Annotated in this window: 61 protein-coding genes (2 of these 61 cut by a window edge); 37 read left to right on the top strand and 24 right to left on the bottom strand. The window is 59.8% G+C overall.

All coding sequences use genetic code 11. The annotated features are described in order from the left end of the window. The 4 genes from hutH to serB all read left to right on the top strand — a co-directional run. Nucleotides 1-900, top strand: the 3' portion of a protein-coding gene (hutH, locus tag ACR0JA_RS19615) for a histidine ammonia-lyase (RefSeq protein ID WP_480578690.1). 636 nt of this gene lie to the left of the window's left edge; only the last 900 of its 1536 coding nucleotides appear in the window; the start codon falls outside the window, past its left edge; its stop codon occupies nt 898-900. Next, the gene (gene hutG / locus ACR0JA_RS19610) at nt 900-1697 is read left to right on the top strand and encodes an N-formylglutamate deformylase (protein ID WP_480578688.1); all 798 of its coding nucleotides are present in this window, start codon (nt 900-902) and stop codon (nt 1695-1697) included. Before hutH ends, hutG begins: the two co-directional genes overlap by 1 nt. Then, on the top strand, nt 1694-3376 hold the full coding sequence (gene hutU / locus ACR0JA_RS19605) for a urocanate hydratase (protein ID WP_480578686.1): 1683 nt from the start codon (nt 1694-1696) through the stop codon (nt 3374-3376). Before hutG ends, hutU begins: the two co-directional genes overlap by 4 nt. Before the next feature lie 67 nt (nt 3377-3443). Then, nucleotides 3444-4319 carry a phosphoserine phosphatase SerB gene (gene serB, locus ACR0JA_RS19600; protein ID WP_480578684.1) on the top strand — a complete coding sequence of 292 codons (876 nt, stop codon included), beginning with the start codon at nt 3444-3446 and terminating at the stop codon, nt 4317-4319. 6 nt (nt 4320-4325) lie between these two features. Here the strand turns inward: serB and ACR0JA_RS19595 are convergent, their stop codons facing one another. Both ACR0JA_RS19595 and ACR0JA_RS19590 read right to left on the bottom strand, forming a co-directional pair. Next, nucleotides 4326-6641 carry a caspase family protein gene (locus ACR0JA_RS19595; RefSeq protein ID WP_480578682.1) on the bottom strand — a complete coding sequence of 772 codons (2316 nt, stop codon included), beginning with the start codon at nt 6639-6641 and terminating at the stop codon, nt 4326-4328. Between the two features lie 17 nt (nt 6642-6658). Next, nucleotides 6659-6967, bottom strand: a complete 309-nt coding sequence (locus ACR0JA_RS19590; protein ID WP_480578680.1) for a hypothetical protein — start codon at nt 6965-6967, stop codon at nt 6659-6661. A gap of 191 nt (nt 6968-7158) precedes the next feature. On the opposite strand from ACR0JA_RS19590, the gene ACR0JA_RS19585 reads away from it, so the two are divergent. The 3 genes from ACR0JA_RS19585 to ACR0JA_RS19575 are packed head-to-tail and all read left to right on the top strand — an operon-like array spanning nt 7159 to nt 8248. Continuing rightward, on the top strand, nt 7159-7488 hold the full coding sequence (locus ACR0JA_RS19585; protein ID WP_480578678.1) for an ArsR/SmtB family transcription factor: 330 nt from the start codon (nt 7159-7161) through the stop codon (nt 7486-7488). Further along, nucleotides 7476-7904 carry an SRPBCC family protein gene (locus ACR0JA_RS19580; RefSeq protein ID WP_480578676.1) on the top strand — a complete coding sequence of 143 codons (429 nt, stop codon included), beginning with the start codon at nt 7476-7478 and terminating at the stop codon, nt 7902-7904. Before ACR0JA_RS19585 ends, ACR0JA_RS19580 begins: the two co-directional genes overlap by 13 nt. A gap of 23 nt (nt 7905-7927) precedes the next feature. Beyond that, complete coding sequence (locus tag ACR0JA_RS19575; protein WP_480578674.1) at nt 7928-8248, top strand: YciI family protein; 321 nt, start codon at nt 7928-7930, stop codon at nt 8246-8248. Nucleotides 8249-8251: 3 nt separating this feature from the next. Here ACR0JA_RS19575 and ACR0JA_RS19570 read toward each other — a convergent pair whose 3' ends face one another. After that, a complete protein-coding gene (locus ACR0JA_RS19570; RefSeq protein ID WP_480578672.1) occupies nt 8252-9250 on the bottom strand; it encodes an asparaginase in 999 nt (332 codons plus the stop codon). A gap of 180 nt (nt 9251-9430) precedes the next feature. Here ACR0JA_RS19570 and ACR0JA_RS19565 point away from each other — a divergent pair, with 180 nt between their 5' ends. From ACR0JA_RS19565 to ACR0JA_RS19545, 5 genes are all read left to right on the top strand, one after another. Further along, entirely contained in the window at nt 9431-9964 is a 534-nt protein-coding gene (locus ACR0JA_RS19565; protein ID WP_480578671.1) for an invasion associated locus B family protein, read from the top strand. 166 nt (nt 9965-10130) lie between these two features. Beyond that, nucleotides 10131-10298, top strand: a complete 168-nt coding sequence (locus ACR0JA_RS19560) for a hypothetical protein (protein ID WP_480578669.1) — start codon at nt 10131-10133, stop codon at nt 10296-10298. A gap of 90 nt (nt 10299-10388) precedes the next feature. Further along, on the top strand, nt 10389-10766 hold the full coding sequence (locus ACR0JA_RS19555; RefSeq protein ID WP_480578667.1) for a lysozyme inhibitor LprI family protein: 378 nt from the start codon (nt 10389-10391) through the stop codon (nt 10764-10766). A gap of 134 nt (nt 10767-10900) precedes the next feature. Beyond that, complete coding sequence (gene rlmN, locus ACR0JA_RS19550) at nt 10901-12088, top strand: dual-specificity RNA methyltransferase RlmN (RefSeq protein WP_480578665.1); 1188 nt, start codon at nt 10901-10903, stop codon at nt 12086-12088. A 226-nt stretch (nt 12089-12314) separates the two neighbouring features. Next, nucleotides 12315-12938 carry a cytochrome P460 family protein gene (locus ACR0JA_RS19545; protein WP_480578663.1) on the top strand — a complete coding sequence of 208 codons (624 nt, stop codon included), beginning with the start codon at nt 12315-12317 and terminating at the stop codon, nt 12936-12938. Between the two features lie 12 nt (nt 12939-12950). Here ACR0JA_RS19545 and ACR0JA_RS19540 read toward each other — a convergent pair whose 3' ends face one another. Continuing rightward, entirely contained in the window at nt 12951-13295 is a 345-nt protein-coding gene (locus ACR0JA_RS19540; RefSeq protein ID WP_480578661.1) for a hypothetical protein, read from the bottom strand. Continuing rightward, nucleotides 13292-14209, bottom strand: coding sequence for a DnaJ C-terminal domain-containing protein (locus ACR0JA_RS19535; protein ID WP_480578659.1), 918 nt, complete (start codon nt 14207-14209; stop codon nt 13292-13294). The genes ACR0JA_RS19540 and ACR0JA_RS19535 overlap by 4 nt, the downstream gene beginning before the upstream one ends. Nucleotides 14210-14370: 161 nt before the next feature. On the opposite strand from ACR0JA_RS19535, the gene ACR0JA_RS19530 reads away from it, so the two are divergent. Then, nucleotides 14371-14754 (top strand): hypothetical protein, encoded by a 384-nt coding sequence (locus ACR0JA_RS19530; protein ID WP_480578657.1) that lies wholly within the window; start codon nt 14371-14373, stop codon nt 14752-14754. On the opposite strand, the gene ACR0JA_RS19525 is transcribed toward ACR0JA_RS19530, so the two are convergent. Both ACR0JA_RS19525 and ACR0JA_RS19520 read right to left on the bottom strand, forming a co-directional pair. After that, nucleotides 14755-15852, bottom strand: a complete 1098-nt coding sequence (locus tag ACR0JA_RS19525; protein WP_480578655.1) for a cystathionine gamma-lyase — start codon at nt 15850-15852, stop codon at nt 14755-14757. 3 nt (nt 15853-15855) lie between these two features. Beyond that, nucleotides 15856-16698, bottom strand: coding sequence for an LOG family protein (locus ACR0JA_RS19520; RefSeq protein WP_480578653.1), 843 nt, complete (start codon nt 16696-16698; stop codon nt 15856-15858). 79 nt (nt 16699-16777) lie between these two features. Here ACR0JA_RS19520 and ACR0JA_RS19515 point away from each other — a divergent pair, with 79 nt between their 5' ends. The 4 genes from ACR0JA_RS19515 (at nt 16778) to ACR0JA_RS19500 (ending at nt 19652) form a co-directional block, all read left to right on the top strand. After that, nucleotides 16778-17695, top strand: coding sequence for a threonine/serine dehydratase (locus ACR0JA_RS19515; RefSeq protein WP_480578651.1), 918 nt, complete (start codon nt 16778-16780; stop codon nt 17693-17695). Between the two features lie 108 nt (nt 17696-17803). Next, nucleotides 17804-18631: a 2,3,4,5-tetrahydropyridine-2,6-dicarboxylate N-succinyltransferase gene (dapD, locus tag ACR0JA_RS19510; RefSeq protein ID WP_480578649.1), complete on the top strand. Its 828-nt coding sequence runs from the start codon at nt 17804-17806 to the stop codon at nt 18629-18631. Between the two features lie 185 nt (nt 18632-18816). After that, on the top strand, nt 18817-19221 hold the full coding sequence (locus ACR0JA_RS19505) for a hypothetical protein (protein ID WP_480578647.1): 405 nt from the start codon (nt 18817-18819) through the stop codon (nt 19219-19221). A 92-nt stretch (nt 19222-19313) separates the two neighbouring features. After that, nucleotides 19314-19652, top strand: coding sequence for a hypothetical protein (locus tag ACR0JA_RS19500; RefSeq protein ID WP_480578645.1), 339 nt, complete (start codon nt 19314-19316; stop codon nt 19650-19652). On the opposite strand, the gene ACR0JA_RS19495 is transcribed toward ACR0JA_RS19500, so the two are convergent. Further along, nucleotides 19649-20707, bottom strand: coding sequence for a transporter substrate-binding domain-containing protein (locus ACR0JA_RS19495; RefSeq protein WP_480578643.1), 1059 nt, complete (start codon nt 20705-20707; stop codon nt 19649-19651). The genes ACR0JA_RS19500 and ACR0JA_RS19495 overlap by 4 nt on opposite strands. A gap of 208 nt (nt 20708-20915) precedes the next feature. On the opposite strand from ACR0JA_RS19495, the gene dapE reads away from it, so the two are divergent. Genes dapE through rnr form a run of 3 tightly spaced genes read left to right on the top strand, consistent with a single transcriptional unit; the run spans nt 20916 to nt 24940 of the window. Then, entirely contained in the window at nt 20916-22055 is a 1140-nt protein-coding gene (dapE, locus tag ACR0JA_RS19490) for a succinyl-diaminopimelate desuccinylase (RefSeq protein WP_480578641.1), read from the top strand. Nucleotides 22056-22058: 3 nt separating this feature from the next. Further along, nucleotides 22059-22634 carry a TIGR04282 family arsenosugar biosynthesis glycosyltransferase gene (locus ACR0JA_RS19485; protein WP_480578639.1) on the top strand — a complete coding sequence of 192 codons (576 nt, stop codon included), beginning with the start codon at nt 22059-22061 and terminating at the stop codon, nt 22632-22634. A 47-nt stretch (nt 22635-22681) separates the two neighbouring features. Next, nucleotides 22682-24940 carry a ribonuclease R gene (gene rnr, locus ACR0JA_RS19480; protein WP_480578637.1) on the top strand — a complete coding sequence of 753 codons (2259 nt, stop codon included), beginning with the start codon at nt 22682-22684 and terminating at the stop codon, nt 24938-24940. Here rnr and ACR0JA_RS19475 read toward each other — a convergent pair. Then, nucleotides 24931-25317, bottom strand: coding sequence for a DUF1801 domain-containing protein (locus ACR0JA_RS19475; protein WP_480578635.1), 387 nt, complete (start codon nt 25315-25317; stop codon nt 24931-24933). The genes rnr and ACR0JA_RS19475 overlap by 10 nt on opposite strands. Further along, the gene (locus ACR0JA_RS19470; protein ID WP_480578633.1) at nt 25314-26012 is read right to left on the bottom strand and encodes a glutathione S-transferase family protein; all 699 of its coding nucleotides are present in this window, start codon (nt 26010-26012) and stop codon (nt 25314-25316) included. Before ACR0JA_RS19470 ends, ACR0JA_RS19475 begins: the two co-directional genes overlap by 4 nt. Before the next feature lie 82 nt (nt 26013-26094). On the opposite strand from ACR0JA_RS19470, the gene ACR0JA_RS19465 reads away from it, so the two are divergent. From ACR0JA_RS19465 to ACR0JA_RS19455, 3 genes are all read left to right on the top strand, one after another. Next, entirely contained in the window at nt 26095-26808 is a 714-nt protein-coding gene (locus ACR0JA_RS19465; protein WP_480578702.1) for a helix-turn-helix transcriptional regulator, read from the top strand. A gap of 63 nt (nt 26809-26871) precedes the next feature. After that, a complete protein-coding gene (locus ACR0JA_RS19460) occupies nt 26872-28188 on the top strand; it encodes a lytic murein transglycosylase (RefSeq protein ID WP_480578631.1) in 1317 nt (438 codons plus the stop codon). Nucleotides 28189-28340: 152 nt separating this feature from the next. Beyond that, nucleotides 28341-28604 carry a hypothetical protein gene (locus tag ACR0JA_RS19455; protein WP_480578629.1) on the top strand — a complete coding sequence of 88 codons (264 nt, stop codon included), beginning with the start codon at nt 28341-28343 and terminating at the stop codon, nt 28602-28604. Between the two features lie 57 nt (nt 28605-28661). Here the strand turns inward: ACR0JA_RS19455 and ACR0JA_RS19450 are convergent, their stop codons facing one another. The 3 genes from ACR0JA_RS19450 to ACR0JA_RS19440 all read right to left on the bottom strand — a co-directional run bounded on the left by ACR0JA_RS19450 (nt 28662) and on the right by ACR0JA_RS19440 (nt 31446). Beyond that, a complete protein-coding gene (locus tag ACR0JA_RS19450) occupies nt 28662-29507 on the bottom strand; it encodes a phosphotransferase (protein WP_480578627.1) in 846 nt (281 codons plus the stop codon). A gap of 75 nt (nt 29508-29582) precedes the next feature. Next, complete coding sequence (locus ACR0JA_RS19445; protein WP_480578625.1) at nt 29583-30248, bottom strand: flagellar hook capping FlgD N-terminal domain-containing protein; 666 nt, start codon at nt 30246-30248, stop codon at nt 29583-29585. Between the two features lie 4 nt (nt 30249-30252). Further along, complete coding sequence (locus tag ACR0JA_RS19440) at nt 30253-31446, bottom strand: flagellar hook-length control protein FliK (protein ID WP_480578623.1); 1194 nt, start codon at nt 31444-31446, stop codon at nt 30253-30255. A gap of 112 nt (nt 31447-31558) precedes the next feature. On the opposite strand from ACR0JA_RS19440, the gene ACR0JA_RS19435 reads away from it, so the two are divergent. The 6 genes from ACR0JA_RS19435 to ACR0JA_RS19410 all read left to right on the top strand — a co-directional run bounded on the left by ACR0JA_RS19435 (nt 31559) and on the right by ACR0JA_RS19410 (nt 35270). Further along, a complete protein-coding gene (locus tag ACR0JA_RS19435) occupies nt 31559-31834 on the top strand; it encodes a rod-binding protein (protein ID WP_480578621.1) in 276 nt (91 codons plus the stop codon). Then, complete coding sequence (locus ACR0JA_RS19430) at nt 31824-32171, top strand: flagellar biosynthesis protein FlgN (RefSeq protein ID WP_480578619.1); 348 nt, start codon at nt 31824-31826, stop codon at nt 32169-32171. Before ACR0JA_RS19435 ends, ACR0JA_RS19430 begins: the two co-directional genes overlap by 11 nt. Nucleotides 32172-32381: 210 nt before the next feature. Then, on the top strand, nt 32382-33629 hold the full coding sequence (locus ACR0JA_RS19425; protein ID WP_480578617.1) for a flagellin N-terminal helical domain-containing protein: 1248 nt from the start codon (nt 32382-32384) through the stop codon (nt 33627-33629). 77 nt (nt 33630-33706) lie between these two features. Further along, nucleotides 33707-34081 carry a flagellar biosynthesis regulator FlaF gene (gene flaF, locus ACR0JA_RS19420; RefSeq protein ID WP_480578615.1) on the top strand — a complete coding sequence of 125 codons (375 nt, stop codon included), beginning with the start codon at nt 33707-33709 and terminating at the stop codon, nt 34079-34081. Continuing rightward, nucleotides 34081-34482: a flagellar biosynthesis repressor FlbT gene (gene flbT / locus ACR0JA_RS19415; protein ID WP_480578614.1), complete on the top strand. Its 402-nt coding sequence runs from the start codon at nt 34081-34083 to the stop codon at nt 34480-34482. Before flaF ends, flbT begins: the two co-directional genes overlap by 1 nt. Then, a complete protein-coding gene (locus tag ACR0JA_RS19410) occupies nt 34479-35270 on the top strand; it encodes a DUF1217 domain-containing protein (protein WP_480578612.1) in 792 nt (263 codons plus the stop codon). Before flbT ends, ACR0JA_RS19410 begins: the two co-directional genes overlap by 4 nt. Before the next feature lie 103 nt (nt 35271-35373). On the opposite strand, the gene ACR0JA_RS19405 is transcribed toward ACR0JA_RS19410, so the two are convergent. The 3 genes from ACR0JA_RS19405 to ACR0JA_RS19395 form a co-directional block, all read right to left on the bottom strand. After that, nucleotides 35374-36942 carry a DUF427 domain-containing protein gene (locus ACR0JA_RS19405; RefSeq protein ID WP_480578610.1) on the bottom strand — a complete coding sequence of 523 codons (1569 nt, stop codon included), beginning with the start codon at nt 36940-36942 and terminating at the stop codon, nt 35374-35376. Between the two features lie 82 nt (nt 36943-37024). Next, nucleotides 37025-37726, bottom strand: a complete 702-nt coding sequence (locus ACR0JA_RS19400; RefSeq protein ID WP_480578607.1) for a winged helix-turn-helix domain-containing protein — start codon at nt 37724-37726, stop codon at nt 37025-37027. Next, complete coding sequence (locus tag ACR0JA_RS19395) at nt 37698-37985, bottom strand: hypothetical protein (protein ID WP_480578605.1); 288 nt, start codon at nt 37983-37985, stop codon at nt 37698-37700. Before ACR0JA_RS19395 ends, ACR0JA_RS19400 begins: the two co-directional genes overlap by 29 nt. A gap of 176 nt (nt 37986-38161) precedes the next feature. Between ACR0JA_RS19395 and ACR0JA_RS19390 the strand changes: the two genes are divergently transcribed. Beyond that, nucleotides 38162-38656, top strand: a complete 495-nt coding sequence (locus tag ACR0JA_RS19390) for a hypothetical protein (protein WP_480578603.1) — start codon at nt 38162-38164, stop codon at nt 38654-38656. On the opposite strand, the gene ACR0JA_RS19385 is transcribed toward ACR0JA_RS19390, so the two are convergent. Further along, nucleotides 38650-38772 (bottom strand): hypothetical protein, encoded by a 123-nt coding sequence (locus tag ACR0JA_RS19385; protein WP_480578601.1) that lies wholly within the window; start codon nt 38770-38772, stop codon nt 38650-38652. The two genes, ACR0JA_RS19390 and ACR0JA_RS19385, sit on opposite strands and share 7 nt — an antisense overlap. Here ACR0JA_RS19385 and ACR0JA_RS19380 point away from each other — a divergent pair. The 3 genes from ACR0JA_RS19380 (at nt 38771) to ACR0JA_RS19370 (ending at nt 42113) form a co-directional block, all read left to right on the top strand. Continuing rightward, nucleotides 38771-39388 (top strand): ribonuclease HII, encoded by a 618-nt coding sequence (locus tag ACR0JA_RS19380; protein ID WP_480578599.1) that lies wholly within the window; start codon nt 38771-38773, stop codon nt 39386-39388. The genes ACR0JA_RS19385 and ACR0JA_RS19380 overlap by 2 nt on opposite strands. Nucleotides 39389-39494: 106 nt before the next feature. Beyond that, nucleotides 39495-40598: a DNA methyltransferase gene (locus ACR0JA_RS19375; protein WP_480578597.1), complete on the top strand. Its 1104-nt coding sequence runs from the start codon at nt 39495-39497 to the stop codon at nt 40596-40598. A 132-nt stretch (nt 40599-40730) separates the two neighbouring features. Then, nucleotides 40731-42113, top strand: a complete 1383-nt coding sequence (locus ACR0JA_RS19370) for an adenylate/guanylate cyclase domain-containing protein (RefSeq protein ID WP_480578595.1) — start codon at nt 40731-40733, stop codon at nt 42111-42113. Between the two features lie 82 nt (nt 42114-42195). Here ACR0JA_RS19370 and ACR0JA_RS19365 read toward each other — a convergent pair whose 3' ends face one another. Continuing rightward, nucleotides 42196-43332: an alkane 1-monooxygenase gene (locus tag ACR0JA_RS19365; protein WP_480578593.1), complete on the bottom strand. Its 1137-nt coding sequence runs from the start codon at nt 43330-43332 to the stop codon at nt 42196-42198. A 55-nt stretch (nt 43333-43387) separates the two neighbouring features. Further along, nucleotides 43388-44443: an A/G-specific adenine glycosylase gene (gene mutY, locus ACR0JA_RS19360; protein WP_480578591.1), complete on the bottom strand. Its 1056-nt coding sequence runs from the start codon at nt 44441-44443 to the stop codon at nt 43388-43390. A gap of 81 nt (nt 44444-44524) precedes the next feature. Here mutY and ACR0JA_RS19355 point away from each other — a divergent pair, with 81 nt between their 5' ends. Further along, entirely contained in the window at nt 44525-45031 is a 507-nt protein-coding gene (locus ACR0JA_RS19355; RefSeq protein ID WP_480578589.1) for a DUF721 domain-containing protein, read from the top strand. A gap of 13 nt (nt 45032-45044) precedes the next feature. Further along, the gene (locus ACR0JA_RS19350) at nt 45045-45707 is read left to right on the top strand and encodes a DsbA family protein (protein ID WP_480578587.1); all 663 of its coding nucleotides are present in this window, start codon (nt 45045-45047) and stop codon (nt 45705-45707) included. 45 nt (nt 45708-45752) lie between these two features. Here ACR0JA_RS19350 and lpxK read toward each other — a convergent pair whose 3' ends face one another. From lpxK to ACR0JA_RS19325, 5 genes are all read right to left on the bottom strand, one after another. Continuing rightward, entirely contained in the window at nt 45753-46754 is a 1002-nt protein-coding gene (gene lpxK, locus ACR0JA_RS19345; protein ID WP_480578585.1) for a tetraacyldisaccharide 4'-kinase, read from the bottom strand. After that, a complete protein-coding gene (locus tag ACR0JA_RS19340) occupies nt 46741-47976 on the bottom strand; it encodes a 3-deoxy-D-manno-octulosonic acid transferase (protein WP_480578583.1) in 1236 nt (411 codons plus the stop codon). Before ACR0JA_RS19340 ends, lpxK begins: the two co-directional genes overlap by 14 nt. Continuing rightward, nucleotides 47973-48773, bottom strand: a complete 801-nt coding sequence (locus tag ACR0JA_RS19335) for an inositol monophosphatase family protein (protein ID WP_480578581.1) — start codon at nt 48771-48773, stop codon at nt 47973-47975. Before ACR0JA_RS19335 ends, ACR0JA_RS19340 begins: the two co-directional genes overlap by 4 nt. Further along, nucleotides 48760-50106, bottom strand: coding sequence for a TldD/PmbA family protein (locus tag ACR0JA_RS19330; RefSeq protein ID WP_480578579.1), 1347 nt, complete (start codon nt 50104-50106; stop codon nt 48760-48762). The genes ACR0JA_RS19335 and ACR0JA_RS19330 overlap by 14 nt, the downstream gene beginning before the upstream one ends. 145 nt (nt 50107-50251) lie before the next feature. Next, nucleotides 50252-51775: a DUF2125 domain-containing protein gene (locus ACR0JA_RS19325; RefSeq protein WP_480578577.1), complete on the bottom strand. Its 1524-nt coding sequence runs from the start codon at nt 51773-51775 to the stop codon at nt 50252-50254. Nucleotides 51776-51908: 133 nt separating this feature from the next. Here ACR0JA_RS19325 and ACR0JA_RS19320 point away from each other — a divergent pair, with 133 nt between their 5' ends. Both ACR0JA_RS19320 and ACR0JA_RS19315 read left to right on the top strand, forming a co-directional pair. Continuing rightward, nucleotides 51909-52658, top strand: coding sequence for an SDR family oxidoreductase (locus tag ACR0JA_RS19320; RefSeq protein ID WP_480578575.1), 750 nt, complete (start codon nt 51909-51911; stop codon nt 52656-52658). After that, a protein-coding gene (locus ACR0JA_RS19315; RefSeq protein WP_480578573.1) for an enoyl-CoA hydratase/isomerase family protein crosses the window boundary here: on the top strand, nt 52655-53072 show its 5' portion. The gene runs 191 nt beyond the window's last position; the window shows 418 of its 609 coding nt (coding positions 1-418); the start codon lies at nt 52655-52657; its stop codon lies off the right edge, out of view. Before ACR0JA_RS19320 ends, ACR0JA_RS19315 begins: the two co-directional genes overlap by 4 nt.

Raw genomic sequence — 53072 nt, 5'->3', positions numbered from 1 at the left:
TGGCGCGCGGCGCAGAATGCGCTGGTGATATCGGCGGCATCTACCGATGCGATCATGGGGTCCACCGCACCTTTGCAGCCCGGCATCCACGATCTGCGCGGTCATCGCGGTCAGATTGAAGCCGCCTCGGCCATGCGCACAGTGCTGCAGGGCTCGGAAATCCGTGAAAGCCATCGCGAGGGCGACACGCGCGTGCAGGACCCCTATTGCATCCGGTGCCAGCCACAAGTGACGGGGGCTGCTATGGATGTGATGCGTCAGGCCGCCGCCACGCTCGAGGTCGAGGCCAACGCCGCGACGGACAATCCGTTGGTCTTGACGGAAACCGATACCATTGTCTCAGGCGGAAATTTCCACGCCGAACCGGTCGGATTTGCGGCCGATATGATGGCACTGGCCTTGTCCGAGATCGGCGCCATCGCGCAGCGCAGGATCGCATTGATGGTCGACCCGGCACTCAGCTTTGACCTGCCACCATTCCTGACGCCCGAACCGGGCTTGAATTCCGGTCTCATGATCGCCGAGGTGACCACGGCTGCGTTGATGAGCGAGAACAAACATCTGGCCAACCCCTGCGTGACCGACAGCACGCCGACATCGGCCAATCAGGAAGATCATGTGTCGATGGCGGCACATGGCGCACGTCGTCTGACCCGGATGGTCGAGAACCTGAACTACATTCTCGGGATCGAACTGCTTTGCGCGGCGCAAGGCATCGAGTTCCGCGCGCCCCTGAGCACAAGCGCGGCGCTGATCGGTGTTGTCGCGCGGTTGCGATCCGACATCCCGACGCTGGGCGACGATCGCTATCTCGCGCCGGAACTGGAAACCGCGCGGACGCTTGTCGCCGACGGCGATATCCTGAGCGCCGTGCAGGTCGCAATGCCGGAACTGTTCTGATGCAGATCTTCGATGTTCATCGCGGAGACGGCCCGATCATCCTTGGTCAACCTCATGGCGGGACCTTTGTGCCCAACGAGGTTGGTCAACGCATGAACGAAAATGGATTGCGGCTTGCGGACACGGATTGGCACATAAACAGGCTCTATGAAAGGCTTTTGCCCGATGCAACCGTCGTCCAGTCCCATGTGCACCGCTATGTGATCGACGCAAACCGGGACCCAGCCGGGGTTTCGCTCTATCCGGGGCAAAATACAACGACGCTGGTACCCCTGACCGATTTTGACGGACAGTCCATTTGGCGCGAATGCCAGGAACCCACGGAGGATGAGGTTGCCGAGCGGCGGCTGGCCTATCATGCACCCTATCATGCGGCACTGGCCGAGGAGATGGAGCGTGTGAAAGCCAAACATGGCATAGCGGTGCTGTTCGACTGCCACTCGATCCGCAGCCAGATACCGTTTCTGTTTGACGGTGTTTTGCCGGACCTGAACATCGGCACTGATGGCGGCAAAACCTGCGCAAACGCGATCGAAGCCATCACCCACGAATTCTCCGCGTCGTCACCCTATAGCACCGTGCTGAATGGGCGTTTTCGGGGTGGTTGGACAACCCGCCACTATGGCCGTCCTGCCGATGGGTTCCACGCCATTCAGATGGAATTGGCTCAGTCGACCTATTTGGCGGCGGAAACTGCCCCTTGGACATTCGACGACAAGAAAGCCACACGCCTGCGCCGCTGGCTGTTCGATATCCTCGACGCAATCGAAGACACTGCATTGGAGCTTGCCTCATGACCGATCCTCGCAAGAACACGCGCGATATCTACCCGCCGACCGGACCTGAACTAAACGCCAAAAGCTGGGTGACCGAGGCGCCGCTGCGGATGCTGATGAACAATCTGCACCCGGATGTGGCCGAGAATCCGCATGAGCTGGTGGTCTATGGCGGTATCGGTCGCGCCGCCCGAACCTGGCAAGATTTCGACACTATTGTTGCCGGATTGAAGGATCTGGAAGAGGATGAAACGCTGATCGTCCAGTCTGGCAAGCCGGTTGCGATCATCCGCACCCACAAGGACGCGCCGCGGGTACTGATTGCGAATTCAAACATCGTGCCGCATTGGGCGACATGGGATCATTTCAATGAGCTAGATAAGAAGGGTTTGATGATGTACGGCCAGATGACCGCTGGCTCGTGGATCTATATCGGTACGCAGGGCATCGTGCAGGGCACCTATGAAACCTTTGCCGAGGCTGGGCGCCAACACTATGGCGGCGACCTGACCGGTAAATGGATTCTGACTGGGGGTCTGGGTGGGATGGGCGGCGCACAGCCCCTGGCTGCCGTCTTTGCCGGGGCGAGCTGTCTGGCCGTTGAATGCAACCCGGACTCGATCGATTTCCGCCTGCGCACCAAGTATCTCGACGAGAAAGCGGAAACGCTGGATGAAGCGTTGGCGATGATCGACCGCTGGACCAAAGCGGGCGAGGCGAAATCGGTTGGTTTGCTGGGCAATGCCGGCGAGGTTTTCCCCGAGATATACGCTCGGATGCAGGCCGGTGGCATGCGTCCTGACATCGTCACCGATCAGACCAGCGCCCATGACCCGATCAACGGCTATCTGCCGCTAGGCTGGACGATGGGAGACTGGCGCGAGAAGCGTGAAACAGACCCTAAATCGGTAGAAAAGGCCGCCCGCGCTTCGATGAAACAGCATGTCGCGGCCATGGTAGATTTCTGGAATGCGGGTGTGCCAACTCTGGATTACGGTAACAACATCCGGCAGGTGGCGCAGGATGAAGGGTTGGAGAACGCCTTTGCCTTTCCCGGCTTTGTCCCCGCTTATATCCGTCCGCTGTTCTGCAAGGGGATCGGCCCGTTCCGCTGGTGCGCCCTGTCGGGCGACCCCGAGGATATCTACAAAACCGACGCCAAGATGAAAGAACTGTTCCCCGAGAACGAGCATTTGCATCGATGGCTTGATATGGCGCAGGAGCGTATTGCCTTTCAGGGCCTGCCTGCCCGAATTTGCTGGATCGGGCTGGGCGATCGCCATCGCGCCGGACTGGCCTTTAACGAAATGGTCGCCAATGGCGAGTTGAAAGCACCGGTGGTAATCGGGCGGGATCATCTGGATTCGGGCTCGGTCGCCAGCCCCAATCGTGAGACCGAGGCGATGCTGGATGGCTCGGACGCTGTCAGCGACTGGCCGCTGCTGAATGCGCTGATCAACACCGCCAGCGGGGCCACCTGGGTGTCGCTGCATCATGGCGGTGGGGTCGGCATGGGGTTCAGCCAGCATGCGGGCGTGGTGATCTGCGCCGATGGGACCGAGGATGCCGCGCGCCGGTTGGAGCGGGTGCTGTGGAACGATCCTGCCTCGGGTGTCTGGCGTCACGCGGATGCAGGATATGACATCGCCAAGGAGTGCGCCCGTGATCATGGGCTGCGCCTGCCGGGTATTCTGGGATAAGCCAAACAGCCTCTGGCGAAATTGCTGCGCCTGCGATATGCGCAGATGAGTTTGCCGGAGGTCCAAGATGTACATAGCCACCCTGCTGACAGATCCCAAAGCGCCAGCGCTGGAACCGGCGTTGGTCGAGTCGATGCGGAACGCATGGGGTGGCGGCGATGTGAGCTGGTTGAGCCCGGACGAAGCAGCTGAGTTTCCGTTGCCGCGAAAGCCCGCAAATCTGTGGGATATCTGGGGCGACTTGCAGCCCATGGGCGTCGATCTGGTTGTTCAGATTGCGGAAGGGCGGCGTAAGAAGATGTTGCTGGCCGATATGGACAGCACCATGATTCAGCAGGAATGCATCGACGAGTTGGCCGATGAGGCCGGTGTCGGCGACCGCGTCAAGGACATCACCGCCCGTGCCATGAACGGAGAGCTGGATTTTGAAGGCGCGCTGATCGAACGGGTCGGTCTGCTGAAAGGTCTGGATGAAAGCGTGATCGGCAAGGTTCTGGACGAACGCATCACCCTGATGCCCGGTGGGAAAAGCCTGTTAGCAACGATGCGCGCGAACGGAGCCTATGCCGCGCTGGTCTCGGGTGGGTTCACGGCCTTCACCGCGCGCGTCGCCGCGACGTTGGGCTTTGACGAGAACCGCGCCAATACCTTGCTGGCCCAAGACGGCAAACTGACAGGGGATGTGCAACGGCCCATTCTGGGACGACAGGCCAAGATCGAGGCGCTTGAGCAGATCTCAACCCGGTTGGGCATAGCCGAGGCGGATGTGATCGCTGTCGGCGATGGTGCCAACGATCTGGGCATGCTGGGTCGTGCGGGAACGGGCGTTGCGCTGCACGCCAAGCCCTCGGTCGCGGAAAAATGCGAGGTGCGCATCAACCACGGCGACTTGACTGCGTTGTTGTACCTTCAGGGCTATGCGCGCGCTGACTTCGCGGTCTGATCGCAGTCAGAACAGATCAAAGCGTACCGGGTTTTGCGCCCAGTAGACACGCGCGGCCAGCAGCAGACGGGCCTTGGGATCGGTCGCGGCCGAATAGGGCACCGGTACGCCATGTTCGGCAGCAATGTTTTCCAGCGCAGCAAGCGTTGCTGGGCCGACCTGTCCGTCAACCGCGATATTCCCGCCCAATTCGTTCAGCGCTTTCTGCAACGCCCGATTCAGGTCGTCTTGCGACATCCGGTCAAGCTGAGCATCCGCCCGGCCTGCGGGTTCCTCATTCGGCAGCAGTGCAGCCTTGGCGGCCCGCACGGCAGCATCCGCCGGGCCCTGACCGGGCACTTGACCGTCGAGAATGATATATGCCCCGTTCGCGCCGCCCCAGGCATCTCCGCGTTCCAGCGAGGTGTCGTACCATTGCAAAGCTTCGGCACGGGTTCTGCCCGGCAACTGATCGCGCAGGATCATTCGCGCGATACTGGCCGGGGCTGTCGGGTGACCACCTTCGGCTGCAGCCAGAAAATATGCCTCGGCCCGGTTCAGATCGACCGGATTGCCACCCAGCCCGTTCAGCGAAACATAGGCAAGGTTGTCATATCCGTAGATATCCTTGCGCAGCTCCGATGCGCGCAGATACCGCATACCGCGTTCGGGAATGTAATGGTTCGAGTTTTCGCGCAGGAAGTACAAGCCAAGCTCGTTCATTGAAAACGTGTGCCCAAGCTCGACCGAACGTTCCAGCAATTCAAAGCCGCGTTTTTGTTCAGCCGCAGTTTGGCCTTCCCGCAACAGCGCTTTGCCAAGGTTGTGCATCGCATAGGGGTCTTGCTCGGCTGTGGCTTGCTCAAGCAAATCACGCGCCTTTTGGGCGTCGTACGGGATTTTCGTGACCGCGCGGTCGATGCGATCTGTGTCAAGCAGGATGGCCAGCGCATATTTCGCCCGGATGTGTCCTGCTTCAGCCGCTGCCGAGAAATTGTCGTAGGCATCTGCGACATTGCCCGCTGCTTGCTGCGCGCGCCCGAGTTGATACTTAAAACGAGCGGTGCCCGGATATTCGGACACAGCGGCTTCGCAGGCGGCCAGCGCTTTGGTGATGTTCAACTCGTTGGGCAGGCGAAAGACGCCGACACCATTGATATCAAGCGCATCGCCCGCCTCGATATCGCAAGCGTTCATCCCAAGTTGCAGGGAAACATCGACGCTTTGGGTCTTTTGGTCGGTCGTAACCACTTCGACCGTGAAACTGTCCGAAAAGCCACCGCCGCTCAGTTCAACCGCGCGGGTGTCGGAAACCTCTGGCAAATAGACGACCGAAGCGGATTCGCCGGTATTGACGCTGCCCCGTCCCGGGGTGTCGACAATGCGCACATCCACAATGTCCTGACCAAGGCTGGTCTCAAGCCTTTGGGTCAGCGGAATCGTCTTGTCAAATTGAAGGCTCAGGTCCAGCGATTGCGCCTCGCCCGTGCTTGCAGGCAGGTCTTCGGTCTCAACCTGTTGCTGCGCCAGATAGAAGGGTCGCACGAGCGTCGAGCTTTCCCACGGGATCTGCTTGCCAGCGGTTGAGCTGTGGACCCGTTCGCGAATGACCGGGAAAAGCTGCTGAATATTGTCAAATGGCGACGATTGAACGGTTTCAAGTACAGCGGCCGTGTAAGGGCTGTTCTGCCCCAGATCGCCGTCGCTTGCGACCGCTCCGGGCGACGTTGAATAAGCGACCAGCGAATTCAACGGCGTGCTGAACACGTCGAAGCCTGAGCGTGTTTCAAACAGGTTGGCGTCCAGATCGGCAGCCAGTCTCAGGTCCTGAAACGGGTTGTCTCGGCACGAGTCCAGAATAGCCACATGTGCCGCACTGCGCGCCGACAGGGTGTCGATCACCCGATCCAGGGTCATCGTCGCCAGCGGCACGTCATAGATGCTTTCGAATTTGGCATCCACAGGCAGCAGATAATTGCGCCGTCCGATCTGAATGCCGTGACCCGCGTAATAAAATAGAACGTCCGCCGAATCCGGGATATTGAGGACAGCTGTGCGGATCAGTTCTTCGAACTCGCGCTTGGTCAGATCGTAGCCGTCATAGACCCTGAAATTGAACCCGCGCAGCATGTCTGCGATGTCTTCGGCGTCCTTGCGCGCATTGGTCAGGTCGCTCACCGCATCGTAATCCTGATTGCCAATAACAATCGCGATCCGGCCTCCGCTGACGGTTTGCGCAGTCGCCGTGTCGCTCTGGGCCAATGAGACCGCAGGTTGCGACAGCGAAAGCGCAACACTTGTCAGTAACCAAGCAGTTTTATGACGCAGACCAAGACGTGACATCGTGCGGTCCTTTCAGATCAGCCCCAGCTTCCACCGCCACCGCCGCCGTCACCACCGCCGCCGCCATCACCGCCGTCGCCACCATCACCGCCGCCGCCATCACTGCCGCCTGAGTCACCGCCATCGCGCCCTTCGCGCTCTTCGCCGGCTAAAGTCGAGCTTGTCGAAGCCGGTGCTGAATAGGAGGGCGTCGTCGCCGGTTGGGTCGTGGTCGCAGGCGCTGCCGCTGCTGGCGTAGCTATTGGTTCGGTCTGGGACCAAGTTGAATCACATCCGGCTAGGACGAGAGCGCCAAGAACGAACACTGAAGTAGACGCTATACGCATCATAAGTCTCCTCAAATAAACCGTTAACCAGACAACTGATACGCTTATGACTATAGCGTCCGTGGTTAATACCTGTCTATTCTAGACTGCTGCCGGGCAGTGTATGTGAATTAACTCACGCATATTGCATTTTTTTGAATGTTTGCGTCGCACGCTTGCCCTCTATTTAACAATTGTGTTAAACATTTGGGATGTCAAACCTCCTCGCCACCTTCTCCGCCCTGTCCGACGCCACGCGCCTGGCGATTGTCGAACAACTCATGGACAAGGGCGAATTGGCCGCTGCTGATCTGATCGATGGCAAAGGCATGTCCGGTGCGGCCATTTCGCGCCATCTGAAGGTGCTGCGCGAAGCAGGGCTGGTACAGCAGCGCATCCAGGGGCCGCAGCGCATCTATTCCATTCAGCCCGAGGGGTTACGGGCCATTGCGGACTGGACAATATCGAAGCGTCAATTCTGGGAAAACAGCCTCGACCGTTTGGGCGACATTCTTGAAAGGGAGAATTCATGGCCGACCTGAAACTCGAACGGGTGTTTCCCGTCGACTCGCGGACCCTGTTCGCCTGGATCAGCGATGGCGCCAAGCTGTTGCAGTGGTGGGGCCCCGAGGGCGTGCACGTGCCCGAACACGATCTGGATTTTTCACGCCTCGGCCCATGGTTTTCGGTGATGCAGAACGATGAAGGTCAGCAATTCAAGGTGTCTGGTCAGGTGACGCATGTGGACCCTCCGAATTCGGTGGGGTTCACTTGGGCCTGGCACGACGATCAGGACAAGCGCGGCCCGGAAAGTCATGTGATCTTCTCGATATCAGCGACGGAAAACGGATCGCGTTTGGTTGTGGACCACCGCGAACTGGCGGATGCCGATGCTGCGGCGAACCATGAACAGGGCTGGACGTCTTCGCTGCGCAAGCTCGAAGCACATTGCAAATAGGTTTTCATCAGGGAGGAGCTAAGATGCCCCAATATTTGTTTGTCTATCACGGTGGCCATACCCCAACGGACCCCGCCGAAATCGAAGCGACCATGGCCGCCTGGGGCGCATGGTTCGGGGCAATGGGCGAGGCGCTGGCCATTCCCGGCAACCCGGTTGGCCAGTCCTATACCGTCAGCAGCGGCGGTGTCGTCGACAATGGCGGGGCCAACCCGGCCTCGGGCTTTACTGTCATCAATGCCGACAGCATGGATGCCGCGACCGAAATGGCCAAGGGCTGTCCTATGGTCGTGAACGGATCCGGCTCGGTCGAAGTGGCCGAGGTGCACGAAATCGAGATGTGAGCCTTAGCCGGGGAAACCCGGCGCAGGTCTGATCACCCCGCATTCCAGCCCGCGGCGGCTGTATTGCGTGGCATTCATGAATTTGCGGGTGGCCGGGTGATCGGCCTCCAGCACCCCCAGATGCACAAGAATGGCTGCGATGGCGCATTCGCTGGCGCGGGTGGTGCCGTCGGTGATCTTCAGTGCAATGCCCAGTCGTTTTTCTGGAACGATGGCGACGAAGACGGCTTCGGCCCCGGTCTTGATCGAAGCGCGTCCGTTCATGGCGCGCATCAACTCGGTACAGGCGCGCGATTCTCCGGCGACCAATTCGGGATGTTTGATCATCGCTGCGGTCAATTGCTGCGCTGCGTCGCTGGCCCGGTCTGACCGATCTGCGGCACTGGCAAACCACGCCATTGACCGCGCAAGCCCTGCGAGTGATGAGGCAAAGTTCGGGGCGGAACACCCGTCAATGCCGTAGGCCGGGCTGGTTTCGGCGGTGGTCTCTTCGAATGCAGCCAGACACGCCTGCTGTACCGGATGGTCGATCGCAAGATATTCCGGCCCCGCACCCATATGCTGAGCAACGGTCAGAAAGCCGCAATGCTTGCCCGAGCAATTGTTGTGGATCTGGCAAGGCGTATCATCGGCCAGGATCAGACCGTCCCGGGCAGCCATGTCCTGCGGTTCCTGCGGACCGCAGCGCAGATCGGACTCGTTCAGACCCAGATGGTCCAGCCAGGCCGATACCCGTTCCGTATGGATCGCCGCACCGTTATGTGAAGCACAGGCCAACGCCAAATGTTCGGAATTCAATCCGTATTTCGCTGCTGCACCGGACGTGATCAGCGGCAGTGCCTGGATCATCTTGGCCGAGGATCGCGGAAAGATCACCGCCTGTGGATCGCCCCAGCTCTGCACGATCTGGCCAGCGTCATCGCAGATCACTGCGTGCCCCAGATGCAGGCTCTCCAACAATGGTCCGCGCCAAAGTTCTGTCATCGCTACCGGCTGCGTCATCTGGGTCCTCCGCTATATGCGCAAAATTCTGCCAATTGCCCTTTCGCCTGTGGCGAAACCTGCGATAGTGTGTGTATGTCGGCAATCATCGGAATGCGCAACTTATCATAGACGAACCGGCAGGGTTCGCAGCCAAGTCCGATGGATATGAGGTATGGGGCGAGCTAGGAGGCTGGACAAATGGGATCAAAACTTGTCCGCGTGATTGCGGGCTTGTGTGTGGCAGGAATGGCAACAGCCGTATCCGCACAGCAGGCGACAAGCACGAACCGGGTTGCGGCAAAGACTGATTGGAGCGTGTTTGTCGAGGATGAACCCACCGAATGCTGGAGCGTGTCCGCCCCCAAGGAAACCGTTAACACCCGCGGCGGGCGTGTGGTCTCGGTCCGACGCAGCGATATCCTGCTATTCGTGTTCTATCGCCCCAACGCCGAGGTGAAAGGTCAGGTGACCTTTACGGGCGGATATCCCTTTGCATCTGGGTCGACCGTTAATCTGGTTGTGGACGGAACCGATTTTGAACTGTTCACAGATGGCGAATGGGCGTGGCCCGCAACTGCCGCCGATGATGCCAAGATTGTCACCGCAATGAAACGCGGCACCGAGGCTGTTCTGACCGCCCGGTCCGAACGCGGCACGCAGACCAAAGACACGTTTTCCCTTTTGGGCTTTACTGCCGCGCTGGAAGACGCGGAAAAGCGCTGCACCAACTGATCTGATCCTGACCGACATACAGCCCCACCCCCCCGAGTTTGGGCTGCCGCGCCCAAAAAACGTGGCTGATCTGACGCGACGTCGCCGGTTTCGTTTGATCCGTGTCAAAGAGGCTTTTCCAGGTTTCTGAACTATTCAGTTCAGGACAACGAAGGAGCTTCCCCCAATGTTCAGACCCCTATTTGCCGCATTCCTCATGCTGGCCGTAGCACTGGTCAGCGGTTGCGAAAAAGATATCGATACCTATCCGATCTCTGGCGAACAATGCGGTCCCGAGGATCCGGTGCAGAAACTGGATGCTGCCGATTGTTACATTCCTCCGGCCGTCAACTAAGGCGGATAGGCCGCAGCGCCGCCCTGTGCTGCGGCCACGCGGTTGAGTGTGCTAGGGTGGTGAAATAGGCGAACCAAGCAGGAGATTTTCATGCGCTGGATACTGATCTTTGCAAGCCTTCCTTGCGCCGCGTTGGCGGATCCGACTATGGAATGCATCGACGCCGGATCGCAGGTCGAGATCGGAAACTGTGTCTCGGGGATGGAAGGCCGCGTGAATATCGCGGTCGAAACTGCGTATGGATTGGCGCAAGGCGCAGCACAGGAATTGGACGAGGTTACGGGTCGCGATGTGGCGATACCTGCGCTTGAGGCATCGCAGACCGCGTGGGCGGCCTATCGCGATGCGCAATGTGAAGCGATCGGAGCTTCGTTCGGCGGAGGGTCCGGAACCGGCATCGCGATCACGGCCTGCCGGGTTGATCTGGGTCGGGCCCGGGTGGATGAATTGCTGAGCTTCGCGAACTGACTGTCGGCGCTTTGATCGGCTTGGCATATCTGGCAGCGATGCGTGCAAATCTATTTCGGCGACGATTTCTTTTGATCTTGGCGAACATTCCTATATAGAGGCGCATCCCAAGCCAGAATCTCTGAGACCAGCACATGTCAGCCAAAGCGCCGATCACCCAGGATGTCATGACCATCCCCCGCAAACTGCCCGAGGGGAAGATCAACCTTGTTGGCCTGACCCGCGACCAGCTGCGCGACGTGCTGATCGAAAACGGCACGCCTGAAAAGCAAGCCAAGATGCGCACCGGCCAGATTTGGCAGTGGATCTATCAATGGGGCGTGCGCGATTTTGCTGAGATGACCAACCTCGCCAAAGCCTATCGCGCGCAATTGGCGGAATCTTTCGTGATCGAAATTCCCGAGGTGGTGACCCGTCAGGTCTCGGAGGACGGGACCCGGAAATACCTGTGTCGCATCGCCGGCGGGCATGAGGTCGAGGTGGTCTATATCCCCGAGGATGACCGTGGCACGCTGTGTATTTCGTCTCAGGTCGGCTGCACGCTGACCTGTTCCTTCTGCCATACTGGTACTCAGAAGCTGGTGCGCAACCTGACAGCGGCCGAGATTGTCGGTCAGGTGATGATGGCCCGTGACGATCTTGAGGAATGGCCGATCCCGGGCGCACCCAAGGATGAAACCCGCCTGCTGTCAAACATCGTTCTGATGGGCATGGGTGAGCCGCTCTATAACTTCGAAAACGTCCGCGATGCGATGAAGATCGCGATGGATCCCGAGGGGATTTCCCTGTCGCGCCGTCGGATTACCTTGTCGACCAGCGGCGTGGTGCCCGAGATCGCGCGCACCGCCGAGGAAATCGGCTGCCTGCTGGCGATCTCCTTCCATGCTACCACGGATGAGACCCGCGACGTTCTGGTGCCGATCAACAAACGTTGGAACATCGAAGAGCTGTTGCAGGCCCTGGCCAGCTATCCGAATGCATCGAACTCGGAACGGATCACCTTTGAATATGTGATGCTGGACGGTGTCAATGACAGCGACGAGGATGCTCATCGTCTGATTGCACATATCAAGCGCCACAACATTCCGGCCAAGATCAATCTGATCCCGTTCAACGAGTGGCCGGGCGCGCCCTACAAGCGCAGCTCGAACAACCGGATCAGGGCCTTTGCGAATATCATCTATCAGGCGGGTTACGCCTCACCAATTCGCAAGACCCGGGGCGAGGACATCATGGCCGCCTGCGGTCAGTTGAAATCAGCGACCGAACGCGCCCGCAAATCTCGCAAACAGATCGAGGCTGAGGCGGGATTGAACGGTTAAGACCCTAATAACAGGGGCCTTTAAACTTAATGTTTGCGGTTGCTGCACCTATATGCAGTTTTTGTTATATTTAAATCAGAGCGGCCTCGGCCCGGGGACTTCACCTTTGCGCACAAGATGGTGAGAAGGTCGGGGCGGTTCTGGCAAGATTGTTCAGGGCCGCTATCCTTCCTATTGCTTGGCAAGCGGCATTCAAGTGAACGGATCACTCAGGTGGGCCAATATTATGATTGCACGACATAGATTGATTTTTGAAGTTGCAGTAGCGCTATTCGTCTTGGGTCTTGGTCTTTCGACCGCATCCGCGCAGACAAGCGAACAGGATGCACATCTGGCCATCGAAAACCCGGCGGATTTGTCCAAGGACGAGGCGCAGAAACACTACAAGTCTCTGATACGACGCATGGCGCGGGGATACGCGGCTGCTCAGCTGGATCTGCTTCTGAACTATCAGGCGTGGCCGCTGTTCAATGATGCGCCGTATATTTCGGCCACGCACGGTCAGCGCTATGTGAACAGCTATGCCAATCGCATGGCGCATAACTACGCGACTTTGCAGCCGGGTGAGGTGCTGCCCGTGGGCTCGGTTCTGGCCAAGGACAGCATGACCGTGACGGATGAGGGCAATGTCCACCCCGGGGCGCTGTTTGTGATGGAGAAGCTGCCAAAAGGCACCAACCCCGAGACAGCCGACTGGCGCTACATCATGGTGATGCCCGATGGTTCGTTGTTCGGTGACACGATGGGGTTCCGCGCGTCAGAGGTCGAGTATTGCCATGTCTGCCACGAAGCTGTGGCAGATCGCGACTATACGTTCTACGTGCCCGAAGACTATCGCGTCGCCGAATGAAGGTCGGTTGGATCAGCGCCGGGTGAACCGCGCGGCGCCAATCACCTCGATCATCTGACTGCGCACCGGGTCGGGCTGCGCATCGACCGCGTTCAGCACTTCGCGCAACTCCGCGCGCAGGCCGTGCATCTGGTCAATCAACGAGATCATCATCGACAACGCGTCGGCCTCCATCTCGTACTGGTCGTGCAACTCGCAAGCCAGTTCCAGCCGGGCGACATCCAAAGTGCGATAGACAAGGCCCTGATCGGATTGCTCGGGGATCACGATTTCAGCGGCAAGATAATCGCTCAGCCGGTCCGATGTCAGGCGGGTGATGGCGGCAATCAGTTCGTCTTCGGTCAGGGTACGGGTCATGACGCCATTCCTTTGCGCGGATCATAGCTGTGCGTTTCGCGCCATGTTTCCATGAACTGTTTCAAATCGTCATCGATGGTGTCCGGCAGGGTGACGGTCAGTTCGATCAACTGATCCCCGCGATCTGCAGAGCCGCGCTTCTTGACCCCCTTGCCGCGCAGCCGCAGGGTCTTGCCGCTGCTTGTACCCGCCGGAACGGTCACGTTGACACCGCCGTCAATTGTCGGCGCAGGGACCTTGCCGCCCAGGATCGCCTCATCAATCGTGATCGGCAATGAGATGTGGATGTCGTCACCCTGGCGATCAAAGACGGGGTGCTTTGCCACCGAAACCGTAACCAGCGCATCGCCAGCCGGTCCGTCGCCATAGCCCGGCGCGCCTTTGCCGCGCAGGCGGATAGTCTGGCCATCGGTGATCCCGGCGGGAATCTTGACCTCGATCCGGTCGCCATCGGGCAGGGTCAGCTTTTGGCTGGCCCCAAAAACGGCATCCAGAAAACTGATCTGAAGCGAGTAGTTCAGGTTATGACCGGGCGCGTGAAATTCGGGGCTGCGTTGGCCATAGCCGCCGCGACCGCGCATGAATTCGGCGAAGATGTCAGACATGTCATCGGGGTCCGCCTGGCGCCCGCGATAGGGGTTCCCGGCGGCCTCGGCATATTCGCGATAATAGTGTTGCTTCGGCCGTTCCTGACCCGAGGCGTCAATCTCGCCCTTGTCGTATCGCGCCCGCGTCTCGGGATCTTTCAGCAAGTCATAGGCTGCAGCAGCGGCCTTGAACTTGGCCTCAGCTTCGGCATCCCCGGGTTTCAGATCGGGGTGGCAATCCTTGGCGATGCGCCGATAGGCTTTCTTGATGTCGGCGGCGCTGGCGTCTTTTGCGACGCCAAGCACGGAATAGGGATCGTCGCTCATCTCACTCTCGCGGGTCGGGGGCTGTCTGATCTTGATGAATGTATTTTATCATGCGTTTTCAACCGGTCAAAAGGAAGAGCCTTTTGAAATTCCTCGCCAAAACCAAATGATCTGGTAATATCTGCATAAGTCAGATTGTTACATCACATGAGGGTTCCTGCATGTCGCGCCGAATTAAGTCCGCTCTGGCCTTGCTGGCCGGTAATGCCCTGGGGTTGCTGCTTGCGTCATTGCTGCTGACGGGATTCGCGATCAAGCCGATCTCGTTCATCATTGTGGTAATCGTCTTTACGGTGGTGCAATTGATCGCCGAGCCGTTGATCCTCAAACTGGGCGAAAAGAAAGCGCCTGCGCTGAAAGGGGGGATCGCATTGATCGTCACCTTTGTCGGCCTGCTGGTGACCGATCTGATTACCGCAGGGCTGACCATCGGGGGTGTTTCCAACCTGTTGGCGGCGACTCTGCTGGTCTGGCTGGGGGCGCTGATCGGCAGCATTGTGTTGCCGATCTATGTGTTCACCGAACTGCGCGAACCCAAGAAATAGTCACAGCGCGTTCAGGCTGTTGCTGAGAGCCTGCCAAAGCTCTTCAACCGGCTCGCACCCGACTGAAAGGCGGACAAAACCCGGGTTCACGTCGTCGCCCCAGCGCGCGCGGCGTTCGGCGGAACTGTGGACGCCACCAAAGGACGTTGCCGGGCGCAGCATCGGGCAGGCGTTGATAAACGCCTCGGCCTTGTCCTCGCTTTCCAGTGTCAGGGACAGCAAGAAACCAAACCGCGCGGTTTGGGCTGTCGCCAATGTGTGCGATGGGTCGCCCGGAAGGCCGGGGTAGCGGACCTGATCCACGGCCGGATGCGCTGCCAACCGCTCGGACAGCACCTGAGCCGAGGTGCACATCCGGTCAAACCGGACATCCAGCGTTTCCAGCCCACGATGCAGCAACCAAGCTTCGTGGGGTCCCGGTATCGCGCCACTGACCTTTCGCCATTCCTCGACCCGTTCCATGATGTGCGCGTCGCGGCTGGCGACATGGCCCATCAGCAGGTCAGAATGCCCGCCCATCGCTTTGGTATCAGACGACACAACAACGTCGATCCCCAGATCCAACGGGCGTTGGCCCAGTGGAGTCATGGTTGTGTTATCGGCAATCGTGATACCCCCAGCCGAGCGGACCGCTGTGGCAACTGCGGCAAGGTCGATCATGTCCAGCCCGGGGTTCGAAGGGCTTTCGACAAAGACAACATCGAACCCGTCAAACCCGCCATCGGCAAATGCTGTCGTCGGACGCTCTTCAACATCGACACCCAGACGCGAGAGGAAACGGTCGGCGAGCAGGCGCGTGACGTAATAACCGTCCGATGGGATCAATACGCGAGAACCGGCCTGCACGGTTGCAAACAGCGCCGCCGAGATTGCCGCCATGCCGGATGGAAACGACAGGCAGGGCGCGTCTTCGAGATGAGACAGCACATGCTCCAGATGCACCCATGTCGGATTGTCTACGCGACCATAGGTGGAATGCCCGTCGGGCGCGCCGGGCAGGTGGAACATGCTGCTTTGCGTCAGGGGCAACGCCACCGGATCGCCCTTGTTCAGCGCGTTGCCGCGAAGGTGCAACATTTCTCCGGGTTTCGGGGCCATCGCTCAGCGCCCCGGAATTTCGTCGCGCGGCGGGGCGGGTTCCCAGTTTTCGATGATGTCCACAGCCTCTTGCGCGGTGTCGACAAAGCGGAACAGGTCCAGGTCCTCGTCCGAGATGGTCCCGGCGTCGGCCAGAGCCTCCCAATTTATGACCTTCTCCCAGAACTCGCGCCCGAACAGCAGGAAGGGCACGCGATCCATCCGGCCGGTTTGAATAAGCGTCAGCGATTCGAACAGTTCGTCCATCGTACCAAAGCCGCCGGGGAAGATGGTGATGGCGCGGGCGCGCATCAGGAAATGCATCTTGCGAATGGCGAAATAGTGAAAGTTGAAGCTGAGCTCGGGCGTCACGTATAGGTTCGGTGCCTGCTCGTGCGGAAGTACGATGTTCAGACCGATGGAACAGCCAGCCGCATCCTGCGCACCGCGATTGCCCGCCTCCATCACGCCGGGGCCACCACCGGTGACAATCACGCTCTCGCGGCCCCCTGTCTCGTTCGACTTCTCGGTCATCAGCCGGGCGAACTCACGCGCTTCGTCATAGTATTTCGACAGACCAGCCAGCGTTTCGGTCCGCGCCGTGTGTTTCTGCGCGGGTTCGGGAATGCGCGCGCCGCCGAACATCACAATGGTCGAAGCGATTTCACGCTCGGTCATCAGCATTTCGGGCTTCAGCAATTCCAGTTGCAGACGCACCGGGCGCAGTTCATCCCGGCACAGGAAATCGTCATCGGCAAAGGCAAGGCGATAGGCGGATGAACGTGTCTGCGGCGTGTCCGGCACCTCGCTTGCGGTCGAACGGTCGGTCTGCGCGTCGCGGAAGGGGCTGAGGCGGTCTTCTCTCATGGGGCAACGATCCCTGCTTGCGTGTTTTCCAAACAGCTATAGGGTTCGCGGGCAGAGCGCCAGACACGGAAGAACAAGAATGAACTGGAAGAGTGAGATTTCGGCCGCCGCCGCACGGATCGACGGTTACGCACAGATCACGCCGGTGATGGAAAGCCGCGCCTTGGGGCTGGAATATCCGGTCGAGATGAAGCTTGAACATCTTCAGCACACCGGCAGCTTCAAGGCGCGGGGGGCGTTCAACACGCTGCTCAGCCAGGATGTGCCCAAGGCCGGTGTGGTGGCCGCATCGGGTGGCAATCACGGTGCTGCGGCGGCATATGCGGCGCGGTCGCTGGGCTACCCGGCCAAGATCTTTGTCCCGGAAATCGCCGGACCGTCCAAGATTGCCCTGATCGAACAGACCGGCGCGGGTCTGAGCGTGGTGCCCGGCGAATACGCCAACGCGCTGACCGGAGCGCAGGCCCACGAAGAAGCCACAGGCGCGATGCAGATCCACGCCTATGACGCGCCAGCCACCGTGGCCGGGCAGGGCACTTGTTTTGCCGAATGGGAGGCGCAGGGTTTGCAAGCGGATACCGTTCTGATTGCGGTTGGCGGCGGTGGCTTGATTGCGGGCGCTCTGGCCTGGTTGCAGGGCGCGCGCAAGGTTGTTGCGGTCGAGCCCGAAACCTCTTGCGCGCTGAATGCCGCCCTGCAGGCGGGTGCGCCGGTGGATGTTTCTGTTTCAGGCGTCGCGGCCAATGCGCTGGGCGCGCGGCGGATCGGGTCGATCTGCTTTGATCTGGCGCAGGACGTGACATCAGTGCTGGTAAGCGATGCGGCCATTCTGCAGGCGCAACAGACCCTTTGGCGGGCGCACCGGATTCTGGTGGAACCGGCGGGTGCAACCGCATTGGCCGCGCTGTTGGCCGGGGCTTACCGACCTGCGCCCGGCGAACGCGTCGCGGTTCTGATCTGCGGCGGAAACATCTCTCCTGATCCGCTGCCGCTCTGAGTCTCGGGCATTGAGCCGCAATTTGTGCCTTCTGCGTCGCATTGCAGCCAGTCTTTCGCTTGCGTATAGGCAAGACCAACGTGAACAGAGTCTGTAGGGAGCCCCTCAATGTCCAACGCGCAACTAGAAGCCGCCATCGAAGCCGCCTGGGAGGCGCGCGACACCATCAGCCCAGCCACCACAGGCGAACAGCGCGAGGCGATCGAGGATACCCTGAACGCGCTGGACAGCGGTTCGCTGCGTGTGGCGGAAAAGCAGGAGAGCGGTGATTGGCATGTGAACCAGTGGGCCAAAAAGGCCGTGCTGCTGGGCTTTCGCATCAAGGACATGGAAATCCAGAACGGCGGCCCGCAGGCTGGCGGCTGGTGGGACAAAGTGGACAGCAAGTTCGCCGGTTGGGGTGAGAACCAGTGGCATGCCGCAGGTTTCCGCGCGGTTCCGAACTGCGTCGTACGCAAATCGGCCTATATCGCGCCGGGCGTTGTGCTGATGCCGTCATTCGTGAACCTGGGTGCCTATGTGGACGAAGGCACCATGGTCGATACCTGGGCCACCGTCGGGTCATGCGCGCAGATCGGTAAGAACGTCCACCTGTCGGGTGGCGTCGGCATCGGTGGCGTTCTGGAACCGATGCAGGCAGGTCCGACCATCATCGAGGACAACTGCTTTATCGGCGCGCGTTCGGAAGTGGTCGAAGGCTGCATTGTCCGCGAAGGCTCGGTTCTGGGCATGGGCGTGTTCATCGGCAAATCCACCAAGATCGTGGATCGCGAAACCGGCGAAGTGACCTATGGCGAAGTACCGCCCTATTCGGTGGTCGTGGCCGGTTCGATGCCCTCCAAGAACAACATCAGCCTCTACTGCGCGGTTATCGTCAAACGTGTGGATGAGAAGACGCGCTCGAAAACCGGGATCAACGAGCTGCTGCGGGACTGATTGAAACGCACATCTGAACATGCAGAGCCCCGGTGAAAATCACCGGGGTTTTGGTATGTCTTAGTGGATTTAGCTAAGGAGCATCGCGCTTGAAGTGTCTGCTCTGCGGACTTTGCTGCCGTTGGTTATTCAGCTAATCGATGGTTACTCTCCTGCAAGGCGACCAAATCAGTAAGGGTAAAACGTTGAAGGAAAAAATCGCGATGTCTGCGTTGCTCTGCGGGCTCGGAGTTGTTGTTACGGCTATGATTTGGAGTGCAACGACAAAGGTTACGACGATATCCGACACGACTGAGATTGGGTTGGCTGAAGTTCCAGAAGACGGTTGGCAGTACGCTTGTTTCGCTCCCGCCTATCATCATCTTGATAGGACCGAATTCGATATCGGACCGTCTGCATGCTGGTATGGAAAGAAAGTTCCCGAGCGTTGGACTTATCTGACTTTCTATTCAAAAGACGGTTCATGCGAGCGATACCGCTTCCAAGCGGATTTCCTTCTTCGCCACGGCGCAGACTACCGTTGCTTTCCGATAGATGAGGGCAAAGACATTCAAATAAAAATATCGGATGGTGTTCTGCGTCTACAATAGCATTGATGTCCACTTTGGGCTCGAATCGGACATTTCTATCAACCGCGACACAAACTTGACCGCGCCCGCCCACACCGCTAAGGCCCCTCTCCATGGAAAAGCAGAAAAAACCCTCGCGCCAGCAGGTCTATACCCTTCTGGTCCAGATTGGCCGCAAGGACGGTGACGGCTTGCCCGAAGGAGCGACCGGGGCGGCGTTGATGTGTTTTGCCAGCGGTGTCGATGAGGCCGAGGCGGTGCGCGAAACCGTGGCGATCCTGAAGCAGGCCGATACGGCTCCGCTCGATGTGACCGGCTATGGCACGTTGGCCGAGCGCGAGGCGCAAGGGCATGACATCGACACGGACGAACGCGCTCTGATGCAGCGGGCGCTGGACGAAAACGCCGTCATCGTCGCGCAGATGACCCCGTTCTTCGGGGATGAGGATTAATTCTGCATCCCGAACCAGTTTCGGTAGATCTCGTCATAGGTGCCGTCTTCACGCAAGGCGAGCAGCGCCTGATTGACGTCCTCAACCAGGGGTGAACCCGTTGGGAAGGCGATCCCGTAATTCTCGCGCAGGAATACACCACCCGTCATCGTCGCGATGCGCCGGCCTTCGTGCGAGGCGTAATAGGACAGGATTGGTGCGTCGAACACCACCGCGTTCAACTCTTCTTGTTCGAACGCGGTCAGCATTTCCTGCAGGCCGGGATAACCGGTGAACTCAATCTCGCGCCGGTTCAGGAAACTGGCAGCGGTGGAATCAGATATGGTGCCAACCTCTTTGCCATAAAGGTCGTTGACCGAATTCACGCTGCCGGTGATCGCATCCACTGTCATGACCGAGGTGATCCGGGCGGTAAAGACCGATACGATGAACAGCGATGACACCACCAGCACAACCCCCAGCAACCGGCCAAACGGGGTGCGCGGCATCCGCTCCTCGAAACCGCCATTGACCACCAGGTTGAGCGCCCACCAGAAGGAGGGAAACCACGCCTCGTTCAGCTTGCGGTCGAAATAGGGCTGAGCGCGGCGTTCAAATCCCCACATCAGCATGCCGCCGCCCAGCAGAATGGCAAAGGCGAGACCTATCGCGATGAACAGCTCGCGCGATAGCAGCGCCTGCAACAGCGATGGCCTGCGCGCCGCGTCCGAGGGCACCATGATCTGCAAACCGGCCTCAAAGATCGGCTGGCTGAAATCCATCATCGTCTCGCGCGATGCGGTGATCGAAATGTTGGCAATCGCCAGATCTGCATCGCCCTGTTGAACGGCCCCAAGCATTTCGCCAAAACTTGTGACGCGACGCACTTCATAGTCCCAGTTCAGCGACTCGGCCAAGGCGGCCAGCAGATCCATGGAAAACCCGGTTTCGGCGCCGTCCTCGACATAGGAAAACGGAGGACGGGTAACTGTTGTCACCGTCAGCGTCTGTGCCTGACTTTGCTGGGCAAGAACCGAGAAGGTCAGGCAGATCAGGGCGAAGAATACGCGCATCATTGTCAAAAAACCTGTTTCGCGGCGCTGTAACGCAATTGGGTGATGCACGGCAAGGCGGACACTGGGTCAACGGCGTTGATTTTCCTGGTGCGGTAGAGTTGAACTTTAGACAAATCATCAGAAATTTTGCGCTGTCGGGGTTGGCAATCGGGTCAATTCATTGAATCTGTGCGCGAACAACGGTCCTGATCCGAAAACGAGGCGCATTATGACTGACCCTATCCAATTGACGGCCGATCTGATCCGTTGCCCATCGGTCACACCCGAGGAAGGTGGTGCGCTGGTTCTGCTCGAGGAACTTCTGTCCGGTGCAGGGTTTGTTTGCACCCGCGTCGATCGTGGTGGCATCAGCAATCTGTTCGCGCGTTGGGGCGAAAAGGGCCACGCACGCAGCTTTGGCTTCAACGGTCACACAGATGTTGTTCCCGTTGGTGACGAGGCCGCCTGGACCGCGGCGCCCTTCGGGGCCGAACTCCGCGACGGTGTGATGTATGGACGCGGGGCGACGGATATGAAATCCGGTGTCGCGGCCTTTGCGGCGGCGGCAGTGGATTTCGTGCGGGATACGCCGCCCGATGGGGCCGTGATCCTGGCAATCACCGGTGATGAAGAGGCGGATGCCGAGCATGGCACGACGGCATTGCTGGACTATATGGCCAGCGCCTCCGAGCAGATGTCTGTGTGTCTTGTGGGCGAGCCGACTTGCCCCAACACGATGGGCGAGATGATGAAAATCGGCCGTCGCGGGTCGATGACCGCCTGGTTCACCGTGACCGGGGTACAGGGACATTCGGCCTATCCGCACCGGGCCAAAAACCCGCTGCCTGCCATGGCGCGGCTGATGGATCGTCTGGCCAGTCACGAATTGGATGCCGGGACCGACCATTTTGATGCCTCGACGCTGGCGGTTGTGACAATCGACACCGGAAACGCCGCAACCAATGTGATCCCGGCGCAGTGCAGCGGGGCGGTGAACATCCGTTTTAACGATCTGCATTCGGGCGACAGCCTGAGCAGCTGGTTGCGCGACGAGGCCAAGACTGTGGCCGATGCCTACGGCGTAGAGATTGATGTCAGGATCAAGATCTCGGGCGAGAGTTTTCTGACCCCACCCGGGCCCCTGTCCGATCTGGTGGCGCAGGCGGTCGAGGCGGAAACGGGTGTCCGACCCGAGATGTCTACGACCGGTGGCACCTCGGATGCCCGGTTCGTCAAGAACCACTGCCCGGTGGTGGAATTTGGTCTGGTCGGTCGGACCATGCACCAGGTCGATGAATGCGTTCCGGTGGCGCAGATAACGCAACTCAAGTCGATTTACACGCGCATCCTGCAGGACTATTTCGCCTGATCCATGCAGCGCACGCTTGTCATCATGGTGAAAGAGCCGCGCCCGGGACGGGTAAAAACCCGGCTGGGTCGCGACATCGGCATGGTAGGGGCGGCGTGGTGGTTTCGCCACCAGACCCGCGCCCTGATCCGGCGTCTGCGGGACCCGCGCTGGCAAATCGTGCTGGCGGTTTCCCCGGATCGGGAAGGTCTGACCAGCCGCATCTGGCCAGCCGACCTGCCGCGCGCCGCGCAGGGTCGGGGCGATCTGGGCGATCGCATGGGCCGTATGCTGCGGGGCATGCCCAAAGGTCCGGTCTGCCTGATTGGGTCCGATATTCCCGGCATATCACGCCCTCATATCGCGCGTGCCTTTGCTGCGCTCGGGCGGGCACAGATGGTGTTCGGTCCTGCGCCGGATGGGGGCTATTGGCTGGTAGGTGCACAGCGTATAGGAGCACTGCCGCGCGGGTTGTTTCGCGATGTCCGCTGGTCCACCGAACATGCGCTGGCGGACACGCTGTCCTCGATCTCCGGCATCCGGGTGACATTGCTGGATCACCTGCGCGACGTGGACACGGCGGCCGATCTGAATCCCTGAGGCATTTTGGTCATGACGCGGTCGTAGACCCGTGATACGCCGAAGATATGACTCGCATCCCCACCAAGCAGGAGGTCCTGGACTGGATCTCGGCGAACCCCACCTTGACTTCGAAACGCGATATCGCCAAGGCCTTTGGCATCAAGGGCGCAGATCGCATCGACCTGAAGCGCATCCTCAAAGAGCTTGAGGCAGAAGGGCATCTGGAAAAGCGCAAGCGCAGCTATCGTGATCCGGACCGCCTGCCGCCCGTCAGCGTGTTGCAGGTCAAGGCCCCGAACGCTGATGGCGACCTGTTTGCCCGCCCGCTGGAGTGGCATGGCGAGGGGGTCGAGCCCATTGTGCTGCTCATCACCCGTGCCAGCGATCCGGCGTTGGGCGAGGGTGACCGCATTCTGGCCCGCCTGACCGTGGTGCAGGAAGAAGACCACAACTATGAGGCCCGCCTGATCCGTCGGATCGGAACCAACCCGCGCAAGCTTGTGGGTATTTTCCGCAAAGGGGCCGAGGGTGGGCGGATCGTGCCGATTGACAAGGCCAGTTCAACCGAGTGGCTGGTGCCCGAGGGCGCTGTGCACGGCGCCAGAGACGGGGAACTTGTCGAAGCCGAACAGGCCGGGCCGAAGAATCGCATGGGCCTGCCCCGAGCGCGTATTGTCGAACGGTTGGGCGACCCAACCGCGCCCAAGGCGGTCTCGCTGATTGCGATCCATCAGCACGGCATTCCCGACGACTTTCCCGACAAAGTGATTGATGAGGCCGACAAGGCCAAACCCGTTGGTCTGAAAGGGCGCGAGGATCTGCGCGACATGCCGCTGCTGACCATCGACCCTGCTGATGCGCGCGATCATGATGATGCCTGTTACGCCCATGCCGATGACGATCCGAAAAACCCCGGCGGGCATGTCATTTGGGTCGCAATCGCCGATGTCGCCGCCTATGTGCAACCGGGCTCTGCCCTGGATCGTGAGGCGCGCAAACGGGGCAACTCTAGCTATTTCCCGGACCGGGTTGTGCCGATGCTGCCGGATCGCCTGTCGGGCGATCTGTGCTCGCTGCACGAGGGCGTGCCGCGCGCCTGTATCGCTGTGCGGATGCAGATCGACGCCGATGGCAACAAGATCGGTCACCGGTTTGTACGCGGCTTGATGCGCTCTGCTGCCTCGCTCCATTATACCGAGGTGCAGGAGGCCATAGACGGCACCCAAAACGACCGCACCGGGCCGTTGTTAGAGACGGTGCTGAAACCGCTCTACGCGGCTTATGCAGCGTTGAAAAAGGCCCGCGCCGCGCGGCAGCCGCTGGAACTGGACCTGCCCGAACGCAAAATCGTTCTCAGCGATGCGGGCGAGGTCACCAGCGTGGCGTTCCGCGATCGGTTGGACGCGCACAAGCTGATTGAAGAATTCATGATCCTTGCCAATGTCGCCGCCGCCGAAACCCTGATTGCCAAGCGACGGCCACTGCTGTTCCGCGTTCACGAAGAGCCCGCGCCCGAGAAACTGGAAAGCCTGCGGGAAACGGCGCAGGCGGCCGGTCTCAATCTTGCCAAGGGGCAAGTGCTGCAAACCCGGCATTTGAATGCGCTGCTGAATGCCGCCGCCGGGACCGAGGATGCGGAACTGATCAACCTGACGACCCTGCGATCGATGGCGCAGGCCTATTACAACCCCGAAAATTTCGGCCATTTCGGGCTGGCATTGCGCAACTATGCACATTTCACCTCACCCATTCGGCGCTATGCGGATCTGATCGTGCACCGCGCGCTGATCAGCGCCCATGGCTGGGGCAAGGACGGGCTGACCGAGGATGAGATTGCGCGCCTGGAAGAGACCGCGACCCATATCTCAGATACCGAGCGACGGTCCATGATGGCCGAGCGCGATACCACTGACCGGTATCTTGCGGCCTATCTGAGCGAGCGGGTGGGCAACGAATTCACTGGCCGCGTCAGCGGTATCGCGCGGTTCGGCGCTTTCGTGAAGATGGACGAAACCGGTGCGGACGGGCTGGTGCCCGTGCGATCCCTGGGACGGGAGTTCTTTCACTTTGACCGCGAAGCGGGAACCTTGATGGGATCAGATACCGGCTTGATCATCGCCATTGGTCAGCGCGTAACCGTACGACTGACCGAGGCAACACCGGTCACCGGCGGATTGGAGCTGGAGCTGCTATCCATCGACGATCAGGCCCTGCCACGTGGGCGTGGTCCGGCCAAGCGCGGTGCACGGCGCAAGGCGGTCAGCACCAAGCGCAAGAAAGAAAAGCTCAAGCGCAAGGTTGAACGCAAGCGCCGTCAGAGGTGATAGGTTAACGCTCGGGCAACCAGCCATCCGTGACGGGATGCGTCGATCTGGTCCGGGTCGTCGAACAGAACGGCCCGGTTGCCATCAATCCGATCCTCGCCCGGAAAAGCGGTGGTGAAATCACCCATCAAGCGGCTTTGGCAATGCACGAACAGGGCAAACGCCGCAGATTTGTGCCCGCCCAGCCGGATCGTCGACCCTTTGGGGGCCAGATAGGCTGGCTGACCCCATCGTAGCTCTTCCCTGAGGGGCTGTGCCTTTGGCAATGATCCGGCAGTGTCGAGTATCAGCGCGCGCAGGCGCAATGCACCGGGGCGGGCCATGTCTGGCAACGCGTCAAAGGCCGCAGCAACTTTGGGGTCATCAAACGGGGTCATGACAGCGGGATCGCCTTTTCCATCCGGTCCACATAGCTGTTCAACAAGGTATCCTGTTTGATCCTTCGGGTCAGGGGGGTATCTGCTGGCGTGGCGCGCATCGCGGCCAGCATCGGACCAAGGCTCATATCGGCCGAGGTCGGCTGTTCACCCATCAGAAATGGCGATTGCCACAAATAGGCCGAAATCGCCTCCAGATCACGTTCCAGCCGATCCGCGCGTTCTGCCGGGGAAAACCGCGCGACGCCTTGGAACGATAGCCCTTTGACAACCGCCTTGCGGATCGAATTTGAAACGGGCTTGCGGATCAGCGTCGGGATCGACGTAAAGAACGTATCGCGCAAAACAGGCCAAACCTCATCATTCGCCCAGCGGTCCTGAACGATGTGAAAGTACAAATGTTCCTCGGCCATTCGTATCAGTGCGCGTGCGTGGGCCTTTTGAATGTCGGTCAGGCCCGCGTCAAAACTCACGCCTTGGGCTTCAAGCCAATCGCGGATCAGGTCGCTATCGGGCAAGAGGCGTTCAGGGGTACGCAGCACCGGCAGCTTTTGATGCGGCATCTTGCGCGGATCCAGCATGTCGGATCTCTGCCACCGTTGCCCGGATTTCTGCAACATGAGGGCGGTCTTTACGCAAAACGGGCTGGCGCTGAACAGGCCAAAGGCGGCGGGGAAGGTCAATAAGGTCAGCATTGGAAACTCCATGAACGGGATGCGCTCTGAGTATCTCGGCCTGATGACAGAAATTGTCATTAGGGTTAGTCTAGTCTGCGTTATGTCCCGAACCGCCCGATTGTTCCAACTTATGCAGGCCCTGCGTTCCGGCCCTTCGCCGAAAACATCGGCGCTGTTGGCGCAGGATCTGGGCGTATCCGCCCGGACGGTACATCGCGATATCGACACATTGCGCGGGCTTGGTGCGGTCATCGATGGTGAGGCCGGGTTCGGGTTCACGCTGATCGAAGACGCGACTCTGCCGCCGCTCGGGTTCACGGATGACGAGCTGGAAGCGCTGGTTCTGGGCCTGCGCGAGGCGCAACTGATCGGTGATCCGGCCCTGTCCGAGGCCGCCGGTACCGCTTTGCGCAAATTGCAGGGGCGCCTGCCGCAGCGCCAATCCCACCGGTTGAGCCATGCGGTCCTGACGGCCACTCGGTTCGACCGGCCCGCGTTGCCGGGGATCGAGGTTGCCGATCTGCGTCAGGCCACATGGGACGAGCGTGCGGTCGAGTTTGCCTATACCGACGCCAAGGGGGATGACACGCAACGCCGGGTGAACCCGTTGAGTATCGTCTACATGGACCGGGCCAGCGTGTTGCTCAGCTGGTGTCATCTGCGTCAGGACTTTCGCGTGTTTCGTCTGGACCGAATGCGCGACATGTCCGTCACGGATGAAAGCTTCAGACCAAATCGTGTTTCATTGCTGCGCGCGGCGCTGGAACGCATTCGCGCGGACCGCGAAGCAAGAGAGCAGGAAAACCCGGCCTGAGTGTTTTGAGAAAACACGGTTTTGCGCTATCCTGAGGTTGAGCAGTACTCAGGAAAAATCGGAATGCGACTATGCAAAGGCGGCGTTATGACCGCTGCATTATGGGCATCCATCGTGCAGGCGGACGTATCAGAATCGAAAATATGGCCAGTTCCCAAACAGATAGGCGCTCAGGTCCAATTGGCTTCGGCCGCTGTGGTGGTTTCCATCCGGCCGGTGTCACGGCCTGCGGACGAGGTGCGGCGCGTGTCGGCTGAAGGGAACGCAAGATTTCAGGCGTGGCTTGGGGCTTTCCGAGCCCGCGCGCAGGCGCAAGGGATATCCGAACATACATTGGATCACGCCTTGGCGGGCCTGACCTATGATTGGGACGTAATCAAGCGGGACAGAAATCAGGCCGAGTTTTCGAAACCGATTTGGGAATATCTGGATTCCGCAGTCTCGGACCGGCGGCTTTCTGACGGGCGCGCCGCTCTGGAACAGCACCGGCAGGTTCTGGACCGGATCGAGGCACAGTATGGCGTCGAGAAAGAGGTTGTGACCGCAATCTGGGGACTGGAAACCTCGTTCGGTGGGTTTCGGGGGAGCAACCGGACGATCCGGTCACTGGCAACGCTGGCCTTTGATGCGCGACGGGCGCAGTTTTTTGAGACACAGTTGATCGCGGCGCTGAAAATCGTTCAGGCCGGAGATGTCAGCGCGCCCGACATGATCGGCAGTTGGGCGGGCGCGATGGGGCATACGCAGTTCATGCCGACTTCGTACCTGGGTCACGCGGTTGATTTCGACGGTGACGGGCGGCGTGATATCTGGTCGGACGACCCGACCGACGCGTTGGCCTCGGCTGCGTCCTACCTGGCGCGGCACGGTTGGGTCAAAGGCCAACCCTGGGGTGTCGAGGTTCGGCTGCCGGACGGGTTCGACTATGCGACCGCCAGACGGGACCACACGCTGATGCCCTCGGATTGGGCCGCGCTTGGGGTATTTGATCTGCACGGTCGACCCGTGCCAGATCACGGGCGCGCCGCCATTCTGCTGCCCGCTGGCGGACAGGGCGTCGCGCTGATGATCTTTGACAATTTCAAAGTGATTGAGGCCTATAATGGTGCCGATGCCTATGTGATTGGCATCGGCCATCTTTCTGACCGGCTGTCCGGAGGCGTTCCGTTTCAGGCTGACTGGCCGCGTGGCGATCGGGTGTTGAGCTTTTCCGAAAAAAAGGAATTGCAGACACGCCTGACCGAGGCAGGGTTTGACACGCAGGGCATCGACGGGCGCACCGGTCCGAACACGGTCGACGCCGTGCGCGATTACCAACTGGCGCAGGGGCTTTTGCCCGATGGGTATGCCAGTCTGAGGCTTCTGGAACAGTTGCGCTGAAACCTTGCGGGTAGGCCGAACGATTGGCTTTGTTTCGGAGCCATAGAGGGAATCGTTTGGTCTTGCTTGCCAGATTCTTGTGACGAGTTGCCAATGCTATTGCGCGCGGTTTGATCCGTCCCAAATGAGCCTCAAAGCAATGAGGTCACCCCATGATTGATGACGAACCCCGGCCAGCGCAATACTACGACAAGCGCAACATCTGGACGTTGGACCCGACGCCTGCGGACAAGCAGGTTTACGATGCGTTTGCCTCGGATGTGGTCCAGCTTGTGCAGGTGCTGGACGAGAATCAGCCGTTGATGTCGCGGGATGTCTACGCCCGTCTGTTTGCGTCCCTGCTGGATTTGTCGCGCGTGCTGGGAGAATACGAAAGCAGTTGGAGCCAGGGTTATCATTCCCCGGACGAAACTTAGGTCCAGATCTGCAAAGCTTGGGACGCGTCGGTCGCGGCGCAAAGGGACAATGACGCGCTAAAGCGCTGCCAGTTCCAGGTCCAGACCTGCGGCATAATCCGGCGCTCCGTTTTCGGTCCGCCACAGACAATAGGCAGCCATCCGCCACGCGTACCACGGGCGCAATGCAAGGTAGCGTTCGGTGATTTCCGGCTTGCCATAGGCGACCAGAAATTGCCTGATCTCGGCTTGGGTCAGGGGTGCTCCGCGATAGATATGTTGCATGGCGGGCGAAAGGAACAGGGCGAGATCTTCGCAGGGGTCGCCAAGGGCGGGACATTGCCAGTCGATCAGTGTCAAACCAGAGCGATCTGCCAGAATGTTGCCAGCGACCGGATCGCCGTGGATCAAACAGAGGTCATGGTTGGGTGCGATCTGCGATGTCGGCATGCGCTGTTCAAGCGCCTGCCTGCCTGCCGGTTGGCAATTCCCAAGGATGCTTGCCCCATGCGCCGCAAGAGCGTCGCTGCCGTTGCAACCATCGGGGGCGTCAATCTGAACGGTCATCTCGTGCAGGCTGCGCAACAGATGCGCGACCGGTTCCACCGCCGTCTGCCAGGGTGTACCCGGCGCGTGATCGTAAAGCACCCAATGGGTTCGCGCATCCGATCCGGTGGCCCGCAGATTGGGAACAAAGCCTGTGTCTTTCAGCGCGCGTAGGCAGGCAGCTTCGAGCGTGGGATCGTTTCGGAACAAAGGGTTTTCGAGCGTGGTGTTGTACAGCTTCAATACGGTGTCGCTGGCGCCGCCAAGCACTTTCCAGACCTGATTGCTGCGTCCGCCATACAAGGTTTCGAAACGGGCAGGCGGTTCGATAAGGCCCTGATCGCTCAGCCGTTTGACAAGTTCAGGTGGAGGTTGCAACAGGTCGGTCAGGGCGGCACCAGATTGTTGGGCGAATCGAAGGTAGCCAAGGATTGGACCGGCCTGACCGTCAGATCAAGCGCCCTTGCGAATCTGCCGTACAGAATCAACCGGTACCGTCGCGCCGCTGTCCAGTTTCAGCGTGACCCCATCGTCGCTAATCTGTGCCTCAATCACACGGCTGAAAACTGCGGCGGGTGTGCTTGTCAGCAATTGCCGCCCCTTGTGGCTTTCAAGAGTTGCGGAATAGACGCCATGGGGCAGGGCAGCGCCTGTGCTGCCGGTGCCGTCCCAGGTAAACTCGGTGCTGTCGATCGGCACCGGTATCCGGGCAACCTCGGTATCGTTTGAGTTGCGGATGACCAGCTCCGCACGGTCGGCGTTGGCAGCGGCGCGGGTTTCCACCTCGACCGGAGTGCCGCCGAACAGAAAATCCGCCGGGGCCTGTACGTCTGCGCCGATCCAGCTGGACAGCTGGTCCAGATCGTTGACACCAATGGCCCTCGCCAGATCCGCCAGCAGACCATTGGTCTGAACCTGCTGTTCGACCATCGAAAACTGCGCCAACTGAGATGCGTATTCCGACGAATCCAGGGGTTCCAGCGGGTCCTGATTGCGGGCCTGAGCGGTCAGCATACGCAAGAACGTCTCAAAGTCCGATGTCAGGGCAGACGTCTTTGCATTGGGGTTATTGGCAGTCGAACCTGTCGAGGCAGCGGCAGAGTTAACATTGGTAATCATTTGATCAAAGCCTCAGGTCTAGACCGCCATCATGGCCGGTCTGATAAGCGGGCGGAGCGGTTTCCTCGGGGTTTTCAGGCGAATCCGCCGCAACGGATTCGCTCGCATGCGACTTATCAAAATCGCGCGGGTTCTCTCCGCTCATGCCGAGGTCAAAGGACAGATCGCCGTAGCCGAGCTTTTGAAACTCGGCCGCCAAAACCGAGATGTGCCGCCGCATCAGTTCAAGGGTCTCGGGGCGTTCGGCGGTTATCATCAGGTGGAGACCATCCTCTCGCCCGCCCAACGAGATCGACACGCGCCCAAGTTCTTCGGGGTTCAGGGCGATTTCATAGTCGCCTGCGCCGGGCTTTGCGGTAATGGTTGCCGCCAGCTGCCCGGCAATAGATCGCGCGATTTCAGCTCGCGGTGCGATAGCACCTGACGTTTGCGGAATGTCACGCCCGGTCGAAGGCAGACCACCCTCTCTGGCTTCACCCATCAATTCGAACGGTGCTTCGGGCGGTGGGTCCGTTTGGTCAGCTGCGGGTTTTGCAACGGCCATGTTCAACTGGGATGCAACCGCGTTTGCGAGCACTGATTGCTGCCGCGTTTTTGGCGCACCTGTCCGTTCACGTGACACTGATCCGGACTCAGAAGCCGCGCTGCGTATGTCGGCGACCTGATCGGCCGGGGCCTTTTCTTGCAAACCGCGCTCAGCCGTGCGCAAGACGACGGCGTGTTGAACGGTATCAGCTGCGTGCGCCTTTGGACTTTGTTGCAGATCAGCGCGCGGCTGGCGGACGGTCGCGCGCCGATCGGGGACGAAGTCTTGCCGGGTCGATGGCGCAGACCGTTCTTCGGCCTCAACAGGACCCACCATTTGCACAGTAGGATTGGCAGAAGGCGGCTCATTCTCAGTTCCTACAGACTCCGCCGGGATTGGCGGCGCGGTGAATGGCGCAATCGGGATGTCCTGGCTCTCTTTCGTCTCAGACGCCGCGGTTTCGATTTCGACCGTTTCGTCGGGCACGTCCACAGCCGTTTCCAAAGGCTCCTCACTTGGCGTTTGGTGATCTGCCTCAGGCCCCGCTGCGATCATGTTCAGGATATCCAGAAATCCGGTTTCGCTGCTTTCGCCATTTGTATCCGCGCGTGCAGATCCGGGCGCAGCGCCGGTCTGCGATACCATAAGTGCGCCAGTCAGCGGGTTGGGCATTTCTTACTCCGACTCCGTTTGTTCCCCTGAAACCTGCCCTGAGGAAGTTACGTTTTTTTTAACTGCTTTCCGGTTTGATCGAGAAAGTTCGAAGCAAATTTCAGAGAACCCGATGAAGATTCTACCCGGCGCGCCTTTGGCGCAGAAACCAGACGTTCCGCCCGCGTTGCAATCGGCTGCGATCGAGTTGGAGGCAACTTTTCTGGCTCAGATGCTCAAGTCCGCTGGGCTTGGAAAGACCAGCCAGTCGTTTGGTGGCGGCGCGGGCGAGGACCAGTTCGGTTCATTCCTGGTTCAGCAACAGGCGCGGCAACTGGCGCTATCCGGCGGCGTCGGGCTGTCTGAGATCCTGATAACAGCAATGATGGAGAAAACGGATGCCGAATGATCTTATCAAGGCGCTGGAAGAGGTGCTGGATCTTGAGCGGTCCGCGCTTGTCGAGGGCAATCTAGATCAACTGGACACCATGCTGCCCGAAAAGGAAAAGCTGATCGGGGCACTTAATGAATTGCAGGTCATCGACAGCGCGCAGCTGGTCGCTTTGCAAAAGAAACTGACGCGGAACCAGGAACTTCTGAACAGCGCCGCCGAAGGGATTCGCGCAGTCGCCAACCGCATGTCCGAGCTGCGACGGGTCAGGCAGGAATTCAGCACCTATGATGCCGCCGGCCAACGCAGCGGATACCCGATGCGCGGCGCGGCCAAGTTGGAACGGCGCGCCTGAGGTCCGGTTTGATTCAAATCCAAGGTTTTAGGGCTTCGCATCTTAGCACTCCGTTAGGGGATGAAGGGCAAAGGTGGCCCTGCACCTGATCAAGCAGGTGGCGCGCAACCCGAAGGGTAAGGCGCACAGGTCAGAACGACAGAATGCCTGCCAATTCGGTGGGGTGAACATGGGCGCCAAACGCGTCCGCATGAAAGAAGGATGACAAACATGTCCAGCATTCTGACGAATAACGGTGCAATGGTTGCATTGCAGACGCTCAAATCGGTCAACAAGAACCTTGCGCAGACCCAGAACGCGATTTCGACCGGTAAGGACGTTGCCACCGCCAAGGACAATTCCGCCGTCTGGGCGATCTCGAAGGTCATGGAATCGGACGTCAAAGGCTTCAACGCGATCAAGGACAGCCTGGCCTTGGGTGAATCGACGGTTGCCGTGGCCCGGAACGCTTCGGAAACAGTGACCGACTTGCTGAACCAGATGAAGGAAAAGATCGTCGCGGCGCAGGAAGACAACGTTGATCGGGCAAAGATCAATGACGATGTCACCGCGTTGCGCGATCAGATCGAATCGGTTGTTGGTGCTGCGCAGTTCAACGGCCTCAATCTGGTAAGCGGGGGCGCCGGCGCAAGCATTCTGTCCTCGTTGGACCGTGACAATACCGGCGCGGTTACCGCTTCTTCCATTTCGGTTTCCAGCCAGGATTTGTCGATCGGTGGTTACACGGCAAAAGGTGTTCTTGCCGGTTCCGATGGCGCGACAACTGACAACGATGTTGCGGGCTTCACCATGGACCGGACAGCTGGCACCGGGGACATTCTCATCGACAGCTCGACCGACAACTTTGAGGTTGGTGACCGGGTTTCGATCAGAGTTGGCGATCAGGAAGTGTCTTATACGATCCAAGACAGTGATCTCGATCCGTCGGGGACCTATGACGAGAACTACACGGACGCGCTGGTCGCTGTTGGCCTGAAGAACCAGATCGATGCGCTTGGCATCACCGGCCTGGCTGTTGACTATGACTCGTCAAGCGCTCCCAACACCCTGTCTTTTGCAACTGGTGCAGCGGCAGCCGGCGCTGATGCGGATCAGGATATCTCTGTCTCCGCCCAGTTCACAAATGCCGGTTCGGGCGGTCTGGGGGCGCTCAGTTCAATTGATGTTTCAACGGATGCCGGTGCGGCCGCCGCGCTGGGAACCATCGAAACACTGATCGACACCTCGATCGACGCCGCGGCTGCGTTCGGTTCGGCGCAGGGTCGGATCGAGACGCAGAAAGAGTTCATCTCGAATCTCACCGACTCGTTCAAATCCGGGATCGGTTCGCTGGTCGACGCCGACATGGAAGAGACCTCGGCGCGGTTGCAGGCGCTACAGGTCCAGCAACAGCTGGCCACCCAGTCGCTGTCGATTGCGAACCAGGCGCCGCAATCCATCCTGTCACTGTTCCGGTAATCTCGGCACCAAATCGAGGCGCGGCTTTCGCGCCCCGATCTTGACAGACAACTGATGGACGCTTGGAAGGACTTTTTGTGACACCTCAAATCTATGCTCAACGCGCTTACGCCCAGACCGCAGCTCCAACGCGAACGCCGCGCGACACCGAGTACGAAGCGATCTCGAAAATCACACATAAACTCAAGGCCGCCGCGGCCCGCAAAGCAACTGATTTTGGCGGATTTGTGCATGCGTTGCATGAAAACCGGCGTTTGTGGAACGTGTTGGCCAGCGGGGTTTCGGATGCCGACAATGCGCTGCCGAACGATCTGCGCGCCCGAATTTTCTATCTTGCCGAGTTCACCGAGCAACACAGCAGTCAGGTTCTGAGCAACAATGCCGTTGTCGAACCGCTACTGGAAATCAACATGGCGGTGCTCCGGGGCCTGCGGCAGATGCGAGGTGCGTGATGAGCGGGCTGGTTCTGAAACTTGCACCAAGAGAGCGGGTGCTGATCAACGGCGTTGTCATCGAAAACGGCGATCGCCGCAGCCGCTTTTCCATCATGACGCCGCAAGCCAACGTGCTTCGGTTGCGCGATGCGATCCACCCCGATGAGGTCAACACGCCAGTGCGCCGGGTCTGCTATGCCGCTCAGCTTGTGTTGTCCGGGGACACTGAACCCGATCAGGCGCGCCAGCAATTGTTGCGCCGGGTCGAGGAGTTGAGTCAGGTTTTCACCGACTCAGACAGCCGACGTGTCTTGACCGAAGCGACCGAGGCATTGGTGTCCGAGCAGTACTATAAGTGCCTCAAGTCATTGCGCTCGCTTCTGCCGCGCGAAGAACGGCTTATGGCATATCACCAATGACCTTTCAGCCGGTCGTCCCCGCTGGTGGTCTGGTTGGTTGGCGTTTTCTGCAACGAACCTATGACGCGCAACTTCAAAGCTACTCAGACACTGGTGTCAACGCGCGGGACAGGACCTATTTTCTTGATAATATCGGCAATGTGCAGACCGCCGAAGATCTGGTGTCTGACCGGCGGTTGTTGCAGGTGGCACTGGGCGCGTTTGGTCTTCAGGATGACCTGAACAATAGGTACTTCATTCAGAAAATCCTGTCTGACGGAACCAGCGCCGAGGATGCGTTGGCCAACCGCCTAGCCGACAGCCGATATCGCGAGTTCTCGGACGCTTTCGGACTGGGGCCCGGCGCGGTCCGCAAGACCGGCCTGATCACCAATATGGAAAAAATTGCCGATGACAGTTTGGTTGCCCGGTTCGAAGTGGCGGTCGGCCAGTCGGACGAGGCGATGCGCCTCGCGCTTTATTCACAACATGCCCTGTCTGATCTGGCGTCGCTTGACGGTACCTCGGATCGAAAATGGTTTGACCTGATGGGGAAACCTCCCCTGCGCAAGATGATGGAAACAGCGCTTGGGTTGCCTTCGTCCTTTGCGCAGCTCGATCTTGATCGGCAGCTGGGTCAGTTCAAAGAACGTCTGGCCCGGCTTACCGGTTCAGACGATCTGGCCCAATTCACCGAACCCGAGGCGGTCAGCAAGCTGACCGACACCTATTTGGCCCGCAATCAGATCGCGCAGTTCCAAGCGACATTCTCGCCCGCCCAAACCGCGTTGATCTTATTGGGCGGCTAACGCGCTGGAAATGGTCGACGCTGTTCGAGTGCCGTATCAACGATGAATGTTTTCTGATGCGCAAACTCGTAGGGCCTCGCGTCGACTCAGCGTCGCCGCCGGGTCATGCGGCTGCGTCGTCCATCGTGGTTTGCAATGCATAGGCCGCGATCGGCTGCGACACGTTGTGCAATTCAACCTCTCCCAACGGAATGGCGTGAACGCAGGCCGGTTGGATATCCTGTGAGACAACAATGCTATGGTCTGTGGTCTTGCTGTACTCCCCCAGCCTTGCTGCGACATTGGCAGCCTGACCGATAACCGTAAAATCCAGGCGTTCTTGCGAACCGACATTGCCATAGGTCACGCGTCCATAGGCGAGGCCGATGGAACAGTCGCACTGATCCGTTTGATCCTCCAGCCGCGCCTCGGCAAGTCGGTTGACGATTTCGATGGCACTGCGCTGGGCATTGTGGCGGGCTGCGGCCGGATCCTCTTCGGCGGGAAACACGGCCAGCACAGCGTCGCCGATGAATTTCAGCACCTCACCATCGTTTTGATGCACGATGCCGGATACGGTTTCAAAAAAGCTGTTCAGCAGATTGATATAGGCGCTTCGCCCCATCGTCTCTTCCAGGCTGGTCGAGTTGCGCAGATCGCAGAACATGATCGCGGCATCGATGTCATCGCCATCGCCGCGGCGGATTTCGCCGCCCAGAACCCGTGCACCGGTGCGTTTTCCGACGTAGGTTTCCAGCAAGACCTGCGCATTTTCCCGTTGCATGAACACTTCATAAAACCGCGCGATGACGGTCGAGCATTCGAACACCAGTCCGAGGTTTTCGGTGGTGAACCCATTGGGGTGATCGCAGGTCAGAGTCAGGACATTGATACGCCCGTCCGAAAAAGGCAGGGGCATGGCGACATAGTCGGTGCCGCCCTGCGCACGCAGATCTTCCATGATGGGAAAGCTGTTGTGGGGATGGTCGTCGTCAAGCCGTTGACGGACCCCACCCAACCCGTTCGAAACATGCCGCAGCGGGCTGTTGATAAAGGCAGGGTGGTCGTGGATTTCATAGGTCGGGATGTTGGTCGATATCTCGGCCACGTCTTTTTCCCAGATATGGTGCTTGCCCGCGATCAACGGGTGCAGCGACCAGACCAGAACGCTGAGGCGCTGAATCGCAATGCCATGCTCTAGCATCTTTTCAGCTAGCGCCTTGGTAAACGCTTCGGCTGTTTTTGCTTCGGACGCGCCACGCATCAGCCAGTCGATCAGCGGCCCGCTGATATTGCCATTCTCGGGATCGCGCAGTTTGTTGTCACCCAGATCGATATGGGTGACCGCATTCGGCATGAAGCCGATATGCCCCTGAATCGCAGAGCTTTCCGGCAGTGCGTCTTCGTAAGCCCAGATCGAGTTTTCCAACCGCTCACCCGGCAGGCTTATGTCGTGATAGGTGGCCGTGCCTTTGAAAGGGCAAAACGTCTGCAACTCGGTCTCGGGGCTGAGTTCAACGCAAAGATCGGCGCGCGGGATATAGATCGCGGGCGGCAAGCGTGTTTCATACATCACTTTGGCATTGTGGCTTTCCGCCAGCAGAATATCGCCGCGATAGATCGCAACGCGACCTTGCAGCTGTTCGACAGAAATCCCGTAGCCATTGAGTGTTGGCGTGGCGTGGACGTTCATCATCAGCCTCCCTTGCTCGGGCCTTAATAGGATGGGTGCTTTTGATGATTATTCCAAGGGGCGGCACGCAGAATTTAACGGGCTAGACCATCTGAATTACGTCTTTTTCAATCGAAAGCATATAGCCGCGCTTGGCGATATTCTTGACCAGCAATTCGCTGACCATCTGATTGCCCAAAGCATCGCGCAGGCGTTTGATGCGTGTGGCGCCTGCGGCTTCGTCGCAATCGGCGGCATCGCGCCCCGAGATCATCGCCTCGATCTGGGCACCCGAGAGAACCTCGTCATCCAGCCGGGATTCGGCCAGCACCGACAGGGTCTCCATCGCAGCGGGGGTCAGGCGGAAATCCATATTGTTCAGATAGACGGTGTTTTCTTCGCGGCTGATCAACAGCGAGGTCACCTGTATCCCGGTACGCTCGATCTGCGCCATGCGCCGGTTCAGCAGAACCAGCATCACCAGAAACACCAGAGCGGTGACCAGCATGGCGCTGGCAAAGACCAGCAGCACGAAAATCACCATTCGATAGCTGGACAACGTGTCGGCAAAGGCGGTTCCGGACTGGGCCAGGATCTCCAACAGGCGGATTTCAGCCTGCGAGGTCAGGTCGCTTTCGACGAACAAACGTTCGACCCGCGCATTGAACGCATTGGCATCCGGCAGCGTCCAGAACAGAAAGATGGCGGCAGTGATCAGAATCATAACGATCGCTGCGATACCTGCGCCTACCAGCCGGACGCCCGATCGGCGCGCCTCAGAAACGGAGATAGAATTTTCCGGCATTGGCCTTCCTCTGATCCAACCCTTCCGGCCCGAAAACGGACATAACGTTCAACAATGTCCAACCGGACGATTTCAAACGTTTGGCAACTTCTTTCTTGGCCTTCCCTTTGTCGCACGCAGACACTTCCATGATGCCATAGTGCAGGCGCAGCGGATTGTCCTGCTTGGCTTTGTAATCCGCGTAGCAATCTGCCGCCGCAGCCGCAGACCCAAGCGATATCAGGGCCGCAACGGCCAGAGAAGAGAGGATCGGTTTCATAAGCTGCATCCTGCGCACGGGTCAGACCGATATTCAATAACCACAAGGGGTTTTAACGCGCGTTATCCGATAACAGCCAGCCGTTATTGCTTGTCTGCAAGCCTCGGTCGCAGGGTTGGTGCATGAAAACACGCGGCCCGTCTCTGGTCGCCAGAACACCTGAAAGGACATGCATCATGCATCGGAAATTCATTGCTCTGATCGTTGCCACGGCTGTGGCCATCACCGGGATTTCAGCCTCGAAAGCGCGGGCGGCGGATGCGGGCGACATACTAGGCGGTCTGGCCGCCATCGCCATCGTCGGGGCCGCGATTCACCACTATTCCAAGCAAGAACGTAAGGAGCGCACCCAAACGGTGACCCGTGCGCCGCGCTACGAATATGAAAAGCCCAAAACGCACAAGCACAAGAAGGCGAAGAAGAAACACTATAAGCCACGTCCGTTACCGGACAGGGTCGCGCGTTACGACCTGCCGCAACGTTGCCTGCGCACGTTCAAGTCCTATTCCAAATCGCGTCCTTTGCTTGGACCAAACTGCCTGAACAAGCACTATAAGCATGCCTACAGGTTGCCGAACCAGTGCAAGGTTGGATTCTGGAACGGGAAAAAGGTAAAACGCGCCTACGAACCCGCCTGCCTGCGCCAACACGGTTATCGCGTCGTCTACTGATTGCGAATATCGAGCAGGAGCGGCGCCATCAGAAGCGTCGCGCCGGAGGGGGTGGCGAGGGCCACCCCCTCTTTGCTCTTGCGGTTTTGGGCGAAACGCGCTTTGCCGAATGTCATGACAAAACCGAGCTTTGAATTGGAGCAAGCGCTGCTTGCGCGCGGACATGTTCGCATTGCCGGAGTGGATGAGGTCGGACGCGGTCCGTTGGCCGGACCTGTCGTTGCAGCGGCCGTGATCCTGAACCCCGACGACATTCCCGATGGGCTGAATGATTCCAAGAAATTGACGGCCAAGCGTCGAACTGCGCTGGATACGGCACTGCGGGACCGGGCAGAAGTCGCCCTGGCCGAGGCATCAGTGGCAGAGATTGATAAGTTGAACATCCTGCGGGCCTCGCATCTGGCGATGGAACGCGCAGTGGCCGCGTTGAACCCGGCACCTGACTTTCTGCTGATCGATGGCAACCTGATTCCGAAGGGCCTGACGATCCCGTCACAGGCAATTGTGAAGGGGGATGGGCGTTCCGTGTCGATCGCGGCGGCATCGATCATCGCAAAAAACTGGCGCGATCAGATGATGGTGGATTTGGCGCAACAGCATCCGGGCTACGGATGGGAGTCGAATGCAGGCTATCCGACAAAAATGCATCGCGAGGCGCTGCGAAATCTCGGTGTGACCCCACACCATAGACGTTCCTTTAAACCGGTCCACAATATCTTGTATCAAGAGTAAATCGTAAGTCACTGATTCAAAAAAAGAATTTGACGGCGATTCGTCTTTGACTCATCCTAGTCTCAACCAAATGAGCGCAAAAGCGCCGTGGAACTGAGGCAGTGATATGACCACAATCAAGACAAAGGGCGCAGTCGCGCTCCCTTTAAACACGATTCTATCCGGGGACTGTATCGAGGCGATGAACAGTCTGCCCGAGGCGTCGGTTGATCTGATTTTTGCGGACCCCCCTTACAATCTGCAACTGAAAGGTCAGTTGCACCGGCCCGACAATTCTCAGGTGGATGCGGTCGATGATCACTGGGACCAGTTCTCCAGTTTTAGCGCTTACGATCAGTTCACGCGCGAATGGCTGAAGGCGGCCCATCGTCTGCTGAAACCCAACGGTGCGATTTGGGTGATCGGGTCTTATCATAACATTTTCCGTGTGGGGTCGGCCTTGCAGGACGCGGGATACTGGATTCTGAACGACGTTGTCTGGCGCAAGTCGAATCCGATGCCGAATTTCCGGGGCAAGCGGTTTACCAATGCGCATGAGACGATGATCTGGGCCTCCAAGCGTGAGGGCGCGAAATACACGTTCAACTACGAAGCGCTCAAAGCGTTGAACGAAGGTGTGCAGATGCGCAGCGACTGGGTGCTGCCGATCTGTACCGGGCATGAGCGCCTAAAGGATGAAAACGGTGATAAGGCGCATCCGACGCAAAAACCGGAATCGCTGTTGCATCGGGTTCTGATCGGCTCGACCAATCCCGGCGATGTGGTGTTGGACCCGTTCTTTGGCACAGGCACGACGGGCGCGGTTGCCAAGATGCTGGGCCGCGAATTCATCGGCATCGAACGCGAGGAAAGTTACCGCAAGGTGGCCGAGAAACGCATCGCCAAGGTCCGCAAGTTCGACCGCGAGGCGCTGGAGGTCAGCGCCAGCAAGCGCGCCGAGCCGCGCGTGCCATTTGGCCAACTGGTCGAACGCGGCATGCTGCGACCGGGCGAAGAGCTGTATTCCATGAACCAGCGCCACAAGGCCAAAGTGCGTGCCGACGGTACGCTGGTGGGTGACAACGTCAAAGGCTCGATCCATCAGGTGGGCGCGCATCTTGAAAACGCGCCGTCCTGTAACGGCTGGACCTACTGGTGTTTCAAGCGTGACGGCAAAACCGTGCCGATTGATGTGCTGCGTCAGCAGATCAGGGCTGAAATGCATAACTGAATACCGCCGGTGCCTGTGGCCTGACACAAGGCACTAAGCCTTGCCCCGCCGTGTTCGGCGGGGCCTTTTGTTTTTGTGTCAGAGGTGGTTGCATGGGGCAGCCCCTGACAACCCTTGTTGGAGACCAAGGCAATGACCGACGCCAGCGCCAGCCCGTCCCGTATCGACAGAATGTTCCTGACACAGCCGGATAATTTTGATCTGGACAACAAATACACCGAGGCCGCGTTAGAGAAACACAAGCGCGAAGGGCTGGAACTTGCCGTGCGCGCCCGTTGGATTGCGATGGCGCTGACGGCTATCTTGCTGATCTATCTAAACCCCCATTGGGAAGTCCTTTGGTATCATTTCATCCTGTTGCTGATTTGCGCAAACGGCTGGTTGATCCGCCGCGCCGGCCGCGTCGGGCAATCGCGGCTCGAATTGCTTTTGATCTTTGTCGATCTGCTGATCATGACGCTGGGCATGATTGTTCCCAACCCGTTCAGCGACGATGTGCGACCTTTGGCGATGCAGTACCGCTTTGATAACTTTCAGTATTTCTTCATCATTCTGGCCGCCGGTACCTTGGCTTATTCCTGGCGTACCGTTATTGCGCTGGGAACATGGACCGCCGGAATGTGGACCATCGGTTGGGTCGTGGCATGGTGGATATCAACACCGATACCGGGCCTCAGCGAGCGTGTGGCCGAGGCGCTTCAGGGCTACCCGGATGTGGCTGAAATGCTGGATCCCAACAGCTTTATGGTGCCAGAGCGCGTACAGCAGGTAATTGTTTTTATTATGGTCGCCGTGACCTTGGGCGTGTCCATGCAGCGGTTGAACCGTCTGTTGATGAGCAATGCCGGTCTTGAACGCGAGCGGGCAAATCTGTCGCGCTACTTTTCGCCCAATGTGGTCGAAGAGCTAAGCCAGAATGACGAGCCGCTCAAGCAGGTGCGCAAAGAGAACATCGCAGTTCTTTTCATCGACATTGTCGGGTTTACCCGGTTTGCGGCCGGACGCGACCCCTATGAGGTCATCGAGGCATTGCGCGGGTTTCATGCCCGTATGGAAACCGAGGTGTTCCGCCACAACGGCACATTGGACAAGTATCTGGGCGACGGGCTGATGGCCACATTCGGAACGCCGGTTCCAACGGAGCTTGATGCAAGCAACGCATTGGCTTGCGCAAGGGCGATGGTGGAGGTGATCGATCGCTGGAATCTGGACCGACGCCGGGCCGGAGACCCCGAGATACAGGTGGGTATCGGCGTACATTACGGCCCGGTTGTTCTGGGGGATATCGGCGCAAACCGGTTGGAATTCGCGGTTATTGGCGATGCCGTGAACGTGGCCGCCAAGCTGGAGGCGACGACGCGTGATCTGGGCGCCCGAATTGTCATCAGCGATGCGGTACGGGAACAGGCCCGGAAAGAAGCCTTGCCCTTAAAACAAGAATTGTCGGGCTTTGAGCAGCGCGCGGGTCAAACCGTTCGTGGCGTCGAGACCCCGATGGACATCTGGGTGCTGTAGGCGAGGCACTCCCGCCTGGCGATTGTGCATCAAAGATGCACGCCGCCAGTTGGGCCGAGCAGCGCGCTGGTGTGCGCTGCGGTTACGCCCGCGGCAAAGGGTTTTGGGCTTTGTTATAGGGTTGCCAGTTTGTGACCTCGGGGTAATACCGGCGACGCCATGCGCGCACCCTCGGGTTCATCACGCGACGCCAGAGCGGCGGGATCATGGCGGCGACCGTCATGACCGGATAGCCATAGGGCAGTTGCGGCGCGGCGTCTTCGCTATGGTGTTGCAGCAGCGGAAAGCGGCGGTTCGGCTTGTAGTGGTGATCCGAATGGCGTTGCAGGTTGATCAGCAACCAGTTCGAGGCTTTCTGCGACGCGTTCCATGAATGGCGTGGGCGGACATGTTCGTATTTGCCGTCCCCCAGGTATTTGCGCGTCAGGCCGTAATGTTCGACATAGTTGACCAGCTCCAGCTGCCAGATCGCGGTTCCGGCCTGTACCAGAAACAGGGCCAGCCCGGCCCAGCCTCCGACCAGAAGCGCCAGCAGCAGCATCGCCGCTTGCAATGCCCAATAGCGCCAGAACGGGTTTGAGGGGTCTGTCCACGGCAAACCCTTGCGGGCCAGCTTGTCACGCTCGGCGCGGAAGGCCGATAGCAAGCTTTGGCGCAGGACACGCGGGTAGAACTGATGGAATCCCTCGTTATAGCGCGCTGTTACAGGGTCACGCGGCGTGCCGACATGGCGATGGTGGACCAGAAGATGTTCCGAGCGGAAATGCGAATACAGCACCATCGCCAGCAGGATATCGGCCAGCCATCGCTCACCCCGGCCTTTCTGGTGCATGAGCTCGTGGCTGTAGTTGATCCCGATCGTGCCCGAGATGACCCCCATTCCGAAGAAAATCCCGATCTTTTCCAGCGAAGACAGAGCATCCGAACGTGTCACATACCAGATCAGGCCATAAAGCGTGGCGAACTGAAGCGGCGCCCAGACGTTGGTCAGCAAGATGTGCCAACGCAGCATTGTGTCAGGAGTCTCGGGATCGGCGTTTTCAAGGTCCAACCCGACAAAGTGATCGAGCACCGCATAGGCCCACCAGGTGGAGAGGGGCACCAGAAGGATCCACCAACCACCATGGGTTGCAGATACCCAGATCAGTGGGATCAAAAGCACCGATGCCCAGAACGGCAAGGCGGTTTGCCAGCGGGCCAGTGTCTCTGACGTGATCATCCTGATGCTCCGGTCCTTTGGGGACATATTTCGTCCTGTTGGATAGGACGATGCGCTATTGCCCGCGCCACAGGTCATGGGCCTTGCGCATCACCGTGGGCAAATCATTTGGCCGAAAGTCGTGTTTGTCCAGAACGATCAGTCCCGACGGAGTTGTTCCGCGAGGTAAAGAGGCGGTCCAGACACGCAGAACCAGGTGGAAATGGGTGAAGGTATGGCGCACCTCACCGCTCAGCGCGGTCCAGTCCGCTGCAAACGGGGCCGCTGTCTCGGGCGCGTCGGACCAGTCCGAACCGGGCCAGCCCAGCATGCCCCCCAGCAGGCCTTTGTCTGGTCTGCGCTCCAGCAGCATCGCCCCGTCGTCGCGGCGGGCAATGTAGATGTGGCCATAGCGGGTGGGTTTCGGCTTTTTGGGTGTTTTCTTTGGCAGATCCGCCTGCGTGCCCCGTGTCCGGGCTTGGCAGGGCGTGCGCACCGGGCAGATACCGCAGGCGGGCGATTTCGGCGAACAGATCGTGGCGCCCAGGTCCATCACCGCCTGCGCGTAATCTCCGGGCCGGGTGGTTGGGGTCAAAGCCGCGGCTTTAACTTTGAGGATCGGCTTGGAGCCCGGCAAAGGGTCGTGAATGTCATATAGCCGGGCCATGACCCGTTCGACATTCCCATCCAACACGGTTTCGGGGCGATCAAAGGCGATGGCGGCAATGGCAGCGGCGGTATAGGGACCGATCCCCGGCAGTTTCAGCAGGGCATCGTATGTATCGGGGAATTTTCCACCGTGTTCCGTGGCCACAACCCGCGCGCATTTCAGCAGGTTGCGAGCACGGGCATAGTAGCCCAACCCGGCCCATTCCCCCATGACCTGATCGTCAGGTGCGTTGGCGAGTGCGATCACATCCGGCCAGCGTGCCGTGAAGCGCTGGAAATAATCGCGCACCGCCGCAACGGTTGTTTGCTGCAACATGACCTCGGACAGCCACACGCGATAGGGGTCGGGGATGACACCTGCCGCCCGCTCGGCCGGGCCGATGCGCCATGGCATTTCACGCGCGTGGCTGTCGTACCAGTCCAGCAACGCGGCGCTCAGGTCAAATTCTGCTGTGTCACGCAAGTTTTATCTATCTTCCTGTCGGGTTTCGCTGGCGCCCGGGCGCACGCCTATTACAATAGCGGCGCAGGAGTTGGAAACCAGATGCAACGCAGACGTTCTTCGACCCGCGGGTTCAAACGCACCGCGACCTTGCTGAATGACCAGATCAGACGCGCGGGTGAAAGCCGGGGCTTTGCTGTTTCGCGCCTGCTGACCCATTGGGCCGAGATCGTGGGGCAGGACATCGCCGCGATTGCCCGTCCGGTGAAAGTTGGATACGCGAAGGGCGGGTTTGGGGCCACGCTGACCGTGCTGACGACGGGGCCGCAGGCTCCGATGCTGGAGATGCAGAAAGAACAACTGAAGCAGCGGGTCAATGCAACTTATGGCTTCAACGCCATCAGTCGCATTCGCATCACCCAGACTGCACCCACCGGATTTGCCGAGGGGCAGGCCAGTTTCGACCACAAACCAAAACCGGCCAAACCCGAACCATCACCCGAAATTGTCGCCGAAGCAGACAAAGTGTCGCGCGATGTGAATGATGAAGATTTGCGCGCGGCCCTTGAACGTCTTGGCCGCAACGTTTTATCCAGACAGAAACACTAAGAAAGGGCTGAGAATGAGCCGTATTGCAACAGTACTCTGTGCGGCCGTCGCCGTGGCCGCGGGTGGCTATTGGCTGACGACGTCAACGTCGACCCCGGCGGCGCCGCTGATCAGCAGCGCCGAAGCGCAGGAGGCGGACCTAGATACCTCGACCATCATCGAGATGGTGCAGGGGGCCGAAGACGCGCCGGTCGAGATCATCGAATACGCATCCTACACCTGCCCGCATTGTGCGAACTTCCATGAAGGGGCTTATAAACAGCTCAAGAAGGATTTCATCGACACCGGCAAAGTCAGGTTCATCTACCGCGAAGTGTATTTTGACCGCTATGGCCTGTGGGCTTCGATGGTCGCGCGTTGTGCCGGGCCGGACAAGTTTTTTGGAATTTCGGATCTGATCTACAAAGGCCAGCCCGAATGGACCAAAGCCGGAGGTCCGGCCGAGATCGTCGAAGAGCTGCGCAAGATCGGACGTCTGGCGGGCATCGACAATGACCAGCTTGACGCCTGCCTGCAGGATGGCACCCGCGCGCAGACGCTGGTGGCCTGGTATCAGGAAAATGCCGAACGCGACGGTGTTCAGGCCACCCCTTCCTTTCTGGTGAACGGCAAGAAGGTCGAAAACCAGTCTTACGACAGCTTCAAGAAGCTGATTGAAGATGAATTGGGCAATTGATTCCTGACATCGGCCGACCCTGACAGGTTGGCCTGACAACCGGAGTTATTCCGGAGACGGGGCAGCCGTCAGCAACAAATCCCTGACCTGTTCGGCCTCGGTCACCTGAAGCCGAACAGGTAGGGTAACGACTTTTCTGCGAAAGGCTGCAGACAGGCGCACGGCGTCTTTTTCCGTTGTTACTAGCTGGGCACCAAGCGCACGCGCCTCGTTTTCAAGCCGCGTCGTCAGCGCAGGGGTCAGAGGCTGGTGATCGTCCAACGCCTCGGTCCGCAACAGGTTTGCACCTTGCTGGCGCAGCGTCTGAAAGAATTTTTCCGGGTGGCCTATGCCGGCAAAGGCCAGAACCGGCGTATCGGTCCAGTCCATCCCGGTTTGCAGTGCGCTCACCTGTCCGGTGGCATGGGGAACGGTGATGGCATTGCCCCAACGGGCGGCGAAACCGGCCTGCGCCTCAGAATCACCCAGCGACAGCACCAGATCGGCCCTCTTCATTCCGGCGTCGACGGGTTCGCGCAAGGGCCCGGCGGGCAGGCACAGCCCATTGCCGAACCCGCGCTCGGCGTCAACGACGATGATCGAGAAATCCTTGGCAACGGACGGGTTCTGGAACCCATCGTCCAGCACGATAACCGTAGCGCCATCCTCGGCAGCGGCGCGGGCACCGGCGGCGCGGTCCTTGGCGACCCAGACTTCGGCGAACGCTGCCAGCAGCAGCGGCTCATCCCCGACTTGGGCGGCGGTATGGTGTGACGGATCGACCCGCACCGGCCCGTCCAGCGACCCGCCATGCCCACGTGTTACGACATGGGGGGTGTGCCACGCGTCGCGCAGCTGTTCCAGCACCCAGATCGCGGTGGGAGTCTTGCCGGTGCCGCCTGCGTTCAGATTGCCGACGCAGATTACCGGGATGCCGGGCTTCAGCCCGGATCCCGCTGCAATCCGACGCGCGGTCGCCGCGCCATATATTCGGCCCAGCGGTGCCAGCAGCAGGGCGCGCAGATCCAGCCGGTCGGGTCCGGTGTTCCAGAACTCAGGGGCGCGCATTCTGTGCCCTCCGCTCATCCAGCTTGTCCTGAACCAGTTCGGTCAATTGGTCGACCTGCGGCGCGCCTTCGGTCACGACCTGCCATCCGGCAAGGGCCATGTCTGCGGTGCGATCCGGGGCCAACAACGCCACCACGCCGTCCCCCAGTTCGGTGGCAGATTTCACCATCAGCGCCGCCCCCGCCTGATCCAAGCGGTCATAGGCATCCTGATGCCGGTTCACATGCGGTCCGTGTATCACGGCGGATCCAAGCGCGGTGGAAATCAATGGGTCTCGCCCTCCCGCCCCACGTTCCAGCGAACTGCCCATGAAGGTCACCGCCGACACCCTGTGCCACAGCCCGAGGTCCTCGGGGTTCGAACTCAGGATGACCTGAGTGGTATCCTCGATCACCTGACTTTCGTCCCAGTTGATGCAGCGCAGGTCCATGGCGGACAACCTGCGTTGCAGTGGTTCGACCTCGTCAAGATCGGCCACATGCAGGACCAACGCAAGGCGCGGCAGCATCCGCATCGCCTGTCGGTGTGCGCTGAGGATCGAGATGAACTCCTTGTCCTGCACCCAGGCCGCCAGCCAGACCGGGCGACCGGCAACAGCGTGATTGGTCTCGATCAGCTCATCCTCGGGCCAGGGTTGCGGAGTTGGGCTGACCCGCAAGGGCGCAGAGACAGAAACTTTGTGACTGGGAACGCCCAACCGCCGGATTTGCCGCGCGGTTTCTTCAGAAGTCGCCAGAATCCGGTCAAAGCAATCCATGGTATAGCGGCCGAGATCGGGCAGCCACCGTCCACTGCGGGCGGGTTTGATGTCGACGCTTGCCTCGACAAGTATCAGCGGAATGTCGCGTTCTTCGGCGCGGGTGATGATGTTGGGCATCAGACCGCCACCGACCCAGATTCCGATATCGGGGCGCCAATGATCCAGAAATGCGCGCGCCACGCCAGCCTGCTCGGACGGTAGGCACACCAAGGGCGCGCCGCAATCATCCCAGTCGGACAGCTCAGCCTCGGGCGGGGCGGTCAGCAACAGCGACAATCCGGGCCGCAGCGGAAGCAGTTGACGGCAGAAATCATCGACCACACGCAACCTGTCCGGGTTTTCGATATGTACCCATAGCAGCTCACCTTCGGGCCGGGCCATGGCCGTAGTGCCATTGCCGGACTGCACACCCCAGGACAGCACCCGGTAGGCCGCAAGGCTGAGTGAGCGTGGCTTGCTCATCCCGGCAACCCCGATCCATGCGGGTCAAGCCGAGCAAAAAGCTGTGCGTGCAGATCGCGCCCGGCTGCGACGACCCCGTTCAGGCGCGGGTGTGGGTTGTTGAACCGCAAAAGCCCGCCGCGACGGTCCGTACACAGACCGCCCGCCTCGCGCAGTATCAAGTCACCTGCGGCGATGTCCCATTCCCAGCTTGGCCGCAGGGTCAGCATGCCGTCGAACCGACCCTGAGCGACCAGCGCCATGCGATAGGCCAGCGACGGGCGGTAAACCCTTTGAAAATCGGGCACCGAACCGGCCTGCCAATGATGCGGCTGAAGGTTGGGTTTTGCAGCCAGAACTTCGGCCTGAGCCAGTGGACCGGGATCGGACACGTGAATTGCGGCCCCGTTGAGGGTGGCCCCCTGTCCTTTGGCGGCAGTGTAAAACAGGTCTCGCAACGGCAAGTAGATGACGGCTGCGGTGACTTCTCCACCCTCGGCCACTGCAATCGAATGCGCCCAGGTGCGGGATCCTTCGGCAAAGCTGCGGGTGCCGTCGATCGGGTCGATGATGAACACGCGCTCGTGTTGCAATCGGTCCTGCGTGTCTTCTGTCTCTTCGCTCAGCCAGCCATAGTCGGGACGCGCCGCCCTCAGTTCCGCTTCGAGCATGGCGTTGACGGCCAGGTCCGCCTCGGTCACCGGCCCCGCGCCGTCGGGCTTGTCCCAGCGCTGCGCCGAGGTCCCGCTGTACCGGGTTGCGATCCGTCCGGCCTGTCTGGCGGCGTCAATCAGCAAGGGCAGGTCAGTTGCCGGCAAGTGTCATCCCTTCGATCAGGATCGAGGGCACCACCCGCGACAGATAGCTGCGCGCGTCATTGGCGGGGATGATCCGCATCAGCATGTCGCGCAGGTTGCCCGCGATGGTGCATTCGTTGACAGGGTGGCTGATCTGACCATTTTCGACCCAGAACCCGGACGCGCCGCGGGAATAGTCGCCGGTATTGGGGTTGATCGTTGATCCAATCATCGAGGTCACGAGCAACCCGGTTCCCATATCGCGGATCAGGTCATCGCGGCTGCGTTCGCCTTGGGTCAGGCTGAGGTTCCAGTTGCTGGGCGACGGTGGCCCCGACACGCCGCGCGCGGCGTTGCCGGTGGGGGCCATCTCAAGCTTGCGGGCGCTGGACAGGTCAAGCGTCCAGCCGGTGAGGGTGCCGTTCTCAACGATGGCGCGCTCATGGGTTGGCAGCCCCTCGGCATCAAATGGGCGCGAGCCCGAGATGCGCGGGCGATGCGGGTCTTCGATCAGGGACAAATGCTCGGGCAGGACCTGTTGCCCCAAACTGTCCTTCAACCACGATGCCCCGCGCGCGATGGCGACACCGTTGCTGGCCGCCAGAAGATGACCGATCAGCGAGGATGAGACGCGTTCATCGAACATGACCGGGAAACTGCCGGTCTCGGGTTTGCGAGCACCAGCCCGCGCGACCGCGCGTTCACCGGCCGTCCGACCGATCTCGACCGGGTTGCGCAGATCGCTTTGAAAGGTGCGGCTGTCGCCGTCATAGTCGCGCTCCATCCCGGTGCCTTCGCCCGAGATAGCGACACAAGATGTCGACCGGCTACTGCGTGAATATCCGCCCGAGAATCCGTTTGTGGCAGATAGATGCACCCGGTGCGTCCCATAGGCTGCCCCCGCGTCGGACACCTGTGTCACCCCCGCGACGGCCTGTGCAGCGGCCTCTGCGGCCAATGCGTCGTGCATCAGGGCTTCTGCGCTGGGCTCGGGCGCGGGATCGAACAGTTCCAATACGTCCATGTCCCAGCCAGAGGTCAACTGATCGGCATCGGCCAGACCGGTAAAGGGATCTTCGGGCGCTTCGCGTGCCATTGCCACCGCCCGTTCGGCCATCGCCAGCAGCGTCGCGGGCCGACTGTCCGAGCTGGATACGATGGCCTGACGTTTGCCCAGAAACACACGCAGCCCCAGATCGGTACCTTCAGAGCGTTCGGCATGTTCCAGCGCGCCCTCGCGCACCTCAATCGAAACAGACGTGCCATCAATCACGATCGCATCCGCCGCGTCGGCCCCTGCCTTGCGCGCCGCATTCAGCAGGTCATGGCTGATCTCTTCTGGTGTCTGTGTCATGTCGCCTCCGGTCTGACCCCAAAGGACCTAGCCTTGGACTGTCCGGCCCGCAAGTCCTGCTGCCGGAAAGAAAACAGGGCCGGACCCGTTTCCGGATACGGCCCTTAGGGAAAGACCGCCAGAACGGTCTTTCCTCATCACGTCATCACTTAATGCGCTGACCGTTGGCAATAATCTGGCCGTCTTCGGTGAATTCGATCTTGGACTTCAGCGTATCGGGTTCGTCGCCCGGAACGGCCATCAGACCCATCATCATGCGTGCGCCCAAGGCGTCTTCTTCCGAGACAAAGCCCATGCCGATCAGCTTGTCGATCAGGGCGTTTGCCCCGGCCAGATGCAGGTTTGCGACACCGCTGGGTGCGGGCATGCCGCCGAACTCATCGGTGTTGGCGTTGTCAAAGGTAAAGTCCCCATCGCCGGTCAGCTTGGCACCCACCAGCGAGACCAGCAATTCGTTGATCTTCAGCGAATGCAGCTCACCAGGCACAACCTCACCGGATTCGAGCGTTTCGGCAACGGCCGGGTCCATGAAGTTCACCAGCACCTTGGCGGTTCCGGTTGCATCCAGCGCAATGGTGGCCGGGTCGCGCGGCAGGGTTTCGGCGGGGTCAAACATGCTCCACAGCACATCCGACATCGTGAAATCGGTCAGGTTCATGCCAAAACCAAAAGGTTGAATTTCCTCTGAGGCCTCGATCGGGAATTCGAACTTCAGCCCAGCGTTTTCCATCGCGATCTCGATCGGGAAAGGCAGATCGGCCGTTGTGACCGCCAGCTTTGTACTGTTCTGCACCAGATCATAGACAACGCGCTGGGCGTCGATACTGCCCGCAAAGCGCCCGCCTTGCGAGGAACTGCTCATCGAGAACGATTCGCCTTCGGACACCCCGGCAACCTCGGTCGCACCGGAACCATAGGTAAAGGTGCCAGAGGCGGCGAAACCCGCGTCGTAAATGCTCTGGATGTTCTCCAGATCAAGTTCGGTAGGGACCACCGTGTCTCCTGAAAAATCCAGTTCGTTCAGCTTGCCACTGACGCGCCCGTCTTCGCCTGACTCGGGGTCCTGAAACGCCAGATCATAGGTCAGATCAGCAGCCTTGAAGCTTTGGCTGATATTCCGATTCTCACCGACCTGCATCCGCGAGTCTCCGGTCAAGTCATTGATCTTGAACGAGACGTTCAGCGCATCTTCCGGAATGTCCTCGCCTTCCACATCCAGCGATGTCAGGTCTACGCCCACGCTTGCAGCGCCATAGTCGTAGGTCATGTCCTCGGGCGTGCCCGAAACCACCATGTCCATTGCATCGGTCGTGTACAGCAGCTCGACGGAATAGCTCTGGCCGTCCTCGGCACCGGTGAGCGTGATCGGAAAGCTCTTGGGGAACGCGATCTGAACCGTTCCGTCGCCGTTTTCGGTCAACGTCATTTCCGGAATATGCAGGTTCACCTGGCTCTCCGCATCGGGCACGACCATGCTCATTGTCATGTTCGAGATGGTGGTCACATCACCCGAGGTGCTTTCTTCACCCGTAACGGTATAGCCCATGCCGCCCATGTAAGCCTGCCAGTCGGCCCAGACATCATTGGCGGTCAGATCGGCCAGCGCGCCTTGGGTCGCGACGACATAGGCCATAACAGCGCCGCAGCTACGGCGTAGGTAAACAGACATAAGAGAACCCTTCTCGATCAATTTTCCGGGCATCGTCGTGCCTGTCGCGGGTATCGTCAAGGGGCAAGGGCTGGACCCTTTCCCCGTTTGCGAGGTACGACTGGGCACAATCGCAAATGAAGGGGTGCCAAGAATGGACATGCAAGGCAAAACCGTGCTGATAACGGGCGCAAGCCGGGGCATTGGCGCAGAGGCAGGGCGCGTATTTGCCGCAGCCGGCGCCAATGTTGCGTTGCTGGCCCGCAGTCGCGATCAGATCGACGCTCTGGCGGCGGCATTGGGTGAGAACGCCATGGCTCTGGCCTGCGATGTCAGCGATTTTGCGCAGGTGGAACAGGCGGTTGCAGATTGTGTCGACCGGTTTGGCGGTCTGGATGTGCTGATCGGAAATGCCGGTGTCATCGAGCCGATTTTTCATCTTAGCAACGCCGATGTTGCCGCCTGGGGGCAGGCCATCGACATCAACCTCAAGGGTGTGTTTCACGGCATGCGCGCAGCTTTGCCCCTCATGCGGGCCGCGGGCGGGGGCACGGTGATCACCATTTCGTCAGGTGCTGCCTCGAACGCGATCGAAGCCTGGAGCCACTACTGCGCCTCGAAAGCCGGGGTAAAGATGCTGACCGAATGTCTGCATCTGGAAGAGGGCCATCACGGCATCCGCGCCATGGGGCTTTCGCCGGGCACCGTAGCAACCGACATGCAGCGTGTAATCAAAGCCAGCGGCATCAACCCGGTCAGTCAGTTGGACTGGGAAGTTCATATTCCCGCAGACTGGCCCGCGCGGGCGCTGCTGTGGATGTGTTCGCCTGATGCCGACGAATTTCTGGGCACCGAAATCTCGCTGCGGCAGGACGATATCCGCAAACGGGTGGGATTGGTTTGACCGATCTACGCCAGGATGCCGGGCTTTGGACCGTTACGTTGAACAACCCCGACAAGGCCAACGCCTTGACCAGCGCGATGCTCGAAGAGCTGGTGAGCATAGCCCAGGCTGCGACCGAAGCGCGGGCCCTGATCCTGACAGGCGCCGGGCGCGTGTTCAGCGCCGGGGCTGATCTTGAAGAGGCACGCGCCGGTCTGGCCACTTCGGATCTGTGGGAGGCGTTGTCAGGTGCCATCGCAGCCTTGCCCTGTCTGACGATCGCCGCATTGAACGGCACGCTGGCGGGCGGCGCGAACGGGATGGTTCTCGCCTGTGATCTGCGGATAGCCGTGCCTTCGGCCAAGTTTTTTTACCCGGTAATGAAACTTGGGTTCCTGCCGCAACCGTCCGATCCGAAACGCATGGCGGCGTTGA

It is taken from the genome of Ruegeria sp. AM4 (assembly GCF_056540665.1).
This window is presented reverse-complemented; position numbering and strand designations above follow the sequence as displayed.

What these genes read in the sequence shown, in the direction of transcription:
- ACR0JA_RS19535 (WP_480578659.1), bottom strand. Translation starts at nt 14,209, where the DNA reads ATGAGCGACGATCCCTATTCCGTGCTTGGCGTCGCAAAAGACGCCAGC.
- ACR0JA_RS19495 (WP_480578643.1), bottom strand. Translation starts at nt 20,707, where the DNA reads ATGATGCGCGTATTCTTCGCCCTGATCTGCCTGACCTTCTCGGTTCTT.
- ACR0JA_RS19410 (WP_480578612.1), top strand. Translation starts at nt 34,479, where the DNA reads ATGACCTTTCAGCCGGTCGTCCCCGCTGGTGGTCTGGTTGGTTGGCGT.
- ACR0JA_RS19320 (WP_480578575.1), top strand. Translation starts at nt 51,909, where the DNA reads ATGGACATGCAAGGCAAAACCGTGCTGATAACGGGCGCAAGCCGGGGC.
- ACR0JA_RS19560 (WP_480578669.1), top strand. Translation starts at nt 10,131, where the DNA reads ATGTTCAGACCCCTATTTGCCGCATTCCTCATGCTGGCCGTAGCACTG.
- ACR0JA_RS19430 (WP_480578619.1), top strand. Translation starts at nt 31,824, where the DNA reads ATGCCGAATGATCTTATCAAGGCGCTGGAAGAGGTGCTGGATCTTGAG.
- ACR0JA_RS19580 (WP_480578676.1), top strand. Translation starts at nt 7,476, where the DNA reads ATGGCCGACCTGAAACTCGAACGGGTGTTTCCCGTCGACTCGCGGACC.
- ACR0JA_RS19530 (WP_480578657.1), top strand. Translation starts at nt 14,371, where the DNA reads ATGTCGCGCCGAATTAAGTCCGCTCTGGCCTTGCTGGCCGGTAATGCC.
- ACR0JA_RS19340 (WP_480578583.1), bottom strand. Translation starts at nt 47,976, where the DNA reads ATGAGCAAGCCACGCTCACTCAGCCTTGCGGCCTACCGGGTGCTGTCC.
- ACR0JA_RS19355 (WP_480578589.1), top strand. Translation starts at nt 44,525, where the DNA reads ATGCAACGCAGACGTTCTTCGACCCGCGGGTTCAAACGCACCGCGACC.
- ACR0JA_RS19395 (WP_480578605.1), bottom strand. Translation starts at nt 37,985, where the DNA reads ATGAAACCGATCCTCTCTTCTCTGGCCGTTGCGGCCCTGATATCGCTT.
- dapD (WP_480578649.1), top strand. Translation starts at nt 17,804, where the DNA reads ATGTCCAACGCGCAACTAGAAGCCGCCATCGAAGCCGCCTGGGAGGCG.
- ACR0JA_RS19375 (WP_480578597.1), top strand. Translation starts at nt 39,495, where the DNA reads ATGACCACAATCAAGACAAAGGGCGCAGTCGCGCTCCCTTTAAACACG.
- ACR0JA_RS19485 (WP_480578639.1), top strand. Translation starts at nt 22,059, where the DNA reads ATGCAGCGCACGCTTGTCATCATGGTGAAAGAGCCGCGCCCGGGACGG.
- ACR0JA_RS19405 (WP_480578610.1), bottom strand. Translation starts at nt 36,942, where the DNA reads ATGAACGTCCACGCCACGCCAACACTCAATGGCTACGGGATTTCTGTC.
- flbT (WP_480578614.1), top strand. Translation starts at nt 34,081, where the DNA reads ATGAGCGGGCTGGTTCTGAAACTTGCACCAAGAGAGCGGGTGCTGATC.
- ACR0JA_RS19500 (WP_480578645.1), top strand. Translation starts at nt 19,314, where the DNA reads ATGGAAAAGCAGAAAAAACCCTCGCGCCAGCAGGTCTATACCCTTCTG.
- ACR0JA_RS19370 (WP_480578595.1), top strand. Translation starts at nt 40,731, where the DNA reads ATGACCGACGCCAGCGCCAGCCCGTCCCGTATCGACAGAATGTTCCTG.
- ACR0JA_RS19575 (WP_480578674.1), top strand. Translation starts at nt 7,928, where the DNA reads ATGCCCCAATATTTGTTTGTCTATCACGGTGGCCATACCCCAACGGAC.
- ACR0JA_RS19555 (WP_480578667.1), top strand. Translation starts at nt 10,389, where the DNA reads ATGCGCTGGATACTGATCTTTGCAAGCCTTCCTTGCGCCGCGTTGGCG.
- ACR0JA_RS19545 (WP_480578663.1), top strand. Translation starts at nt 12,315, where the DNA reads ATGATTGCACGACATAGATTGATTTTTGAAGTTGCAGTAGCGCTATTC.
- ACR0JA_RS19325 (WP_480578577.1), bottom strand. Translation starts at nt 51,775, where the DNA reads ATGTCTGTTTACCTACGCCGTAGCTGCGGCGCTGTTATGGCCTATGTC.
- ACR0JA_RS19445 (WP_480578625.1), bottom strand. Translation starts at nt 30,248, where the DNA reads ATGATTACCAATGTTAACTCTGCCGCTGCCTCGACAGGTTCGACTGCC.
- hutG (WP_480578688.1), top strand. Translation starts at nt 900, where the DNA reads ATGCAGATCTTCGATGTTCATCGCGGAGACGGCCCGATCATCCTTGGT.
- serB (WP_480578684.1), top strand. Translation starts at nt 3,444, where the DNA reads ATGTACATAGCCACCCTGCTGACAGATCCCAAAGCGCCAGCGCTGGAA.
- ACR0JA_RS19590 (WP_480578680.1), bottom strand. Translation starts at nt 6,967, where the DNA reads ATGCGTATAGCGTCTACTTCAGTGTTCGTTCTTGGCGCTCTCGTCCTA.
- ACR0JA_RS19390 (WP_480578603.1), top strand. Translation starts at nt 38,162, where the DNA reads ATGCATCGGAAATTCATTGCTCTGATCGTTGCCACGGCTGTGGCCATC.
- ACR0JA_RS19435 (WP_480578621.1), top strand. Translation starts at nt 31,559, where the DNA reads ATGAAGATTCTACCCGGCGCGCCTTTGGCGCAGAAACCAGACGTTCCG.
- ACR0JA_RS19595 (WP_480578682.1), bottom strand. Translation starts at nt 6,641, where the DNA reads ATGTCACGTCTTGGTCTGCGTCATAAAACTGCTTGGTTACTGACAAGT.
- ACR0JA_RS19380 (WP_480578599.1), top strand. Translation starts at nt 38,771, where the DNA reads ATGACAAAACCGAGCTTTGAATTGGAGCAAGCGCTGCTTGCGCGCGGA.
- ACR0JA_RS19525 (WP_480578655.1), bottom strand. Translation starts at nt 15,852, where the DNA reads ATGGCCCCGAAACCCGGAGAAATGTTGCACCTTCGCGGCAACGCGCTG.
- ACR0JA_RS19470 (WP_480578633.1), bottom strand. Translation starts at nt 26,012, where the DNA reads ATGCTGACCTTATTGACCTTCCCCGCCGCCTTTGGCCTGTTCAGCGCC.
- ACR0JA_RS19515 (WP_480578651.1), top strand. Translation starts at nt 16,778, where the DNA reads ATGAACTGGAAGAGTGAGATTTCGGCCGCCGCCGCACGGATCGACGGT.
- ACR0JA_RS19460 (WP_480578631.1), top strand. Translation starts at nt 26,872, where the DNA reads ATGCGACTATGCAAAGGCGGCGTTATGACCGCTGCATTATGGGCATCC.
- ACR0JA_RS19585 (WP_480578678.1), top strand. Translation starts at nt 7,159, where the DNA reads ATGTCAAACCTCCTCGCCACCTTCTCCGCCCTGTCCGACGCCACGCGC.
- ACR0JA_RS19540 (WP_480578661.1), bottom strand. Translation starts at nt 13,295, where the DNA reads ATGACCCGTACCCTGACCGAAGACGAACTGATTGCCGCCATCACCCGC.
- ACR0JA_RS19385 (WP_480578601.1), bottom strand. Translation starts at nt 38,772, where the DNA reads ATGACATTCGGCAAAGCGCGTTTCGCCCAAAACCGCAAGAGCAAAGAG.
- ACR0JA_RS19330 (WP_480578579.1), bottom strand. Translation starts at nt 50,106, where the DNA reads ATGACACAGACACCAGAAGAGATCAGCCATGACCTGCTGAATGCGGCG.
- ACR0JA_RS19455 (WP_480578629.1), top strand. Translation starts at nt 28,341, where the DNA reads ATGATTGATGACGAACCCCGGCCAGCGCAATACTACGACAAGCGCAAC.
- lpxK (WP_480578585.1), bottom strand. Translation starts at nt 46,754, where the DNA reads ATGCGCGCCCCTGAGTTCTGGAACACCGGACCCGACCGGCTGGATCTG.
- rnr (WP_480578637.1), top strand. Translation starts at nt 22,682, where the DNA reads ATGACTCGCATCCCCACCAAGCAGGAGGTCCTGGACTGGATCTCGGCG.
- dapE (WP_480578641.1), top strand. Translation starts at nt 20,916, where the DNA reads ATGACTGACCCTATCCAATTGACGGCCGATCTGATCCGTTGCCCATCG.
- ACR0JA_RS19570 (WP_480578672.1), bottom strand. Translation starts at nt 9,250, where the DNA reads ATGACGCAGCCGGTAGCGATGACAGAACTTTGGCGCGGACCATTGTTG.
- ACR0JA_RS19475 (WP_480578635.1), bottom strand. Translation starts at nt 25,317, where the DNA reads ATGACCCCGTTTGATGACCCCAAAGTTGCTGCGGCCTTTGACGCGTTG.
- ACR0JA_RS19350 (WP_480578587.1), top strand. Translation starts at nt 45,045, where the DNA reads ATGAGCCGTATTGCAACAGTACTCTGTGCGGCCGTCGCCGTGGCCGCG.
- ACR0JA_RS19440 (WP_480578623.1), bottom strand. Translation starts at nt 31,446, where the DNA reads ATGCCCAACCCGCTGACTGGCGCACTTATGGTATCGCAGACCGGCGCT.
- rlmN (WP_480578665.1), top strand. Translation starts at nt 10,901, where the DNA reads ATGTCAGCCAAAGCGCCGATCACCCAGGATGTCATGACCATCCCCCGC.
- hutU (WP_480578686.1), top strand. Translation starts at nt 1,694, where the DNA reads ATGACCGATCCTCGCAAGAACACGCGCGATATCTACCCGCCGACCGGA.
- ACR0JA_RS19465 (WP_480578702.1), top strand. Translation starts at nt 26,095, where the DNA reads ATGTCCCGAACCGCCCGATTGTTCCAACTTATGCAGGCCCTGCGTTCC.
- ACR0JA_RS19565 (WP_480578671.1), top strand. Translation starts at nt 9,431, where the DNA reads ATGGGATCAAAACTTGTCCGCGTGATTGCGGGCTTGTGTGTGGCAGGA.
- ACR0JA_RS19400 (WP_480578607.1), bottom strand. Translation starts at nt 37,726, where the DNA reads ATGCCGGAAAATTCTATCTCCGTTTCTGAGGCGCGCCGATCGGGCGTC.
- ACR0JA_RS19365 (WP_480578593.1), bottom strand. Translation starts at nt 43,332, where the DNA reads ATGATCACGTCAGAGACACTGGCCCGCTGGCAAACCGCCTTGCCGTTC.
- ACR0JA_RS19425 (WP_480578617.1), top strand. Translation starts at nt 32,382, where the DNA reads ATGTCCAGCATTCTGACGAATAACGGTGCAATGGTTGCATTGCAGACG.
- ACR0JA_RS19520 (WP_480578653.1), bottom strand. Translation starts at nt 16,698, where the DNA reads ATGAGAGAAGACCGCCTCAGCCCCTTCCGCGACGCGCAGACCGACCGT.